The 56,623-nt window shown below is 69.9% G+C and carries 46 protein-coding genes (2 of these 46 cut by a window edge); 18 read left to right on the forward strand and 28 right to left on the reverse strand.

From position 1 onward, the window contains the following. From AC07Y4_RS04900 to AC07Y4_RS04915, 4 genes are all read right to left on the reverse strand, one after another. On the reverse strand, positions 1-653 hold the 5' portion of the coding sequence (locus AC07Y4_RS04900) for a beta-ketoacyl-ACP synthase III (protein ID WP_070062242.1). The gene continues 325 nt to the left of window position 1, outside the view; the window shows 653 of its 978 coding nt (coding positions 1-653); it begins with the start codon at positions 651-653; the stop codon falls past the left edge of the window. Beyond that, the gene (plsX, locus tag AC07Y4_RS04905) at positions 653-1,750 is read right to left on the reverse strand and encodes a phosphate acyltransferase PlsX (RefSeq protein ID WP_082818146.1); all 1,098 of its coding nucleotides are present in this window, start codon (positions 1,748-1,750) and stop codon (positions 653-655) included. Before plsX ends, AC07Y4_RS04900 begins: the two co-directional genes overlap by 1 nt. A gap of 61 nt (positions 1,751-1,811) precedes the next feature. Further along, the gene (rpmF, locus tag AC07Y4_RS04910) at positions 1,812-1,994 is read right to left on the reverse strand and encodes a 50S ribosomal protein L32 (RefSeq protein ID WP_057592299.1); all 183 of its coding nucleotides are present in this window, start codon (positions 1,992-1,994) and stop codon (positions 1,812-1,814) included. A 173-nt stretch (positions 1,995-2,167) separates the two neighbouring features. Continuing rightward, a complete protein-coding gene (locus AC07Y4_RS04915; RefSeq protein WP_495274253.1) occupies positions 2,168-2,725 on the reverse strand; it encodes a YceD family protein in 558 nt (185 codons plus the stop codon). A gap of 86 nt (positions 2,726-2,811) precedes the next feature. Here AC07Y4_RS04915 and AC07Y4_RS04920 point away from each other — a divergent pair, with 86 nt between their 5' ends. The 3 genes from AC07Y4_RS04920 to AC07Y4_RS04930 are packed head-to-tail and all read left to right on the forward strand — an operon-like array spanning position 2,812 to position 5,326. After that, positions 2,812-3,393, forward strand: coding sequence for a Maf family protein (locus AC07Y4_RS04920; RefSeq protein ID WP_495274254.1), 582 nt, complete (start codon positions 2,812-2,814; stop codon positions 3,391-3,393). Continuing rightward, positions 3,390-4,157 (forward strand): SAM-dependent methyltransferase, encoded by a 768-nt coding sequence (locus AC07Y4_RS04925; RefSeq protein WP_495274255.1) that lies wholly within the window; start codon positions 3,390-3,392, stop codon positions 4,155-4,157. Before AC07Y4_RS04920 ends, AC07Y4_RS04925 begins: the two co-directional genes overlap by 4 nt. Before the next feature lie 2 nt (positions 4,158-4,159). Then, positions 4,160-5,326 (forward strand): MFS transporter, encoded by a 1,167-nt coding sequence (locus AC07Y4_RS04930; protein ID WP_495274256.1) that lies wholly within the window; start codon positions 4,160-4,162, stop codon positions 5,324-5,326. Positions 5,327-5,339: 13 nt separating this feature from the next. Here the strand turns inward: AC07Y4_RS04930 and AC07Y4_RS04935 are convergent, their stop codons facing one another. The 4 genes from AC07Y4_RS04935 to AC07Y4_RS04950 are packed head-to-tail and all read right to left on the reverse strand — an operon-like array spanning position 5,340 to position 8,528. Further along, entirely contained in the window at positions 5,340-6,380 is a 1,041-nt protein-coding gene (locus tag AC07Y4_RS04935; protein ID WP_159273190.1) for a S49 family peptidase, read from the reverse strand. A 1-nt stretch (position 6,381) separates the two neighbouring features. Next, entirely contained in the window at positions 6,382-6,750 is a 369-nt protein-coding gene (locus tag AC07Y4_RS04940) for a Rieske (2Fe-2S) protein (RefSeq protein ID WP_056572116.1), read from the reverse strand. 10 nt (positions 6,751-6,760) lie between these two features. Then, a complete protein-coding gene (locus tag AC07Y4_RS04945) occupies positions 6,761-7,435 on the reverse strand; it encodes an HAD family hydrolase (RefSeq protein WP_487848999.1) in 675 nt (224 codons plus the stop codon). Further along, positions 7,428-8,528 carry an RluA family pseudouridine synthase gene (locus tag AC07Y4_RS04950; RefSeq protein WP_495274257.1) on the reverse strand — a complete coding sequence of 367 codons (1,101 nt, stop codon included), beginning with the start codon at positions 8,526-8,528 and terminating at the stop codon, positions 7,428-7,430. The genes AC07Y4_RS04945 and AC07Y4_RS04950 overlap by 8 nt, the downstream gene beginning before the upstream one ends. A 548-nt stretch (positions 8,529-9,076) precedes the next feature. Here AC07Y4_RS04950 and AC07Y4_RS04955 point away from each other — a divergent pair. Continuing rightward, complete coding sequence (locus tag AC07Y4_RS04955) at positions 9,077-12,301, forward strand: Rne/Rng family ribonuclease (protein WP_495274258.1); 3,225 nt, start codon at positions 9,077-9,079, stop codon at positions 12,299-12,301. A gap of 61 nt (positions 12,302-12,362) precedes the next feature. Here AC07Y4_RS04955 and AC07Y4_RS04960 read toward each other — a convergent pair whose 3' ends face one another. Further along, on the reverse strand, positions 12,363-13,241 hold the full coding sequence (locus AC07Y4_RS04960; protein ID WP_495274259.1) for a LysR family transcriptional regulator: 879 nt from the start codon (positions 13,239-13,241) through the stop codon (positions 12,363-12,365). Positions 13,242-13,352: 111 nt separating this feature from the next. Between AC07Y4_RS04960 and AC07Y4_RS04965 the strand changes: the two genes are divergently transcribed. Further along, the gene (locus AC07Y4_RS04965; protein ID WP_495274260.1) at positions 13,353-14,921 is read left to right on the forward strand and encodes an MFS transporter; all 1,569 of its coding nucleotides are present in this window, start codon (positions 13,353-13,355) and stop codon (positions 14,919-14,921) included. 22 nt (positions 14,922-14,943) lie between these two features. Here AC07Y4_RS04965 and AC07Y4_RS04970 read toward each other — a convergent pair whose 3' ends face one another. Genes AC07Y4_RS04970 through hemC form a run of 4 tightly spaced genes read right to left on the reverse strand, consistent with a single transcriptional unit; the run spans position 14,944 to position 19,024 of the window. Further along, positions 14,944-16,230 carry a heme biosynthesis protein HemY gene (locus AC07Y4_RS04970; RefSeq protein ID WP_489057935.1) on the reverse strand — a complete coding sequence of 429 codons (1,287 nt, stop codon included), beginning with the start codon at positions 16,228-16,230 and terminating at the stop codon, positions 14,944-14,946. Between the two features lie 7 nt (positions 16,231-16,237). Beyond that, positions 16,238-17,332: a uroporphyrinogen-III C-methyltransferase gene (locus AC07Y4_RS04975; RefSeq protein WP_062482753.1), complete on the reverse strand. Its 1,095-nt coding sequence runs from the start codon at positions 17,330-17,332 to the stop codon at positions 16,238-16,240. Beyond that, positions 17,329-18,099, reverse strand: coding sequence for a uroporphyrinogen-III synthase (locus AC07Y4_RS04980; RefSeq protein ID WP_495274261.1), 771 nt, complete (start codon positions 18,097-18,099; stop codon positions 17,329-17,331). Before AC07Y4_RS04980 ends, AC07Y4_RS04975 begins: the two co-directional genes overlap by 4 nt. A gap of 19 nt (positions 18,100-18,118) precedes the next feature. Continuing rightward, positions 18,119-19,024 (reverse strand): hydroxymethylbilane synthase, encoded by a 906-nt coding sequence (gene hemC, locus AC07Y4_RS04985; RefSeq protein WP_255221109.1) that lies wholly within the window; start codon positions 19,022-19,024, stop codon positions 18,119-18,121. Between the two features lie 106 nt (positions 19,025-19,130). Between hemC and ppc the strand changes: the two genes are divergently transcribed. The 5 genes from ppc (at position 19,131) to AC07Y4_RS05010 (ending at position 32,621) form a co-directional block, all read left to right on the forward strand. Next, a complete protein-coding gene (gene ppc / locus AC07Y4_RS04990) occupies positions 19,131-21,977 on the forward strand; it encodes a phosphoenolpyruvate carboxylase (protein ID WP_495274262.1) in 2,847 nt (948 codons plus the stop codon). 166 nt (positions 21,978-22,143) lie between these two features. Then, a complete protein-coding gene (locus AC07Y4_RS04995) occupies positions 22,144-22,362 on the forward strand; it encodes a hypothetical protein (RefSeq protein ID WP_062474298.1) in 219 nt (72 codons plus the stop codon). Then, positions 22,359-30,581, forward strand: coding sequence for a glycoside hydrolase family 94 protein (locus tag AC07Y4_RS05000; RefSeq protein WP_495274263.1), 8,223 nt, complete (start codon positions 22,359-22,361; stop codon positions 30,579-30,581). The genes AC07Y4_RS04995 and AC07Y4_RS05000 overlap by 4 nt, the downstream gene beginning before the upstream one ends. A gap of 35 nt (positions 30,582-30,616) precedes the next feature. Then, a complete protein-coding gene (locus AC07Y4_RS05005) occupies positions 30,617-31,159 on the forward strand; it encodes a hypothetical protein (protein ID WP_495274264.1) in 543 nt (180 codons plus the stop codon). A gap of 211 nt (positions 31,160-31,370) precedes the next feature. Then, positions 31,371-32,621, forward strand: coding sequence for an MFS transporter (locus tag AC07Y4_RS05010; RefSeq protein WP_062474304.1), 1,251 nt, complete (start codon positions 31,371-31,373; stop codon positions 32,619-32,621). A 6-nt stretch (positions 32,622-32,627) separates the two neighbouring features. On the opposite strand, the gene AC07Y4_RS05015 is transcribed toward AC07Y4_RS05010, so the two are convergent. Beyond that, a complete protein-coding gene (locus tag AC07Y4_RS05015; protein WP_495274289.1) occupies positions 32,628-33,554 on the reverse strand; it encodes a LysR family transcriptional regulator in 927 nt (308 codons plus the stop codon). A 48-nt stretch (positions 33,555-33,602) separates the two neighbouring features. Between AC07Y4_RS05015 and AC07Y4_RS05020 the strand changes: the two genes are divergently transcribed. Both AC07Y4_RS05020 and AC07Y4_RS05025 read left to right on the forward strand, forming a co-directional pair. After that, positions 33,603-34,127, forward strand: coding sequence for a GNAT family N-acetyltransferase (locus AC07Y4_RS05020; RefSeq protein ID WP_495274265.1), 525 nt, complete (start codon positions 33,603-33,605; stop codon positions 34,125-34,127). Then, positions 34,114-35,433, forward strand: a complete 1,320-nt coding sequence (locus AC07Y4_RS05025) for an MFS transporter (RefSeq protein WP_495274266.1) — start codon at positions 34,114-34,116, stop codon at positions 35,431-35,433. Before AC07Y4_RS05020 ends, AC07Y4_RS05025 begins: the two co-directional genes overlap by 14 nt. Here AC07Y4_RS05025 and AC07Y4_RS05030 read toward each other — a convergent pair. Further along, positions 35,351-36,292 (reverse strand): nitrilase family protein, encoded by a 942-nt coding sequence (locus AC07Y4_RS05030; protein ID WP_495274267.1) that lies wholly within the window; start codon positions 36,290-36,292, stop codon positions 35,351-35,353. The two genes, AC07Y4_RS05025 and AC07Y4_RS05030, sit on opposite strands and share 83 nt — an antisense overlap. A gap of 118 nt (positions 36,293-36,410) precedes the next feature. Between AC07Y4_RS05030 and AC07Y4_RS05035 the strand changes: the two genes are divergently transcribed. Beyond that, a complete protein-coding gene (locus AC07Y4_RS05035; protein WP_495274268.1) occupies positions 36,411-36,869 on the forward strand; it encodes a winged helix-turn-helix transcriptional regulator in 459 nt (152 codons plus the stop codon). Positions 36,870-36,882: 13 nt separating this feature from the next. Here AC07Y4_RS05035 and AC07Y4_RS05040 read toward each other — a convergent pair whose 3' ends face one another. From AC07Y4_RS05040 to AC07Y4_RS05060, 5 genes are all read right to left on the reverse strand, one after another. Then, a complete protein-coding gene (locus AC07Y4_RS05040; RefSeq protein ID WP_495274269.1) occupies positions 36,883-38,178 on the reverse strand; it encodes an OprD family outer membrane porin in 1,296 nt (431 codons plus the stop codon). A 40-nt stretch (positions 38,179-38,218) separates the two neighbouring features. Further along, positions 38,219-39,400 carry an acetyltransferase domain-containing protein gene (locus AC07Y4_RS05045; protein WP_495274270.1) on the reverse strand — a complete coding sequence of 394 codons (1,182 nt, stop codon included), beginning with the start codon at positions 39,398-39,400 and terminating at the stop codon, positions 38,219-38,221. Between the two features lie 76 nt (positions 39,401-39,476). Continuing rightward, positions 39,477-40,754 (reverse strand): AI-2E family transporter, encoded by a 1,278-nt coding sequence (locus AC07Y4_RS05050; RefSeq protein WP_062474318.1) that lies wholly within the window; start codon positions 40,752-40,754, stop codon positions 39,477-39,479. Further along, complete coding sequence (locus AC07Y4_RS05055; protein WP_495274271.1) at positions 40,751-41,503, reverse strand: LytR/AlgR family response regulator transcription factor; 753 nt, start codon at positions 41,501-41,503, stop codon at positions 40,751-40,753. The genes AC07Y4_RS05050 and AC07Y4_RS05055 overlap by 4 nt, the downstream gene beginning before the upstream one ends. After that, on the reverse strand, positions 41,500-42,573 hold the full coding sequence (locus AC07Y4_RS05060; RefSeq protein ID WP_495274290.1) for a sensor histidine kinase: 1,074 nt from the start codon (positions 42,571-42,573) through the stop codon (positions 41,500-41,502). Before AC07Y4_RS05060 ends, AC07Y4_RS05055 begins: the two co-directional genes overlap by 4 nt. Positions 42,574-42,630: 57 nt before the next feature. Between AC07Y4_RS05060 and argH the strand changes: the two genes are divergently transcribed. Both argH and AC07Y4_RS05070 read left to right on the forward strand, forming a co-directional pair. Then, complete coding sequence (gene argH / locus AC07Y4_RS05065; RefSeq protein ID WP_159275607.1) at positions 42,631-44,028, forward strand: argininosuccinate lyase; 1,398 nt, start codon at positions 42,631-42,633, stop codon at positions 44,026-44,028. Between the two features lie 33 nt (positions 44,029-44,061). Further along, the gene (locus AC07Y4_RS05070) at positions 44,062-45,540 is read left to right on the forward strand and encodes a rhomboid family intramembrane serine protease (protein WP_495274272.1); all 1,479 of its coding nucleotides are present in this window, start codon (positions 44,062-44,064) and stop codon (positions 45,538-45,540) included. Positions 45,541-45,585: 45 nt separating this feature from the next. Here AC07Y4_RS05070 and AC07Y4_RS05075 read toward each other — a convergent pair whose 3' ends face one another. From AC07Y4_RS05075 to AC07Y4_RS05100, 6 genes are all read right to left on the reverse strand, one after another. Beyond that, a complete protein-coding gene (locus AC07Y4_RS05075; RefSeq protein ID WP_070062216.1) occupies positions 45,586-46,932 on the reverse strand; it encodes an MFS family transporter in 1,347 nt (448 codons plus the stop codon). Positions 46,933-47,076: 144 nt separating this feature from the next. Next, a complete protein-coding gene (locus AC07Y4_RS05080; protein WP_056572153.1) occupies positions 47,077-47,697 on the reverse strand; it encodes a response regulator transcription factor in 621 nt (206 codons plus the stop codon). Then, positions 47,694-49,886: an ATP-binding protein gene (locus tag AC07Y4_RS05085; RefSeq protein ID WP_495274273.1), complete on the reverse strand. Its 2,193-nt coding sequence runs from the start codon at positions 49,884-49,886 to the stop codon at positions 47,694-47,696. Before AC07Y4_RS05085 ends, AC07Y4_RS05080 begins: the two co-directional genes overlap by 4 nt. A gap of 71 nt (positions 49,887-49,957) precedes the next feature. Next, on the reverse strand, positions 49,958-51,259 hold the full coding sequence (locus AC07Y4_RS05090; protein WP_492684656.1) for a hypothetical protein: 1,302 nt from the start codon (positions 51,257-51,259) through the stop codon (positions 49,958-49,960). 25 nt (positions 51,260-51,284) lie between these two features. Beyond that, complete coding sequence (locus AC07Y4_RS05095) at positions 51,285-51,824, reverse strand: hypothetical protein (RefSeq protein WP_095949599.1); 540 nt, start codon at positions 51,822-51,824, stop codon at positions 51,285-51,287. A 97-nt stretch (positions 51,825-51,921) separates the two neighbouring features. After that, positions 51,922-52,482: a DUF3455 domain-containing protein gene (locus AC07Y4_RS05100; RefSeq protein WP_495274274.1), complete on the reverse strand. Its 561-nt coding sequence runs from the start codon at positions 52,480-52,482 to the stop codon at positions 51,922-51,924. Positions 52,483-52,669: 187 nt separating this feature from the next. On the opposite strand from AC07Y4_RS05100, the gene AC07Y4_RS05105 reads away from it, so the two are divergent. Genes AC07Y4_RS05105 through AC07Y4_RS05115 form a run of 3 tightly spaced genes read left to right on the forward strand, consistent with a single transcriptional unit; the run spans position 52,670 to position 54,837 of the window. Continuing rightward, positions 52,670-53,245, forward strand: a complete 576-nt coding sequence (locus AC07Y4_RS05105; protein WP_235944176.1) for an RNA polymerase sigma factor — start codon at positions 52,670-52,672, stop codon at positions 53,243-53,245. Between the two features lie 16 nt (positions 53,246-53,261). Then, positions 53,262-54,014 (forward strand): anti-sigma factor, encoded by a 753-nt coding sequence (locus tag AC07Y4_RS05110; protein ID WP_495274275.1) that lies wholly within the window; start codon positions 53,262-53,264, stop codon positions 54,012-54,014. A 46-nt stretch (positions 54,015-54,060) separates the two neighbouring features. Then, a complete protein-coding gene (locus AC07Y4_RS05115) occupies positions 54,061-54,837 on the forward strand; it encodes an SGNH/GDSL hydrolase family protein (protein WP_495274291.1) in 777 nt (258 codons plus the stop codon). On the opposite strand, the gene AC07Y4_RS05120 is transcribed toward AC07Y4_RS05115, so the two are convergent. After that, positions 54,838-55,635 (reverse strand): hypothetical protein, encoded by a 798-nt coding sequence (locus tag AC07Y4_RS05120; RefSeq protein ID WP_495274276.1) that lies wholly within the window; start codon positions 55,633-55,635, stop codon positions 54,838-54,840. 60 nt (positions 55,636-55,695) lie between these two features. Next, positions 55,696-56,623, reverse strand: partial view of an OpgC domain-containing protein gene (gene opgC, locus AC07Y4_RS05125; protein ID WP_062474337.1) — the 3' portion only. The gene runs 215 nt beyond the window's last position; only the last 928 of its 1,143 coding nucleotides appear in the window; its start codon lies beyond the right edge, outside the window; its stop codon occupies positions 55,696-55,698.

Consider the following 56,623-nt stretch of genomic DNA (forward strand, 5'->3'; position numbering starts at 1 on the left):
TGGCCGTCCATGTGCAGCAGCGGCGTGCCGAGCACGTTGCCGCCCGACACATGGCCCGGCACGCACAGGATGCCGACGTGCTTGCCGTCCGCATGCAGGTCGCTGGCCAGGATGCCGGGCTCGTCGGAGGCCTCGAGCACCACCGCGCCCGCGCCGTCGCCGAACAGCACGCAGGTGGTGCGGTCGTTGAAGTCGAGGATGCGGGAGAACACTTCGGCGCCGATCACCAGCGCGCAGCGCGCGGTGCCCGTGCGGATCATCGCGTCGGCCACCGTCAGCGCGTAGACGAAACCGCTGCAGACCGCCTGGACGTCGAAGGCCGGGCAGCCGGCAATGCCGAGCTTGTGCTGAAGGATCGCGGCCGACGACGGGAACACCATGTCCGGCGTCGAGGTCGCGACGATGATCAGGTCGACGTCGCTCGCCTTGCGGCCGGCGGCTTCCAGCGCATGCTTCGCGGCTTCGAGGCCGAGATCGCTGCTGCTGACATCGGGCGCCGCGAAGTGGCGCGCGTGAATGCCGGTGCGCTCGACGATCCACTGATCGGAAGTTTCGATGCCGCGTGTCGCCAGATCCTTGGCAAGGTCGTCATTGGTGACGCGGCGAGGGGGCAGGTAGCTGCCGGTGCCGGTAATGCGCGAAAAAGGGGTCATCAAGCGTGAAGGGCTGTCGCGTCGGCCGGCACCGCCGACTCCTGCCGCGCTAGCAAAGGCGCGGCGTGGGCGATGCGGGCCCGCACGCGATCGAGCAGGTTGTTGCGAGCGGCATCATAAGCGCGATCCAACGCATGGCCGAAAGCCACTTCGTCGGCCGAGCCATGGCTCTTGAACACCAGCCCGCGCAGGCCCAACAGGGCCGCGCCGTTGTAGCGACGGTGATCCAGGCGACCTTTGAACGCTTTTAGAACCGGGTAAGCAACAATAGCCGCCAGTTTCGTGAGAATGTTTCGCGAGAACTCGACGCGAATGAACTCGCCGATCATCGACGCGACGCCTTCGCTGGCCTTCAGCGCCACATTGCCGACAAATCCGTCGCACACGACGATGTCGGTCGTGCCCTTGAAAATGTCGTTCCCTTCGACGTTGCCGTAGAAGTTCAGATCCTTGGAGTTGGCAGCTGCACGCAGCAGTTGACTGGCCTTCTTGATGGTTTCGCTGCCCTTGATGGCTTCTTCACCAATATTGAGCAAGCCGACCGAGGGCGATTCGTTACCGGTCAATGCCGAAACGAGCGCCGAGCCGAGCACGGCGAACTGGAGCAGGTCTTCGGCATCGCAATCGACGTTCGCGCCGAGATCGAGCACGGTGGTCGCCCCACCCTTCACGTTCGGTAGCTGGGGCGCAATGGCAGGCCGGTCGATGCCGTCGAGCGTTTTAAGCAGATAGCGTGCGATCGCCATCAATGCACCCGTGTTGCCGGCAGATATCGCCGCTTGCGCCGCGCCATCCTTGACCTGCTGGATCGCGACGCGCATCGAAGAGTCTTTCTTCTTGCGCAGGGCGATTTCAATGGGATCGTCCATGCCGACCACTTCGCTGGCCGGCACGATGCGGGCGCGCGGATGGTCGGCAAACCCTGCCAATGCGGCCGGTGCACCGACGAGCAGCAACGAGGCTTCGCTGTGCCGCTCGAGAAACGCGCGGCAGGCCGCGAGCGTGACACGCGGCCCATGATCACCCCCCATGCAATCCACGGCGAGCGTGATTGCGGCGGGCGCAGCAGTAAGTTCGGGAGAAAAAGGCGCAGCCATCAAAACAAAGGCCCGACGCTACAGCAAAAGTAGCTTCGGGCCTTGGCCTTGGGATTCGAGATCAGGCTTCGGACTTGTTCTTGAGCACCTGACGGCCGCGGTAGAAACCGTTCGGGCTGATGTGGTGGCGCAGGTGCGTTTCGCCGGTGGTGGGCTCGACAGCGATGCCGGGCACGCCCAGGGCGTTGTGGGAACGGTGCATGCCGCGCTTGGAAGGCGACTTCTTGTTTTGCTGGACGGCCATGATGGCTCCTGGACGGTTAGGTGGGTGACTGGATGCGGGCTCAAGCGGTGGCAATGAGGCGAAAGCTCCGGCGGCATGCATGGAATGCCACGTTCTGCCTTTGCCTTGTATGCATTGCTGCTCACGGCGGCGCGCGCGAAGCCCATGATTATAGCCCAGCCAGAGAGAAAGGGCTACTTACCCTCTTCGGGCTTGCGCGGACGCAACGCGCCGAGCACGGCGAAGGGGTTCGGCTTGGCCTCTTCGGCCGCCTGGAAATCGTCGTCGCTGGAGGACAGGCGGACCGGCGTCGGGCACACGTCGTGGACCGGCATGACGGGGATTTCCATCAGCAGCTCGTCCTCGATCAGCCCGCGCAGGTCGAAATCGCGGCTGACGACCAGCAGGTCTTCGTCGGATTCCTCGTCTTCCGCCTCGGCCGTGGCTTCGTCGGCCACGAAACGGAACCAGCGGTCCACGAACAGCTCGGTGTCGACGGGCGACAGGCAGCGCTGGCAGACCAGCGGCACGATGGTTTCGACATCCAGGTGCAGCCAGGGCGTTGCCTTGCCGTCGGCGCCGGGGCGCTCTTCACCGGTCGCTTCCCAGCGGACCACGGCGTCGGTGGCCGGCGTCGCCAGTTCGGCGACCAGGCGTGCGAAACCCGGGACCGGATCGGCACCATCCAGCGTGGCAGCCGCCGCGGTGAACGCGGGCACATTGAGCCTTTCGGGGGCAAATTCTCTCTTCATCTGCCCCAGTCTAGCGCGCCGGCCGGCCTCCCAGGCGAGCAACCCGCCGAGCCGGTCGGGTCCGGTCGCTCACGCACAATCGCTGCATGCAACGCACCGTGATCCTCGCCTCGACCTCGCGCTACCGGCGCGAACTGCTCACCCGCCTCCATGTGCCCTTCGAGGTGCACGCCCCCGAAGTCGACGAAACCCCACTCGACGGCGAAACGCCCCGCGCGCTGGCCGAACGCCTGGCGCTGGAAAAAGCCAATGCCGTGGCCGCGCGCTTTCCCGAGGCAGTGGTGATCGGCTCCGACCAGGTCGCCGACCTGGCGGGCGAAGCGCTCGGCAAGCCCGGCGACCACGCACGGGCCACCGCCCAATTGCGCCGCATGCGCGGCCAGACGCTGATCTTCCAGACCGCCGTGGCCGTCGTCTGCCATGCCACGGGCTTCGTCCAGCGCGACATCGCCCCCGTGCGCGTGGTGTTCCGCGACCTCTCGGACGCCGCCATCGAGCGCTATCTATTAGCCGAACAGCCCTACGACTGCGCCGGCAGCGCCAAGAGCGAGGGCTTCGGCATCGCGCTGCTCGACGCCATCGACAGCGACGACCCCACCGCGCTGGTCGGCCTGCCCCTGATCCGCACCTGCCGGATGCTGCGCGCCGCGGGGGTCGACCTGCTGTGACCACAAAAGGCAAGCTCTACCTTGTCCCCGCGCCGCTCGATTTCGGCTGCGACCTCCAGGCCCCGCTGCAGGACGCCCTGCCGTTGGGCACGCTGCAGGCCGCCGCGGGCATCACGCACTGGATCTGCGAGAACGCCAAGTCGGCCCGCGCCTACCTGAAGCGCATCGATGCCGTCGTGCCGCTGGCCGCGCCGCTGCAGGCCCAGGACATCCAGGAACTGCCGCGCGAAGTGCACAAGAAAGGCGACCACGCCGGCCAGTTCGACGCCCGCCCGCTGCTCGCCGCCGCACTCGCAGGCCACGACGTCGGCCTGCTGAGCGAAGCCGGCATGCCGGCTGTGGCCGACCCGGGCTCGTCGGTGGCACGCGCCGCGCACGACCTGGGCATCACCGTCGTGCCGCTCACCGGGCCGGTGTCTTTGCTGCTGGCCCTCGCAGCAAGCGGCCTGAACGGACAGAACTTCGCCTTTGTCGGCTACCTGCCGCAGGACGGCGGCGAACGCCAGGCGCGCATCCGCGAGCTCGAAGCGCTCGCACTCAAGACCGGCCAGACGCAGCTCTTCATCGAAACGCCGTACCGCAACGCGGCCCTGCTGCAGGCGCTGGTGCAGACGTTGCAGCACAACACCCGCCTCGCCGTCGCGCGCGGCCTGACGCTCGCCACCGCACAGGTGCGCAGCGAGACGGTGAAAGCCTGGCGCGCCGCCAAGCCGCAGGCCACGACCGACGAGCGCCTGCCCGCCGTGTTCGCGATCGGGCGCTGAGGGTGGGGCCGGGCGTCACGGCCGGTACGCGCTGGGCGTCGCGCGCCCAGTTCTTCGCGTCGGGCTTCATCTTCGCGACCTGGGGCGTGCACGTGCCGACGGTCAAGGCGCACTACGCCATCGACGAGGCGCAGCTCGGGCTCGCCATGCTCGCGGCGGGCGCTGGAGCAATGGTTGGGCTGACGAGCGCAGGTCGCTGGATCGGCCGCCACGGCCCGCGCCGCATGGCCGCGCTGTGCGGCTGCATCTACGCACTGTTGATTGCCGGCCTGATCGCGATGCCCGGCTACGCCGCGCTGCTGGGCCTGCTGGCGGTGTTCGGCCTGGTCACCAGCGTGTTCGACGTGGCGATCAACACCGAGGCCGCACAGCTCGAGTTGCGCGGCAATCAGCCGTTGATGAGCGGCATGCACGGCATGTTCAGCCTCGGCGGCATGGTCGGCGCCGCGAGCGGCAGCGCGGCGCTGGCCGCCGGCATGGCGCCGCAGACCCACCTGTGGACGGTGGCCGTGGTGATGATCGGCGTGGTCGCGATCGCGGCAACGCGCATGCTGCCCACACCGGCTGCCCCCGCCGACGGCGCGGCCGCGGCAGACCACGGCTTTCGCCTGCCGCGCGGCGTGCTCGCGGTGCTCGGCGTGCTGGCCGCGCTGGGGCTGATCGCCGAGGGCGCCATTTACGACTGGAGCGTGCTCTACATGCAGCAGGAACTGGGCAGCCCACAGCAGCAGGCCGCGCTGGCCTATGCGAGCTTTTCCGCCGCGATGGCGGCTGCGCGTTTCGGTGGCGACGCGATGCGCGCCCGTTTCTCACCCACGGCCTTGCTGCGCGGCAGCGGCCTGCTCGCGGCGGGGGCGATGACGTTGGTATTGCTGACCGACCTGCCCTGGCTCGCGCTGTTGGGCTTCGCCGGTGTCGGGGTCGGCTTCGCGAACGTGGTGCCGATCCTGTTCGGCGCCTCGGCCCGCGTGCCGGGCGTGGCACCCGCCAACGGCATTGCGGCCGTGTCGGCCATCGCGTACCTGGGGTTCATGGCAGGGCCTGCGGTGATCGGCCTGCTCGCGCGGGTCAGCTCGCTGACCGCCGCGCTCTATGTGGTGGTGGCCTTTGCCGCCGCGCTGGCGGCCTCGGCCCGATTCACCGGCAGCGGCGACAGCATCGCCGCCTGAAAAAAAGCCGCGCTCAGCGCAGCGCCGGCGAGGTCTTCAGCGCGCTCACCGAGGCCGCGCCCATGGCGGCGCCGAACTTCTTGGCCAGCTTCTCGGCCACGTTGTCGCGGCGCGTGTAGTCGATGACTTCCTCGGCCTTGATCACCTCGCGTGCCACGAAGTCGACGTTGCCCAGCTGGTCGGCCAGGCCGAACTCGACGGCCTGTTCGCCGCTCCAGAACAGGCCGCTGAACAGGCCCGGGGTGTCGAGCTTGAGGCGATCGCCGCGGCCGGCCTTCACCACGTTGATGAACTGCGTGTGGATCTGGTTGAGCATCGACTGGGCATGCGCGCGCTGCGCGTCGTTCATCGGGCTGAACGGATCGAGGAAGCCCTTGTTTTCACCGGCCGTCAGCAGGCGGCGCTCGACGCCGACCTTTTCCATCACGCCGGTGAAGCCGAAGCCGTCCATCAGCACGCCGATGCTGCCGACGATGCTGGCCTTGTCGACGAAGATTTTGTCGGCGGCCGCGGCGATGTAGTACGCCGCTGAGGCGCAGGTTTCTTCGACCACCGCGTAGACCGGCTTCTTGTGCTTGGCCTTCAGGCGCTTGATCTCGTCGTTGATGATGCCGGCCTGCACCGGGCTGCCGCCGGGCGAGTTGATCAGCAGCACCACGCCCTTGGCGCCCTCGTCCTCGAATGCCGTCTTCATGGCGGCAATCACGAACTCGGCACTGGCGTCGCCGCCGTTGGCGATCTCGCCTTTGATCTCGACAACGGCCGTGTGGGCCGTGGTCTTGGCGGTGCTGGGCGTGCTGCGCGAGAACGCAAACCAGGCCAGGAACACGAAGAAGGCCAGCCAGCCCAGGCGCACGAAGGTCTTCCAGCGGCGCGTGGCCTTCTGCTCATTCAGGGAGGCGAACGCGAGTTTCTCGAGCGTGGCGCGCTCCCACCCGGGGCGCTGCGTGGGATCTTGGGCCATGGTGCGGGGGCTGTCTTGGGATGTCGTGAGGGGGACGGCCGGCTCCAGCGGTTCGAAACCCTGGGGTTCCCTGCGATTCGGATCGGTCATGTCAGAAGGAAAGAGGTTGGAGGTTCCAGTCAGTATGCCAGTGCACCACGCCGTCTTCTTCGCTCAGCGCGATCTTCACGAGCCCGCCGCGGCACGGCCCGCCCGCGCATTCGCCGGTGTCGGGCTTGTAGACGGCGCCGTGGGTGGCGCACAGCAGCCACTGGCCGCTGTCGTCGAAGAAGCGGTCGGGCTGAAAGTCCATCTCCATCGCCACATGGCTGCAGCGGTTGAGGTACGCATGCGGCAGGCCCTCGAAGCGCACCGCGAAGGCGCGGCAGGTTTCGCCGCCGTGGACCACGTCGAAAGGCACGGCGTTGCCGCCCTCGACCAGGTCCGAAGCGTTGCACAGCGGGATGCGCTGGTTGCTCATGCCCTGCCCCTCAGGCGTTGTCGAGCAGCCAGGCCTGCAGCTCGGCGATCGACTGCGCCACGTACAGCGGCTTGAACTCGTCGAAGGTCGACGACGCATGCGCGCCGAAGCCCACGCCCACGCTGGCGCAGCCGGCGTTCTGTGCCAGCTGCAGGTCGTGCGTGGTGTCGCCGATCATCAGCGTGCGCTCGGCCGGCACGTCGAGTTCTTCCATGAGCTCGAGCAGCATGCGCGGGTGCGGCTTGCCGAAGGTTTCGTCGGCGGTGCGCGAGGCGTCGAAGCGGTCGCGCAGCGCCACCGTCTTCAGGGCCTCGTTGAGGCCGCGGCGCGACTTGCCCGTGGCCACGGCCAGCTTGTGGCCGCGCGTGCGCAGCGCATCGAGCATGGGCAGCACGCCGTCGAACAGCACGAGGTCGTCCTGGTGCTGCAGGAAGTGGTAGCGGTAGCGGGCGCCGAGCTCGGGGTACTTTTCCTTGGGCACGTCGGGCGCCGCGCGCGCGAGCGCCTCGGCCAGGCCCAGGCCGATCACCCAGGCGGCATCGTCCTCGCTGGGCTTGGCACCGCCGACATCGACCACGGCCGCCTGGATGCAGCGCACGATCAGGCGGGTGGAGTCGTAGAGCGTGCCGTCCCAGTCGAAGGCGATCAGGTCGAAGCGCGGGGGGCGAACGGAAGAATCAGTCATGGGCCGTGGGGGTGGGGTGTTGCGCCATCGCCTCGAGCGCCGCGCGCGACATCAGCGCATGCAGCTCGGGCGGCAGCCCGGCCTGCAGCGCAATGCGCTCGCCGCTGGCCGGATGGTTGAATTGCAGCCGCCACGCATGCAGGAACATGCGCTTGAGGCCGAGTTTGTGCAAGGCACGCTGCCGATCGGACTCGCCATATTTGTCGTCGCCGGCAATCGGATGCCCGGCCGAGGCCAGGTGCACGCGAATCTGGTGGGTGCGCCCGGTCTTGATGGTCACCGCCAGCAAGGACAGCGGCGTGGCGTCGCCCGGCAGGCTGAGGCGGGCCAGCACGCGCACCAGCGTGACGGCCCGCATGGCGTCGGGGTGGTCCTTGGCGACCACGCGCACGCGGCGTTCGCCGGCACCGGCGCCCGAACCGTCGGGCAGCAGGTACTTGGCGAGCGGCGCGTCGAGCACCTTCTTGTTGGCGGGCCAGTCGCCTTCGACCAGCGCCAGGTAGGTCTTGCCGGTCTCGCGCTCGCGAAACTGGTCCTGCAATGCCACCAGTGCGCTGCGTTTCTTGGCGACCAGCAGGATGCCGGAGGTTTCGCGGTCGAGCCGGTGCACCAGTTCCAGAAACTTGGCGCCCGGGCGCGCCGTGCGCAACTGTTCGATCACGCCGAAGCTCACGCCGCTGCCGCCGTGCACAGCAACACCGGCTGGCTTGTCGATGGCCAGCACAGCCTCGTCTTCGAGCAGCACCGGAAACTCGCGCGCCGGCGCGGGTGGCGTGGCGCCCTCTTCGGCGCGCGGCGATATGCGGACCGGCGGAATCCGGACCAGGTCACCGTCTTCGATGCGGGTTTCGGCCTGGGCACGGCCCTTGTTGATGCGCACCTCGCCCGACCGGATGATCCGGTAGACGTGCGTCTTCGGCACGCCTTTCAGATGGCGAAACAGGAAGTTGTCGAGCCGCTGCCCAGCGGATTCGGCGTCAACGGTCAGGAAGTGGATGGCGGCGGGCGGCGTGCCGGTGTCGGCGCCCGCGGGTCGATCCGCGGGATTTGGAGCCCCCGCGGGGCTTTTCTTCGCACCTATAATGTTTTTCACCAGCGCGGTCGTGTAAGTGCTTGATTAGACAGAAGTTTAGAGCACTGACGACCATGCTGTGAGGTCGATGCCGCTTTGGCGTCCAGCCCGCAAACCCCGCGCAATCGCGCAAAGTGGCAGGCCAGGCACCCAAGTCAAGCCGACACCCACGAAACACCGATACGGAATACCCAGCCTGCAGCTTCCAAGCTGCAGGCGGATCGAAGCGAGTCCCTTGTTGTGTTGATGCTGCTGATTCAAATATGCCTGCGCTGGTCGACCTGGTTTCGACCAGTCGCCTCAGGCATTGAATCGCCCGCAGTGCGCGCCACCCTTGCGCAACCGGCTGTCAAAAAGGCAGCCACCCAACACCGAATCTGGCTCGCGCCCATCCACGCGCCCCCACCCCGGCTGTCTTCTTGAGCTGACGCTCGAGAGGCCTGTTCGCGCTTGGCGCGGCAGTCACAGCATCCGGGGCCAAGCGGCAATTCCCTGGTTTCGCGGGCGTCGTCCGTGCATCGTTGGCTCGTCATGAGCCGGTAGAACGATACATATAAGGACAACGCATCATGAAGCGGATGCTGATCAATGCCACGCAGGCCGAAGAACGCCGCCTGGCCATCGTCGACGGGCAGAAACTGCTCGACTACGAAATCGAAATCGAAGGGCGCGAACAGCGCAAGGGCAACATCTACAAGGCGGTCGTGACCCGCGTCGAGCCGTCGCTCGAAGCCTGTTTCGTCGACTACGGCGAAGACCGCCACGGCTTCCTGCCGTTCAAGGAAATCTCCAAGCAGTACTTCGCCGAAGGCGTGTCGGCCAGCCAGGCCCGCATCCAGGACGTGATCCGTGAAGGCCAGGAACTCACCGTCCAGGTCGAAAAGGAAGAACGCGGCAACAAGGGCGCCGCCCTCACCACCTTCATCTCGCTGGCCGGCCGCTATGTCGTGCTGATGCCCAACAACCCCCGTGGCGGTGGCGTGTCGCGCCGCATCGAGGGCGACGACCGCGCCGAACTCAAGGAGGCGATGGACCAGCTCGAGTACCCGAAGGGCATGAGCATCATCGCGCGCACCGCCGGCATCGGCCGCTCGGCGCCCGAACTCCAGTGGGACCTGAACTACCTGCTCAAGCTGTGGACCGCCATCGACGGCGCGGCCAAGGGCGGCAAGGGCGCTTTCCTGATCTACCAGGAATCGTCGCTCGTCATCCGCGCCATCCGTGATTACTTCAATCACGACATCGGCGACATCCTGATCGACACCGACGACATCTACGACCAGGCGCAGCAGTTCATGGCGCACGTCATGCCCGAGCATGCCGCCCGCGTGAAGCGCTACCGCGACGACGCGGCGCTGTTCAGCCGCTTCCAGATCGAGCACCAGATCGAGTCGGCCTACGCCCGCACCGTGCAGTTGCCCTCGGGCGGCGCCATCGTGATCGACCACACCGAAGCGCTGGTGTCGGTTGACGTGAACTCGGCCCGCGCCATCAAGGGCGGCGACATCGAAGAGACCGCCACCCGCACCAACCTCGAAGCCGCCGACGAAGTGGCCCGCCAGATGCGCCTGCGCGACCTGGGCGGCCTGATCGTCATCGACTTCATCGACATGGACGAGTCGAAGAACCGCCGCGAAGTCGAAAGCCGCCTGCGCGACGCGCTCCGGCAAGACCGCGCCCGCGTGCAGTTCGGTTCGATCAGCAAGTTCGGCCTGATGGAAATGAGCCGCCAGCGCCTGAAGCCGGCGCTGTCCGAAGGTTCGTCGATCCCCTGCCCCCGCTGCGGCGGCTCGGGCCACATCCGCGACACCGAATCGAGCGCCCTGCAGATCCTGCGCATCATTCAGGAAGAGTCCATGAAGGACAACACGGCCGCCGTGCATGTGCAGGTGCCCGTGGAAGTCGCTTCGTTCCTGCTGAACGAAAAGCGCCCCGAAATCGCCAAGATCGAGCTCAAGCAGCGCGTCACCGTGCTGATGGTGCCCAACAAGACGCTCGAAACGCCGAACTACAAGCTCGAGCGCCTCAAGCACGACGATCCGCGCCTCGATCACATCGAAGCCAGCTACAAGATGGCCGACGAGATCGAAGACCCGACCTCGGTCACGCGCCGTTCGCAAGAACCCACCAACAAGCAGACGCCGGTCATCAAGGGCGTGCTGCCCGACGCACCCGCGCCCGTGGTGCCGCCCAAGCCCGAAGCGGTGCGCGCTGCGCCTGCTCCCGCGCCGGTGGCCCCGCCCGCGGTGGTCGCTCCGGCCCCGGCACAGACCGGCTTCATGGCCTGGATCAAGAGCTTCTTCGGCGGCGCCTCGCCGGCGCCCGCACCGGCACCGGCCCCCAGCGCCATTCCGGTCGAAGCACCGAAGCCCCGCCGCGAAGGCGGTCGCCCGGGCCGTGACGGCGAAACGCGCGGTGCACGTGGCGCCGACGGCGAACAGCGCCGCGGCGGACGCGGCGGCGAAGGCCGTGGCGAAGGCGGCGGCCGTTCGGGTGGACGCGACGGCGACCGCCGTGGCGGACGCGGTGGCGAGCGCCGTGAAGGCGGCGAACGCCGCGGCGAGGCTCGCAACAACGAGCAGCGCAACGACAGCACCAACCCGGCACGCGAGCAACGCGAGCCCCGTGAAGCACGCGCACCGCGCGACGGCGAACAACGCCGTGGCGGTCGCGGCGAGCGCCGCGAAGGTGGCGAAGGCCGCAACGCACCGGCCGAAGCCCTGCTCGACGGCAACCTGAACCTCGACGCGCAACAACAACAGCAGCCGGCACCCGGCGGCGACGAGAACGGCAATGCCGCAGCGGAACGCGCACCGCGCGCCCGCGGCGAGCGCCGTGAACGTGGCGAGCGTGGTGAACGTGGCGGCGAACGCAACGAGCGCGGTGAGCGCAACGGCGACGCGCAGCAGCAACAGCCGCGCGATGAAGCAGCAACCGCCGGCGACGGCGAGCGCCAGCCCCGCAACGGCCGTGGCGACGAGTCGCGCGGCCCGCGCGGCGAGCGCAACGACGGCCGCCGCGAGCGCCGCAACGACGCGCCTGCCGCCAACGAAGGCGACGCACGCGTGGCCGAATCGGCTTCCGCCGGCGATGCCGAGCAAGGCAACAACGAAGGCAACGAGCAGCAAGCCCCGCGCCGCGAAGGCGAAGAGCGCCGCGGCCGTTCGCGCGACCGTTACGGCCGTGACCGCCGCGAACGCGGTCCGCGTGACGACGCCGGCAACGGTGGCAACGAAGCCAACGGCGCAGACGCCGCACCGGTCGCCGAAGGCGCCGTGGCTGCCGAAGCCCAGGCCGAGCGCCAGCCGCAGCAGCAACTGCCGCTGGTGGCGGAAGCCGCCGCAGTGGCCGTGGTGGCCACCGCGGTCGAAGTGCGCGAACCCGCGCCGCAGGTGCAGGAGCAGCCGCGCTTCGAGCGCCCCGCCGCGCCCGCACCGGCACCCGTCGCAGCGCCCATCGTGGTCGAAGCCGCGGCCAAGCCCGCAGCAGCAGCGCCCGCCGGCAACGGCCGCGCACTGCCCAAGGTGCAGGCCTTCGAACTGCCGCTGAACGAACTCGCGCAGATCGCCGAAAGCTCGGGCCTGCAGTGGGTCAACTCGGATGCCGAGCGCATCGCGCAGGCGCGCGCCGCGATCGCCGCCGAGCCGAAGCCGGTGCACGTGCCGCGCGAACGCCCGCCGGTGATCGTGCTCGACGAAGGTCCGCTGGTGCTGGTCGAAACCCGCCGCGACCTCGGTTCGATGTCGCTGCCGTTCGAGCAGCAGCAGCCGCAGGAACAGCAGCGCTCGCTCTGAGCCCTGCCTCCTCGCAAATGAAAACGGCGCCTTCGTGGCGCCGTTTTTTTTGCTTCGGAGTTCAGGCCTGCTGCGGCAGCGCCTCGACGCCGGGCAGGTCCGGCATCTCCAGGATCAGCTGCCCGAAGCGGCAAGCGCACGGCGTCTTGCCGTTCTCGCTCCAGATCAGCGAGAAGTTCACGCTCGGCAGCGGCGGCAGGCCGTAGCGGCCGTCGACGATCTTCATGCCCGGCTCCACCTCTTCGCGCGTGAGCACCGTCACGGCAAGCCCCGCCAGCACCGCCGCGCGGATGCCCTGCGGACTGGCCGAGGTGAAGACCACGTGCCAGTCGAGCGACGCCAGGTCGAGCGCCGACCCGGCCACCTGCCGGTTGACGCAGGGCTTCGGAAAGAAGGCCAGCGGCAGCGACGCGCCCTTCGGCGCCTCGAAGGCCTCGGCCGCGGCCCACACCAGTTGCGTGCGCCGCAGGCAGGTGCCCTCCACCACGTCGGGCGGCGACATCACGACCGCGAGGTCGAGCTCGCCGGCGCGGATGGCCGCGCGCAAGTCGGTGTGCATGCTCACGCAGACCTCCATGCGCACCGCCGGGAACCCGCGCGCGAACTGCGAGAGCAGCGGCGGCAGGCGGTCGCCCATGAAGTTGTCCGGCACGCCGAAGCGCACCACGCCCGAGATCGGCGAGGGCTGGAAGCGCCGCGTCATCGCGTCGAGCGTGTCGAGGATCTGCGTTGCGTAGCGCAGGAAGTCTTCACCGTCCTCGGTCACCGTGAGGCAGCGCGTCGTTCGGTGCAGCAGCGGCCGGCCCACCTGCTCCTCGAGCTTGCGGATCTGGTGGCTGATGGCCGACTGGGTCAGGTGCAGGCGCTCGGCGGCGCGCGTGAAGCCGCCGGTTTCCTTGACGGCCACGAAGGCGCGCAACAGCGTGGGGTCGAAGTCCATGGCGAGTTTTGATCAATGATGTTTCCTAATGAATTCTAGGAAATCAAATCATTTCCATCATGAAGAGGGTTTCACCAGAATCGGCCGCTCTGCCTTTTTGGAAACCGTCCGATGTCCCTCTCCCCTGCCGGCAAGAACCGGATCGCCCTGTCCGCGGTCTGCCTGATTGCCTTGATGTTCGGCCTGGAAATCTCCAGCGTGCCGGTCATTCTTCCCACGCTCGAAAAATCACTGCATGGCGACTTCAGCGACATGCAGTGGATCATGAACGCCTACACCATCGCCTGCACCACGGTGCTGATGGCCGCCGGCACGCTGGCCGACCGCTACGGCCGCAAGCGCGTGCTGATCGTCGGCGTGGTGCTGTTCGGCGCCACCTCGCTGGCCTGCGGCGTCGCGGGCAATGCGCCGGTGCTGATCGTCAGCCGCTTCCTGCAGGGCCTGGCCGGTGGCGCGATGCTGATCTGCCAGCTCGCGGTGCTCTCGCACCAGTTCCAGGAAGGCAAGGAACGCAGCAAGGCCTTCGCCATCTGGGGCGTGGTGTTCGGCATGGGGCTGGGCTTCGGGCCGATCGTCGGCGGCGCGATCGTCGCGCTGTCGAGCTGGCACTGGGTGTTCCTGGTCCATGTGCCGCTGGCCGTGGTGGCGCTGGCGCTGGTCCTGGGCAGCGTGGAAGAGTCCAGCGACCCCGACGCGAAGCGGCTCGACCTGCCGGGCATCGTCACGCTGTCGCTCGCGGTGTTCGGCCTCACCTACTTCATCACGCAGGGGCCGGGCCTGGGCTTCGCGAGCCCCATGGCCGTGGGCATCCTCGTGGCGACGCTGGCCTGCTTCGCGGTCTTCGTGTGGGTGGAGAAGATCAACCCGCACCCGATGTTCGACTTCTCGGTGTTCCGCATCCGCAATTTCTCGGGCTCGATCGTCGGCTCCATCGGCATGAACTTCAGCTTCTGGCCGTTCATGATCTACCTGCCGATCTACTTCCAGAGCGGCCTGGGCTACGACGCCGTCACGGCCGGCTCGGCGTTGCTGGCCTACACGCTGCCTACGCTCGTGCTGCCGCCGCTGGCCGAGCGGCTGTCGATGCGCTACCGGCCCGGCGTGGTCATTCCGGCGGGGCTGTTCGTGATCGGCCTGGGCTTCGTCGCGATGCGCTGGGGCAGCGGCGTGGCGCATGCGAGCTGGCTCACGCTGCTGCCCGGCTGCCTGCTGGCCGGCATCGGGCTGGGGCTGACGAACACGCCCGTGACCAACACCACCACCGGCTCGGTGTCGAGCGCGCGCGCGGGCATGGCCTCGGGCATGGACATGAGCGCGCGGCTGATCACGCTGGCTATCAACATTGCGCTGATGGGGTTCCTGCTGCTCGAAGGCATTCACGCGCACCTGAAGAGCGCCCTGTCGGCGTCGCTCGATGCGGTGCAACTGCGCGCGCTGGCGGAGAAGGTCGCGGCGGGCAGCTTCGCGTCGCTGCCCGAGCAGTTCCCGGCGCTGGTACAGGCTGATCCGTCGGGCGCCGCCGTGCATGCGGCGCTGGTGCACAGCTTCGGCTGGGTGATGCTCTACGGCGGGATCGGGGTGTGGGTGCTGGCCGGCTTCAGCCTGCTGATCTTCGGCAACGGCAAGCCGTCGGCACGAACAACGGGCCTGGCGACCGCCAAGGAATCCGCGTGCCCCTGAAGCCGGCGGACCGAGGCAACGCTCAGGGGGTGTTGTCGACCTGCGCCGCGCGCTTCCACGCGTCGGCGGCCTGCGCGTGGTCTTCGCGCGCCTCGGCCAGCTGGGCCAGCGCGAGCCAGGCGCGCCGGTAGAGGTCGGGGTCCTGCAAACCGAGCCCGGCCTGCGTGAGCAGCTGCTGGGCCTTGCCCCAGAGCTGGCGCTTCATGCAGGCCATGCCGGCGAGGTACTGCAGGTTGGCGTCGCGCGGGTTGTTGCGCTGCGCGCTTTCGATGCGTGCGAGCCAGTCGGCGTCCACCGAATCGAGCCCCGCTTCGAGTGCGCGCGTGAGCTTCACGCGCAGCCCATCGCCGAGGCCGCGCGGGTTCGCCACCATGCGCTCCCAAGCCGGCAGCAGCCAGCCGCGTGCCAGTGCCAGGTCACCACGCAGCGCGACCATGCGCTGGGCCGCGTGGATGGCCACCTCGGGCATCTGGCGTTCGGCGGAATCGAGTTCGGACCATGCGCGCAGCAGCTGCGCCGGGTCGTGCGCGCCGGTCAGCAGCTCGGTCGCGAGGCCGCGCACGATGCTTTGCGCCGCCGCGTCGGAGAAGGCGCGGTGCTTGGCCAGCAGGCGCGCGGTGTCGAGCGCCTCGACCGTGCGACGGTCCTGCCGCGCGGCCTTGAGCCGCAGCCGCAGCGCCAGCGTGCGGCGCTGCGCGCCTTGCGGCAGTTCTTCGAGCCGTGCGAGCGCGGCCGTCGGGTCGCGGTCGTCGAGCGCCCAGCGTGCGGCGCGCAGTTGCACGCCTTCGCGGGTTTCGGGGCTCGCGAGCACGGTGCGGTCGGCGCTTTCGTTGAGGGCCTGCTGCAGGTGGGCATCGCGCGCCGCCTTGTCCTGCAGGGCCTGCGCGCTTTCGGCGGCCAGCAGGTGCGACAGCACCCGCACCTGTTGCGCCTGCGGCAGGTCGGCACCGAGCGCGGCCAGTGTTTTTTCCTGCGTGAGCGCAGCCTGCGCGGCCTTGCGGGCGCGCGAGAAGCGGCCGGCGATCAGCTGCACCATCGCATCGAGCAAGGCGGAGTGCAGCATGCGTTCCTTCTGCTGCAGCCGCCAGTGGCGCGCCTGCGTGGGCAGCGAGAACAGCGCCGCGAGCGCGCGCAACGCAACGTGCAGCAGCACGAAGGTCAGCAGCAGGATCACGAGCACGAGGTTCAGCGAGAGGTCGACCCGCCACGGCGGCCAGAACACGGTGATCGTGCCCTGGTTGTTGCCGGCGAAGAGCGCCACCGCCGCGGCGACGGCGAACAGCGCGAGGAGCCAGATTGCAGCGCGCATGAGCGGATCAGCGCCCTGCGGCCGCGGTGGTCAGCGCGGCCAGCGTGTCGTCGATGCGCACCGGCTCCGTGCTGCGCACGAGCTGCTGCAGTTGCTGCAGCTGCGTGGCCGCGGCCTGCGTGCGGCGCGAGGCCGGATCGAAATAGCGGTTGAGCGATGTGGTGACCTGGCCCAGTTCGCCGCGCGCGGCGTCCATCTGGCGCGACAACAGCGACAGCCGCGCGTTGAGCAGCTTGAGCTTGAGGTTCTCGCGCAGGAAGTACGACTGCTCGGGCGCCAGCAGCACCGCCTCGGGGCTCTCGATGCGGCCCACGCGCACCAGCGAGCGGGCCTCGCCGCGGATGGTCAGCAGCACACGCTGCCACCAGGGCGCATCAGCGGGAATGGGTTCGGGACGCCAGGCGTTGACGCCGTTGCCGCGCACGGCCACCGCGTTGAGCGTGGGCAGGTCGTCCACGCTGCGCACCAGTTCGTCGAGCTTCTGCAGCGCTTCGGCGCTGTCGGTGCTGGCGCTGCTGCGCAGGCGGTCGGCATCGCGCTGCATGGCGCGCTGCACGGGCGCCAGCCGCGGTTGCGCGGCGCGTGCGATGCGCAGGTCGCCGGCCTTGAGCGCGGCGAGCAGCGGCTCGAGGCTGCCGGTGACCTGTGCCTGCTGCAGCGCGAGGCGCACGGCGGATTCGATGTCGATCACCAGGTTCTCGTCGCGCGAACGCGAGAGGCTTTGAATGAGTTCTTCCAGCTGTGAGCGCTGCAGCGCGACTTCGGCCACGCGGGTCTCAATGAGGGCCACGCGGGCGGCGGCATCGCGCACCGTGTCGCTGGCCTGGCGCGCCAGCGTGCGCGCTTCCATCGACTGGGCGGTGGCCTCGGCGCTCTGGCGCGCGAGCTGTTCCTTCATGCCGCCGACCTTCTGCCACAGCGCGATGGTCGACAGCAGCGCGATCAGCGCCACGAGGGCCACGAGGCCCATGCCGATGCGTGCCAGCAGGGTGGCCGCAGCCGCCTGGGCGGCGGGCGTCTGGTGCGGCGCCACCGTGGCGGGCACCTGCACCGGGGCGGCGGAAGGGGGAGAAAGGTCGTCGGACGGGGACGCGGCGCTCATGCGAAGGATTCTATCGACGCGATCAGCGCTTCCCGCAGGGGTGTGCAGACACGCAACGCCCCGAAACCCGCGGCCTGTGCGGCTTCGCCGATGCGTGCATGGGTGGCGATGGCGCGCGCGGCCTGCCACGAGGTGCCCGGCATGGCGCGCTGCAGGTTGCCGATGGCTTCCGAGCTGCTGAAGAGCCAGATGCCGTGTCCGCCTGCGGCTTCGGTCGCGATACGGCGCTGCGCCTCGTCGAGCGCGGGCGCGAGGCGCCGGTAGGCCACGACGGTGTCGCGCACGCCGCCGGCGGCATCGATCTCGCGGGCCAGCCATTGGCGCCCGGCCGGCTGGCCGGCCTCGTCGCCGCCGCGCACGATGAGCACGCGCACGCCCGGCGACACCTGCCCGTGGGCCAGCGCCCACAGCGCCTCGGAGTCGAAGCGCGTGGCGCCGGGTGGCGGCGCGTCGATGGCGGCGGGCGGCACGCCGGCGCGCAGCAGCGCGCGCTCGGTGCCGGGGCCGGTGGCCCAGAAGCGGCAACCGGCGAGTGCCGAGCTCCCCCGGTGCTGGAAGAAGTGGTCGACGGCGGTGGCGCTCACGAACATCAGCGCCGCGTAGTCCGCGAGCCGTGCCCACGCGGCGCGCAGCGGCTCCACATCGAGCGCAGGCGCAATGGCGATCAGCGGCAGCGCCACGGCCTCGAGACCGGCCGCTTGGAAATCACGAACCCACGCCGCCGCTTCGTGCGCCGGCCGCGTGACGATGACAGGCCCCGCGCGCATCGCTCGGCGCCCACCGTGATCAGTGGGCACCGGCGTCGCGCAGCAGCCCGGCGGCGTGCTGGCCGAGGGCATCGGCCCCCGCGAAGTCGCCGGCCTCGGCCTGCGCGTGCACGCGCACCAGCGGCGCATCGCCTTCCGGGTCGCCCCAGGCGGCGTCAATGCGCAGCGTGCCGTCGGGCTGGCGGCGCGCATGGGCCGCGAGCGGCATGGAACAGCTGCCGCCCATCGCGCGGCTCACGGCGCGCTCGGCGGTGGTCGAGAGCCAGTCGCCCTTGTGGGCGAGCGGCGCCAGCAGGTCGATGAGGTCCTGGCGGTCGGCGCGCACCTCGATGCCGAGGGCGCCCTGCCCTGCGGCGGGCAGCATGGTGTCGGGGTCGAAGGCGACGCGGATGCGGTCTTCGAGGCCCAGCCGCTTGAGCCCGGCCGCCGCGAGCACGATGGCGTCGTAGTGGCCTTCGTCGAGCTTGCGCAGGCGGGTGTCGAGGTTGCCGCGCAGCGGTTCGATGCGCAGGTCGGGCCGCTGCGCGCGCAGCAGCACCACGCGGCGCAGGCTGGAGGTGCCGACCACCGCGCCCTGCGGCAGCTCGTCGAGCGAGGCGTAGCGCGGCGACACCAGCGCGTCGCGCGGGTCCTCGCGCTCCAGCACGCAGGCCAGCGTGAAGCCCTCGGGCAGCTCCATCGGCACATCCTTGAGCGAATGCACGGCGATGTCGGCGCGCCCGTCTTCGAGCGCGGCTTCGAGTTCCTTGACGAAGAGGCCCTTGCCGCCGACCTTGCTCAGCGTGCGGTCCAGGATCTGGTCACCACGGGTCGTCATGCCCAGCAGGCTGACCGTGTGGCCTCGTTCTTGCAAAAGCGTTTGCACGTGTTCGGCCTGCCACAGGGCCAGCCGGCTTTCGCGCGTGGCGATCACGATGTTGCTCAAGATCGCTCCCAAAAAAGTACATGGTTTCTGACCTCTGGAATGCTAGCATGTTGCGCCGCAGCAACGGAGGCGGCGCGTCCATTCAAGTCCCCAGGAACAACATCGAATGAAAGCCAGCAAGACTCCTGCATCTCCCGCCAAGCGCCGCCAGACCGAAGACCAGCCATTGATCGACGACATCCGGCTGTTGGGCCGAATCCTCGGCGACGTGATCCGGGAGCAGGAGGGTGACGAAACCTACGCGCTGGTCGAGAAGATCCGCACCCTGTCGGTGTCGTTCCGGCGCGACGCCGACCATGCCGCCGACCGCGCGCTGAAGAACCTGCTCAAGGGCCTGAGCGCCGCCGAAACGGTGCGCGTGATCCGCGCCTTCACCTACTTCAGCCACCTGGCCAACCTGGCCGAAGACCGCCACCAGATCCGCCGCCGCACCGAGGCCGAGCGCGAGGGCGTGCAGGCCGACGGCGACCTGCAGACCGCCCTGGCCCGCATCCGCAAGGCCGGCATCAAGCCCGACGAGATCGTCGCCTCGCTGGCCCACAGCTACGTCTCGCCCGTGCTCACGGCGCACCCGACCGAAGTGCAGCGCAAGAGCATCCTCGACGCCGAGCGCGCCATCGCCCTGCTGCTGACCACGCGCGACGAGATCAAGCTGCGCCAGAACGCCTATGCGGGCGGCAAGGACGCGCTCTCGCCCATCGAGCTGGCCGACAACGAAACCCAGGTGCGCATCCGCGTCACGCAGATCTGGCAGACGCGCATCCTGCGCTTCTCCAAGCTCACGGTGGCCGACGAGATCGAGAACGCGCTGAGCTACTACGAAGCCACCTTCCTGCGCGAAATCCCGCGCGTGTACGCCGACCTCGAGAAGGCCCTGGTGCAAGGCGGGCAGACGCCCTCGGTCGCGCCCTTCCTGCGCATGGGCCAGTGGATCGGCGGCGACCGCGACGGCAACCCCAACGTCACGGCCGAAACGCTCGAGTACGCGCTGAGCCGTCAGTCGGAACTCGCGCTGCGCCATTACCTCACCGAGGTGCACTACCTGGGCGGCGAGCTGTCGCTGTCGGCCACGCTGGTCGACGTGTCGGTCGAGATGCAGGCACTGGCCGAGCGCTCGCCCGACACCAATGAGCACCGCAAGGACGAGCCCTACCGCCGCGCCCTCACCGGCGTGTACGCGCGCCTGGCGGCCACGCTGCGCGAACTCAGCGGCGGCGAGGCCGCGCGCCATGCGGTCGCGCCGCAGAACCCGTATGCGAACGCCGAAGAATTCCTGGCCGAGCTGCGCACCATCGAAGAGTCGCTGGTCGAGAAGCACGGCACCGTGCTCGCCGCGCCGCGCCTGCGCCCGCTGATCCGCGCGGTGGAGGTGTTCGGCTTCCACCTGGCCACGGTCGACCTGCGCCAGAGCTCCGACAAGCACGAGGCCGTGATCGCCGAGCTGCTGGCCACCGCGCGCATCGAACCGTCGTATGCGTCGCTGGCCGAAGAGGCCAAGCAAACGCTGCTGCTCAAGCTGCTCGACGACGCGCGTCCGCTGCGCGTGCCCGACGCCGACTACTCGCCGCTCGCCAGGAGCGAGCTGGCCATCTTCGCGGCCGCGCGCACCGCGCGTGCGCGCTACGGCGCGGCGGCCATCCGCCACTACATCATCAGCCACACCGAAACGGTGAGCGACCTGCTCGAAGCACTGCTGCTGCAAAAGGAAGTGGGCCTGCTGCGCGGCGCGATGGACAGCAACGCGACCTGCGACCTGATCGTGGTGCCGCTGTTCGAAACCATCGAAGACCTACGCAACGCCGCGCCCATCGTGCGCGCCTTCTACGCGCTGCCGAGCATCCAGGCGCTCATCGAACGCTCGGGCGCCGAGCAGGACGTGATGCTGGGCTACTCCGACAGCAACAAGGACGGCGGCATCTTCACCAGCAACTGGGAGCTGTACCGCGCGGGCATCGCGCTGGTGTCGCTGTTCGACGAGCTGAACAAGAAGAAAAAGAACCCGATCCGCCTGCGCATGTTCCACGGCCGCGGCGGCACGGTGGGCCGCGGCGGCGGCCCGAGCTACCAGGCCATCCTGGCGCAGCCGCCCGGCACGGTGCGCGGCCAGATCCGCCTGACCGAGCAGGGCGAAGTGATCGGCTCGAAGTACGCCAACCGCGAGATCGGCCGACGCAACCTCGAGACGCTGGTGGCCGCCACGCTCGAGGCCACGCTGCTGCCGCAGGGCAAGTCGGCGCCGGCGAACTTCCTCTCGGCCGCGGGCGAACTCTCGACCGCGAGCATGGCCGCGTACCGCAAGCTCGTGTACGAGACCCCGGGCTTCGGCGACTACTTCTTCGGCTCCACGCCGATCCGCGAGATCGCCGAGCTCAACATCGGCTCGCGCCCCGCCTCGCGCAACCCGAGCCACAAGATCGACGACCTGCGCGCCGTGCCATGGAGCTTCAGCTGGGGCCAGTGCCGTCTCACGCTGCCGGGCTGGTTCGGCTTCGGCTCGGGCGTGGAGCAGTTCCTGGCCGCCGCCGGCACCGCCGCGGGCAAGAAGGAGCGCCAGGCGCTGCTGCAGCGCATGTACGCGCAGTGGCCGTTCTTTCGCACGCTGCTGTCGAACATGGACATGGTGCTGGCCAAGAGCGACCTCGCGCTGGCCTCGCGCTATGCCGAGCTGGTCACCGACCGCAAGCTGCGCCAGAAGGTGTTCTCGATGATCGAGGCCGAATGGCAACGCACCTCGGACGCGCTCACGCTCATCACGGGCGCCAAGCAGCGGCTCGAGGGCAATGCCGAGATGCAGCGCTCGGTGCGCCACCGCTTCCCGTACATCGACCCGCTGCACCACCTGCAGGTCGAGCTGATGCGGCGTTATCGCGCGGGCGACGGCGGCGAGCGGCTGCAGCGCGGCATCCACATCTCGATCAACGGGGTGGCGGCGGGGCTGCGCAACACGGGCTGACCTGCACACGGCCTCCATGGACAAAGGGCGCCTTGTGCGCCCTTTCCTACGTGCGCTGTCGGCAATGAGGTACCTGTAAGGTCATTTAAAAGGGTACGGTCGGGACACGTTCACAGTTCTCGCAATCGCGCGGCAGCTCGAAGTCGTTTCACAGGAGCCCGTTGCAATGTCCGTCCCGCAGTCCCTTTCCCATTCTCAGATCGATTTCGTCGGCAGCGATTTCGAAGCCCTGGCTTCCCACATGCACCACTGTGCACGTGCCCACGGGCGATGGTTCTCGCTGCGAAGCCACATGCAACGTGTGCGCGCGCTCGCTGCGGGTCGCATTGTCACGATGGCCTGCGTGGCCGTGGTGTTGGGCATCGGCCTGTTCGCGGTCACTTGAGCGCCGCTGCCGTCGTCGACCGCCTCCAAGGGCTCAGTCACTACGCCCGGACCCTTCTGCTCGGTCCGCACGACCCGGTAGCCCTCCCGATCCGCGCCGAACTCTTCGGCGCCCAACGTTTCGAACAGCACGGCCACAGCCTGGCCCGTGCCCAGGTGGTGGAAGACGAACACCACCGCGCGCGCGAAGGCGCGCCCTTCTTTCCGCGTGTCGATGAGAACCTCGAGTCGCTGCGCGCCGCCTTCGACTACATCGCGCTGATCTCGCTGAGCGGGCGCTATGTGTCGCCGGCGGCCGAATGGCTGCTCGACAACTTCCACCTCGTCGAGGCGCAGCTCCAGCAGATCCATGACGGCGTGCCGCGCAGCTACTACGCGCGCCTGCCCAAGCTCGTCACGCCGCCGCTGGCGGGACTGCCGCGCGTGTACGGCATTGCGTGGGCCTATGTGGCGCACACCGACAGCGTGCTCAACAAGACGCTGTTCACGGCCTTCCTCAACGCCTACCAGGACATCGACGAGCTCATGCTCGGCGAGCTGTGGGCGCTGCCCACCACCCTGCGCGTGGTGCTGCTCGAAAACCTGCGCCGCGTGGCCGAGCGCATCGCCGAGAACAAGGTCGCGCGCGAGATCGCGCATGCGGCCTGGGACGCGGCGCCGCATCTCTCGGTGCAGGACCTCGATGTGCTCTACCGCGCGCTGCAAAGCCACGGCCTGCAGGACAGCTACCTCACGCAGCTGTGGCAGCGCCTGCCCGTCGAGCACGGCGACGACATGCCCGCGCTGGTGCGCTGGACCGAACAGCACTGCCCCAACGGCCCGGCGCTGATCGGCGACGCGCAGAACGCGCAGGCCGCGGCCAACCTCACGGTCGGCAACATCATCACGACCTTGCGCATGATCGGCCAGGTCGAGTGGAGCGACCTCATCGAGCCGGTGAGCCGCTCGCTGCGCGTGCTGCGCGAACTGCCGAGCTTTGCGAACGAGAGCGAACTCACGCGCCAGCAGATCACGCATGCGATGGAGCAGGTGGCGCGCAGCACCGAACGGCCCGAGCGCGAAGTGGCGCAGGCCGTGGTCACGCTGGCATCCAGCGCGCCGGCCGACGAAGCCGGCGCAGAGACCGACCGCGCCGACGGCACCGCCGGCTACTACCTCTTCGGCCAGGGCCGGCCCGCGCTGATTGCATCGCTGCAGGCGAACGCAGCGCCGGACCAGGCCGCACGCACCGCACACACACGCCCCGCGCGCAGCCATCGCGGCTGGCGCCTGCCCGTCTACGTGGGGTCCGTCGCCCTCGGCACCGCGCTGCTGCTGGCCGCCGTGCTGCACGGCCTGCCGCATCGCGGCGACTGGACCGCGGTCGCGGCGTTGCTGCTGCTCGCGTGGCCGCTGTCCGAGGCGCTGATTGCGCTGGCGCAACGCATCATGGCGGAGTCGGTGCGCGTGCAGGCCCTGCCACGCCTCGATTTCGCGAACGGCATTCCCGAACGGCACCGCGCGCTCGTCGTCATGCCCACGATGCTGGGTTCGACCGCGAACAACGCCAAACTCGCGCACCGGCTCGAACTGCACTGGCTCGCCAACCGCGAGCCCCACGCGCAGTTCGCACTGCTGACCGACTGGGCCGACGCTTCGCAAGCATCGATGCCCGACGACGCGCCCTTGCTCGATGACGCCCAGCAACGCATCGCCGCGCTCAACGCCAAGTACCCGCCGGCCGAAGGCACGGCGCCGCGCTTCCTGCTGCTGCACCGCCCGCGCAGCTGGAGCGAGACCGAGCAGCGCTGGATGGGCTGGGAGCGCAAGCGCGGCAAGCTCGAAATGCTGATGCGCCTGCTGGCCAGCGGCGACGCCAGCGGCTTTCTGCCGCTCGCACCGGGCCAGCAGCTCGCGCCCGGCCGCACGCCCTATGTGCTGACGCTCGACAGCGACACGGGCCTGCCGCCCGGCGCGCTGCGCGACCTCGTGTCCATTGCCGCGCATCCGCTGAACGCGCCCGAGATCGACATGCCGAGCCGGCGCGTGGTCGCGGGCTTCGGCATCCTGCAGCCGCGCATCGTCACGCCGTTCCCGATGCGCAGCGAGCGCTCGTTCTTCCACTGGGTGTTCGCCGGGCAGTGCGGGCTCGACCCGTACGGCAGCGGCGCGTCCGACATCTACCAGGACGTGTTCGGCAGCGGCTCCTTCACCGGCAAGGGCTTGCTCAACGTGCGCGCGGTGCACGCCACGCTGAACGACCGCCTGCCCGACAGCGCCGTGCTGAGCCACGACCTGCTCGAAGGCAGCGTCGCGCGCTGCGCGATGGTCAGCGACGTGGTGCTGGTCGAAGACCATCCGCACCATGCCGGCGTGGCCGCCTCGCGTGTGCACCGCTGGGTGCGCGGCGACTGGCAGCTGCTGCCGTTGATGTGGCGCGCGCGCCGTTTCGGCATCGACGCGCTGGGCCTGTGGAAGATGAGCGACAACCTGCGCCGCTCGCTGGTGGTGCCGGCGTCTTTCGCGCTGCTGGTGCTGGTGATCTTCACGCAGGCCATGCCGCTGGGCTGGGCGCTGGCCGCCGTCGGTGCGGCGCTCACGCTGGGCCCGCTGCTGGGCGCGCTGGCCGGCCTGGTGCCGACACGCCGCGCCATCGAGCTGCGCCACTTCTTCGACGCGGGCGCGGTCGAGCTGCTGCGCGCCCTGGCCGGTGCGGCCTGGCAGTTCGTGCAGCTGGCGGCGCAGACGCGCCTGCTGCTCGACGCGGCCTTCCTCGCCACCTGGCGGCTGGTCGTGAGCCGCAGGCACCTGCTGCAGTGGACGACGGCCGACCAGGCGCAGGCGCAATCGAGCCAGCGCCTGAAGCCCTTCGTGCGCAGCGCGGCCCTCAGCAGCGCGGTGTGCCTGGTGCTGGCCGTGCTCGCCAACTGGAGCGCCTGGCCGGTGCTCGGTCCCCTGCTCTTCGTGCTGTGGTCGCTGGCGCCCCTCGCGGCCTGGTGGGGCAGCCGCGTCGATACGCAAGCCGAGGACCCGCTCGCGCCCGCGCAACGCAGCTACCTCGAGACGCTGGCGCACGACACCTGGCGCTTCTTCGAGCACGTGGTCGGCCCGGACGACCACCACCTGCCGCCCGACAACCTGCAGCTCGAACCGCAGCCGACCCTCGCGCACCGCACCTCGCCGACCAACATCGGCATGTACCTGCTGGCCACCTGCTGCGCGCGCGAGTTCGGCTGGATCGACACACAAGCCCTGCTGGCGCGCCTCACGGCCACGCTCGACACCGTCGACCGCATGCACAAGCACAACGGCCACCTGTTCAACTGGTACGACACGCAGACGCTCAAGCCGCTGCCGCCGGACTATGTGTCCAGCGTGGACAGCGGCAACTTCGCGGGCCACCTCGTGGCCGTGGCGCAGGCCTGCCGCGCCTTCGCAGCGGACGCAAGCTGCCAGCCCCATGAAGCACCCGCACTGGAAGCACTGGCCCGACGCTGCGCCGCGCTGCACGACGGCATGGATTTCAGCGGCCTCTACGACGCCAAGCGCCACCTGTTCCACATCGGCCTGCGCGTCGAAGAGAACGTGCTCGACGCGAGCTACTACGACCTGCTGGCCTCCGAGTCGCGCCTGCTGAGCTTCCTGGCGATTGCGAAGGGCGACGTGCCGCGCCGCCACTGGATGGCACTGGGTCGGCCGTTCCTTCTGGTGGGCTTCCAGCCCAGCCTGAAATCATGGTCGGGCTCGATGTTCGAGTACCTCATGCCGGCGCTCGTAATGACCGAGCCCACCGACGGCCTGCTGCAGGTGGCCAATGCCGCGGCCATCGCCGAGCAGCAGGCCTTCGGCCGTGCGCAGAACATGCCGTGGGGCGTGTCCGAGTCGGCCTACTTCGCGCAAGACCATTCGCTGGCGTACCAGTACTCGCCCTTCGGCGTGCCGCGCCTGGCGCTGCGGCGCACGCCGCCGACCGACCGCGTGGTGGCGCCCTACGCCAGCCTCATGGCCGCGCCGTTCGCGCCCGAAGCGGCGGTGCGCAACCTCGCGCTGCTCGAATCGCTCGGCGCGCGCGGCGAGTTCGGTTTTCACGACGCGATCGACTTCACCACCTCGCGCCAGGCCGAGGGCCAGGACTTCACCGTGGTGCGCAACTTCATGGCGCACCACCAGGGCATGTCGCTGGTGGCGCTGTGCAACGTGCTGCGCGACGACGCGCCGCGCCGCTGGTTCGGCAGCGCCGCGCTGGTGCAGGCGCACGAGTCGCTGCTGCACGAGCGCACGCCGCGCCAGATCATCGGCAGCGCCGACCCGCGCACGCCGCCCGAGCCCAGCCAGGCCGAGCTGGCGCCGCTGTTCCAGCCGCGCGTGGTCGATCCGACGGGGCCGGGCTTCCAGCCCACGCACCTGCTGTCGAACGGCCGCTACACGGTGGCGCTGCGGGCCAACGGCGCGGGCGTGAGCCGCTGGCGCGCGTTCAACGTGACGCGCTGGCGCGACGATCCGCTGCGCGACAGCTACGGCACTTTCTTCTACGTGCGCGATATCGAAAGAGATGGAGGGCAAGCCGAGCTCACCTCGCTCACCGCCCTGCCCGCGCCCGGCGCCGACTGGCACTACCGCACCCGCTTCCTGGCCGACCAGGTGCAGTTCGATGCGACCGGCCCCGGGCTGCAGGTGCGCACCACGGTGCTGATCAGCCCCGAGGACGACACCGAGCTGCGCAACATCACGCTGCACAACTCGGGCGACGAAACGCGCACGCTCGAACTCATCTCGTACTTCGAGCCGGTGCTGTCGAACCCCAAGGCCGACGAGGCGCATCCGGCCTTTGCCAACCTGTTCGTCGAATCGCGCTGGGAGCCCACGTGGCGCGCGCTGCTGCTGTCGCGCAAGCCGCGCCTGCATGGCGATGCGGTGGTGGCCGCGGTGCACTTCGTGGCCTCGGTCGATGCCCACGTGCTGTCGATCGACTGCATGACCGACCGGCGTGCCTTCATCGGCCGCAACCGCACGCTGGCCGACCCTGCGCTCGACCCGCAGCCGCTCACGGCCCAGGGCAAGCAGGTGAACGGCCTGGACCCCATCGCCTGCCTGCGCGTGCGCCTGTCGATCGCGCCGGGCACCACCGCGCGCCTGAGCTTCGCCACCGCCGCCGACGAGAGCATCGAGGCGCTGATGCCCTGCATCGACCGCTACCTGCAGCCCATGCACGTGGAGCGCGCCACCCGCATGGCGGCCACGCTGGCGCAAGTGCGGCTGCGCGACCTGAGCATCGCGCCCGCGCAGAACCTGGCGCTGCAGGACCTGACGACCATCCTCACCTACACCACGCCGCGCGTGATGCGCGACCGCGGGCTGATCGACCTGCGCCAGATCTGGCGCTTCGGCATCTCGGGCGACAAGCCCATCGTGCTGGTCTACATCCACTCGATGAACGGCATGGGCCTGATCAACACGCTGCTGCGCGCGCAGCCGTGGTGGGGCTTCGGCGGCGTGGCCTGCGACCTCGTGGTGCTCAACAGCGAACCGAACTCGTACCTCATGCCGCTGCAGCGCGAGATCGAGATGCTGCGCACGCGCGTCGCACAGCAGACGCAGAACAGCTTTCCGCGCAACGACACCGCCGGCTTCTACCTCTTGCGCGACCAGGACGTGGTGCCGTCGGAAAAGGCCGCGCTCTCCAGCCTGGCGCGCATGGTGTTCACGGCCGACGGCCGCGCGCTCGAAGTGCAGGTGGCGGCGTTGCATGAGGCACGCAGCCCGACGATCGCCGACGACAGCAGCGCGCCGGTGCAGCACCGCACGCCGCTGCTGACGCGGCAGGCCACCTCGTCGAATGTCACCGCAGCCACCGGCGACTTCGACGCCGAGAGCGGCGAGTTCCGCTTCGAGGTCGGTCCCGACCGCCGCACGCCGCGCCCGTGGATCAACGTGATCGCCAACGCCACCTTCGGCTTCCAGGTGTCCGAATGGGGTACCGGCTACACCTGGGCCGGCAACAGCCGCATGCACCAGGTCACGCCGTGGTCCAACGACCCGGTGCAGGACCCGGCCTTCGAGCACTACCTGCTGCAGGACGTGGCGACGCGCGAGATGCTGCCGCTCACGCCCGCTGGCGGTGGCGACGGCGCCACCCGCCACCGCGTGCGACACGGCCAGGGCTACACCGTCTTCGAGTGCCGCCAGGGCGACCTCGCACTCGAAACCACCTTCTTCGCGGACCGCGACGAGGCCGTCAAGCTGGTGCACGTGCGCGTGCGCAACGAAGGCGCCGGCCAGCGCCGCTTGCGTGCGCTCGCGATGGTCGAGTGGCAACTGGGCGCCGCGCGCGGCGAACGGCGCACCGTGCATTGCTGGAAGCCCGAAGACCAGCCGGCCGTGTTCGGCCAGCAACGCGAATCGAGCGCGGGCTTCGGCGGCAGCGCGGCCTTCCTGCTGCTCGCCGGCCTGCAAGGCGCGACGACCGGGGCCACGCAATGGACCTGCGACCGCAGCGAGTTCTTCGCCGGCCGCGGCATCGTCGAAGTGCCCGACACGCTGGCGCGGCGCGCCGGCAGCGGGCTCGATGCCTGCGCGGCCCTCGGCGGTGAGTTCGTCGTGGCGGCGGGCGAGACCGCAAGCTTCAGCTTCGTGCTGGGCCACGCGGGCAATGCCGACGCGGCGCTCGAGCTTGCGCGCCGCTGGCGGCAGCGCGACGTGCCCGAGGCGCTGGCGCAGGTGCGCGGCTTCTGGGACGACTTGCTGGGCCGCCTGCAGGTGCGCACGCCCGATCCGCTGTTCGATGCGCTGGTCAACCGCTGGCTCGTGTACCAGACGCTGGCCTGCCGGCTCTGGTCGAAGGCCGGCTTCTACCAGGCCGGCGGCGCCTTCGGCTTTCGCGACCAGCTGCAGGACGCGATGGCCTTCGCGCTCACCGACCCGCCGCGCCTGCGCGCGCAGATCCTCGTGAACGCGGCGCGCCAGTTCCCCGAAGGCGACGTGCAGCACTGGTGGCACATGCCCGGCGGCGCCGGCGTGCGCACGCATTTCTCCGACGACCTGCTGTGGCTGCCGTACGCGTCGGCGCACTACGTCGAGGTGACGGGCGATGCGTCGCTGCTCGACGAAATGGTCGGCTTCATCGAAGGCCCCGGCATTCCCGAGGGCGCCGAAGACGCCTACTACGCGCCGCAGAACAGCGGCCGCATGGCCACCGTGTTCGACCATGGCGCGCGCGCCATCGACCGCAGCCTGAAGACCGGCGTGCACGGCCTGCCGCTGATGGGCACCGGCGACTGGAACGACGGCATGAACCGCGTCGGCCACGAGGGCCGCGGCGAATCGGTGTGGCTCGCGTGGTTCCTGTGCAGCGTGGTCGAGCGCTTCGCGCCCCTCGCGCAAGCGCGCGGCGAACACGAGCGCGCCGCGCGCTGGACCGAAGCGCGCACGGGCTGGATCGCCGCGCTGCACGACGCCGGCTGGGACGGCGCCTGGTTCCGCCGCGCCTTCTTCGACAACGGCGCGCCGCTGGGCTCGTCGATCAACGGCGAGTGCCGCATCGACCTGATCGCACAGGCCTGGTCGGTGCTCTCGGGCGCCTCGGACGCGGCCCACACCGGCCCGGCCATGGCCGCCATCGGCAAGCACCTGCACGACGAACCGGCCGGCCTGCTGCGGCTGCTGGCACCGCCGTTTTCCCAGTCGACCCCCAACCCGGGCTACATCCAGGCCTACCCGCCGGGCGTGCGCGAGAACGGCGGCCAGTACTCGCACGGCGCCGTGTGGGCGCTGATGGCACAGGCGCTGCAGGGCGACCATGAAGCGGCCTGGCAGAGCTTCGAGGGCCTGAGCCCGGCCCACCGTTCGCAGCACCCCGCGCGCGGCCCGGTCTACGAGCTGGAGCCCTATGTGATGGCAGGCGACGTCTACGGCGCTGCGCCGTATGTGGGCCGGGGCGGCTGGAGCTGGTACACCGGCTCGGCCGCGTGGTTGCACCGTGCGGCCGTCGAGACCTTGCTGGGCCTGACTGTGAAGGGCAGGCAGTTGTCGATGACGCCACATGTGCCCGCGCACTGGCCAGGCTTCGAGCTCGCGCTGCGGCTCGGCCAGCGCCGACTCACACTGCAGTGGGGCACCGTCGAAGGCGCCGCCGCGCCGACGCACCACGTGGCGGTGGGCGAATGGATCGACTGGCAGGCGCTGCCGGCGGATGCGGTGCTGCGGGTCGCTCAAGCGGCAGGCAAGGGGCAGATGACGGCGTAGGTTATGGTCCGGACCCGCTTTCACCCCGCGCATTCATGACCAAAATCCAGTTCCGTCGACGCGTCATCGTCCTGATCCTCCTGTGCGTGGCCGTGGGCGGCGGCGTCGTGCGGCACTACGCGGCGCCCGGCACCACCACGCGCGACATCGCCACGCTGCTGATGGTGCTGTGGGTGCCGATCATCGGCAACGTGATCGGGTGGCTCATCGGCAAGCTGCCGCGCCGCACGCCCAAGCAGGCCCCGCCCGCGGGCTTCGACGCGCTGCCCGAGTTCACGCCGCACCTGGCCGTGGAACTCACCTTCCGCCGCCCCTCGGTGCCGGCGCAGGACGTGCCGCTGGGCCCCGGCGAGTACCGGGGCGCGCTGGTGCTCGACACCGAAGGCTTCTCGGCGCGCTGGCGCGTGCCGCAGGGCACATCGCTCGCGCGCGGCACGCCGGTCGCGCTCGACATCGAGTTTCTCTCGCCGGCCGTTGCGCAGCCGAAGTTCGTGCAGGGCACGGCCTTCCGCGTGCTGGTCGACGAATCGTTCGTGGCCGATGGACAGGCGCTGCAGTTGCGCCCTGCCCACACTTAATCTCGGCAACTCAAAAAGACGGTGATGGCGAAAGGCGCCATTGCCGCATCCCCGGGCGGCTGCAGACAGCAAAGGGGTCGATTGTTCGCCGCAGGGAAACTGTCTACTGCTCCACCGCCCCTTGGTCGCAAGGCGGCCGGCTCGCACACTCCAATGCCCCCTCACCGGCATTGGCGTCTTCATCGCCGATGCGTTCAAGGACTGCATCTCCATGATGAATTCTTCCGGCAGCAACCCCTGCATCGACGACCTGGCGGCGCCCGCGCGCGACGCCGTGGCCGCCCCTACCCGCTCCGCTTGGCTCGCGGTCGGCTCCATTGCCGTCGGCACCTTCGCGATGGTGTCGACCGAGTTCATGCCCATCGGCCTGCTCACCGACATCGCGCGCGGCCTGAACGTGTCGGACGGCACGGCCGGCCTGATGATCACCATGCCCGGCGTGCTCGCCGCCTTCGCCGGGCCGGCGCTGATCGTCGCGTCGGGCCGGCTCGACCGGCGCACGGTGCTGATCGCGCTCACACTGCTCTTGATCGCCTCGAACCTGCTGGCCGCGTTCGCGCCCAACTTCACGACCATGCTGGTCGCGCGCCTGATGCTCGGCCTGGCCGTGGGCGGCTTCTGGACCTTCGCGCCCGCCGCCGCCACGCAGCTCGTGCCCGACGCCTCGAAGGCGCGCGCCATGTCGCTGGTGCTGGCCGGCGTGTCGGCCGCCACGGTGCTCGGCGTGCCCGCGGGCTCGTGGCTGGGCACGATGTTCGGCTGGCGCGCCTCGTTCGCCGTGACCGGCGCGCTGGCTGCGGCGGTGCTGCTGGTGCAGCTGTGGCTGCTGCCCGCGATTCCGCCGCAACGCGCCATCGGTGCGCGCGACCTGCTCACGCCGCTCACGCGCCGCATGGCGCAGGTCGGCCTGCTCGCGGTGCTGTTCTTCATCGCCGGCCACTTCGCGGCCTACACCTACCTGAAGCCGCTGCTGCAGCAGGTGTTCGGCCTGCAGGCCAACGCGGTCTCGACGCTGCTGCTGGTCTACGGCGCGGTGGGCTTCATCGGCACCTTCCTCGGCGGCAGCCTGGTGGCGCGCAGCGTGCGCGGCACCACCTTGCTGGCGGCGCTGATGCTCGCGACGGCCTTGCTGCTGTCGACGCTGATCGGCACCGGCATGGTGGCCGGCGCGGTGGTGGTGGTGATCTGGGGCGTGGCCTTCGGCCTGATTCCGGTGGCGCTCACCGGCTGGATGATGGAAGCCGTGCCCGACGCACAGGAAGCCGGCCAGGCCCTGCTGGTGACGGGCTTCCAGGTGGCGATCGCCTCGGGCGCGCTGATCGGCGGCCTGATGGTCGACAGCCGCGGCATCTCGCCCACGATGGTGCTCAGCGGCGTGCTGGTGCTGATCGCCGCGCTCATCGTCGGCACGCTGGGCCGCGCACGCGGCGGCGCGGCGCCGCTGGCGGCGATTCCGGAGTAAGTACCTTCAACGGCGGCCGGGCTTCTTGCCGGCCGCCACGATCGCCTCGAGCACCGTGCGCAGCGCCTTGTTGAGCGGCTTGTCGCGACGGATCACCACCGCCAGCGTGCGGTGCATGCGCGGGGCCAGGCGGCTGGCCTTCAGCGCCGGATGGGCACCGCGCCCCGCCATCGACATGCCGGGCACCAGGCCGTAGCCCAGCCCCGCGGCCGCCATCTCCTTCATCGCCTCGACGCTGCCCAGCTCCATCACGGGCTGCGGCTGCAGGCCTTCGGCGGCAAACCAGCGATCGACCAGCTTGCGCGTGTTGGCCGCAGGCTCGAACAGCACCAGCGGCAGCGTCGCCAGGTCGGCCGGCGTGACGCGGGCCTTGAGCGGCGCGAGGTCGGCGCGGCCGATGGCGACGAACTCGTCGTCGCACACGGGGATCACGCTCAGCGAACGCCCGGCCGCGGGCAGCGTGACCAGCGCGAGGTCGATGCTGTTGTCTTCCACCTTGCGCACGTGCTCGTCGGTGTTGCCGGTGCTCACCACCACGCTGAGCGCGGGGAATTCCTCGCGCAACTGGCGCAGCACCGCGGGCAGGAAGTACAGGCACGCCGTGGCGCCGGTGCCCAGCCGCACGCGGCCCGTGACGCCGCGCGCGTGGTCGGCCAGCGCGTCGACGGCGTTCTCGATCGCGGCCTCGATCTGCGGCACGTGGCGCAACAACTCCGCACCGGCCGGCGTCGCCCGCGCGCGCTTGCCGACGCGCTCGATGAGCCGCACGGCCAGCCGTCGTTCGAGCTGGCGCACCTGCAGGCTCACGGCGGGCTGCGACAGGCCGAGCCGGTCGGCCGCGGCGGAGAAGCTGCCGGTGTCGATCACCAGGGCGAAGGTGGCGAGCTGGTCGAGGTTGAGGTTCTTTTCCAAAGTATTCCTTATGCGCTGCATAGGTTGGCCAAGCTTCACTTATCGATCTTGCCTCGTCAAGATCGGGCCATGTCCTCCCCCACCCTCGCTCTCGTCACGCTCGACATCGCCGATGCCGAGCCCCACCACATGGCCCGCGTGCAGGCCATCTACAGCCACTACGTGCGGCACGACCTGTGCTCGTTCGAAGAAGAAGTGCCCACCCTCGCGCAGATGCAGGCGCGCCGCATCGACGTGCAGGAACGCGGCCTGCCCTACCTCGTGGCGTTGAAGGATGGCGAGGTGGCCGGCTATGCCTACGCCGGCCCTTACCGCACCCGCTCGGCCTACCGGCACACGGTGGAAGACTCGATCTACGTCGCACCCGACATGCATGGCCACGGCATCGGCACGGCGCTGCTGCAGGCGGTGATCCACCGCTGCACCGAGGCCGGTTTCACGCAGATGGTCGCGTGCATCGGCCACAGCGGCAACGCGGGCTCGCAGCGGCTGCATGCGCGCCTGGGCTTCGAGACGGTCGGCGTGCTGCGCAATGTCGGCTTCAAGTTCGGCCGGTGGGTCGACACCGTGCTGATGCAGCGTGCACTGCGCTGACCCCACCCCGGCGGCGCCGCAGCGCGGATGGCTGGCGCTGCTGTGCGCGAGCCGGCTGCTGCAGGGGATGATCGTCACGGCCTACTCGGGCGTGCTGCCCTTCATGCGCGACGACTGGCAGATGACGGCCGCGCAAGCCGGCTCGATCCAGAGCGCCTGGCATGTGGGCTACATGAGCTCGCTGTTCGCCGTGGGCCTGCTGGCCGACCGCTTCGGCCCGCACCGCATCTTCGCGGTCGGCGGCGTGATCGGCGCGGCCGCCTCGCTGGCCTTTGCCCTCTTCGCGCACGACCACCGCTCGGCGCTGCTGCTGTACGGCCTGGCGGGGCTGTGCGCGGGCGCCTCGTACACGCCGGGGCTGCAGCTGCTGTCGCTCAACGCCGGGCCTGCGGTGCGCGGGCGCGCGATGGGGCTGTTCCTCGGCGCGGCGTCGATGGGCTATGCGCTGTCGCTCGCCGTCGTGGCGGGCTTCAGCGTGGTGGCGCACTGGCGCACCGGGCTGCTGGTGGCCGCAGGCTGCACGGTGGCGGGCGTGCTGCTGGCCCAGCTCGCGCTGCGGCGCATGGCACCGCCTGCGCCCCGGGTCGCCGGTGCGCCGCGCGAAGGCGTGCTGCAGGCGCTGAACGCGACCGTGCGCGACCGGCCCGCAATGGCCGGCAACTGGGCCTACGCCTTCCACTGCTGGGAGCTGATGGCGCTGTGGGCCTGGCTGCCCGCCTACCTCATGGCCTCGTCCCGCGGCGGCGCGAGCGCGTGGCCGGCCGCGGGCATCGCGCTGGCGGCGTTCGCGCACCTCGTGAGCGTGTTCGGCAGCGTGGTGGGCGGCGCCGCGTCGGACCGGCTGGGCCGCGCGCGCGTGATGATGATCGCCACCCTCGCGAGCCTGGCCCTGTCGTTCAGCTTCGGCTGGATGTGGACCTGGCCGCTGTGGGCGCTGGCCGCGATGGCGGCGCTGTACAACCTGCTCGCCATCGCCGATTCGTCGGTCTACTCGACCGCGCTGGCCGACGTGGTGGCGCCGCACCGGCTCGGCGTGGCCTTCTCGGTGCGCTCGGTGATGGGCTTCGGCGCGGGCGCGCTCAGCCCGTGGGTGTTCGGGCTGGCGCTCGACTGGGGGCAGGCGCGGTTCGGCTTCGGCAGCACCTACGCGTGGGTCGCAGCCTGGAGCTCGGTCGGGCTCGGGGCGCTGCTCGGGCCGTGGATGATCGTGCGCTTTGCGCGCCTCAGCGCGGCAGCGGTGCCGCCCCGCGGTAGCCCAGCATCGCGTCGTACAGATCGGTTCGCCGGTCGCGGTGCAGGTCGTTGAGCGGCGTCCAGATCGGCGCGGAGCGCGCGGCGCCCAGGTCGACGTCGGCGTAGAGGATGGTCTCTTCCTCGGGCCCGGCGATGCGCCCCATCGGCCAGCCGTTGGTGCCCGCGATCAGCGAGTTGCCCATGAAGCCCGTGCCGCGCTCCTGGCCCACGCGGTCGGCGGTGGCGATGAAGACGTTGTTGGCGTGCGCGGCCGTCATCGTCAGGTAGGCCGCCATGCACACGCCGCTGGCGTCGTACAGCGGCGGCGGCGTCCAGACCCAGCCCGTGGGCACGCAGATGATGTCGGCGCCCTGCTGCGCCACGATGCGCGGCGCCTCGGGAAACCAGATGTCCCAGCACACGAGCAGGCCGATGCGGCCGATCTTCGTCTCGAACACCGGGTAGCCCTCGTTGCCCGGCGTGAACCACAGCTTCTCGTTGCTCCACAGGTGGGTCTTGCGGTAGCGGCCGATGTAGCCCTCGGGGCCGACGAGCACGGCGGTGTCGAACAGCTGCATGCCGTCCTGCTCGGCCAGGCAGCCGACGAGGTACACGCCGTGCTGCGCCGCGAACGCGACCCAGCCCTGCACCGTCGGGCCGTGCGGCACGGGCTCGGCATGCGCGAAGGCCTCGGCGCGGCCGCTGAAGCAGTAGCCGGTGGTCGCCAGCTCGGGCAGCACGATGAGCTGCGCGCCGCCGGCCACCGCAGCCTCGAGCTGTTGGCGCACGGCCGCGGCGTTGCGCGCGAGGTTCTCGACGCCGACCTGCGGGTCGAACTGCACGACGGCCACGCGCACGGGGCTGGCGCGCAGGCCGGGCACGGCGTCGCCGCCGGAAGGGATGTCGTGGGAAACGGGGGTTGGGAGGGTCATGGCCATTTCAGGTTTCAAATTAAAACCATATGGATGCTAGTCGCATCGGTTTTAATTTACAACCAGTCGAGCACTACGGTCTAATCCCGCCATCCCAGGGACGCACAGGAAACACACGATGGCCAGGAGAAAAAGTCTGAGGTTCGACGCCTGCCCGATGGCGCGCGCGCTCGAGATCGTCGGCGACCAGTGGTCGCTGCTGATCGTGCGCGACGCCTTCGACGGCATGCGGCGCTTCGGCGAGTTCCAGCAGAGCCTGGGCGTGGCCAAGAACATCCTGGCGGACCGCCTGAAGTGGCTGGTGCAGGAAGGCGTGTTCGACCTCGTGCCGGCCTCGGACGGCTCGCTCTACCAGGAGTACGCGCTGACAGCCAAGGGACGCGGCCTGTTCCCCGTGGTGGTCGGCCTGCGGCACTGGGGCGAGGCGAACCTGTTCGCGCCCGGCGAGCCGCATTCGGTGCTGCTGGAGCGCGAGAACGGGGAGCCGGTAGCGCCGATCGACCTGCGCACGCGCGACGGCCAGCCGCTCGACCCCGTCGCGACCTTCGTGAAGAAGCTGCCCGTCACGCCCCCCTGACAGCGCCGCCCGCTCAGTCGTTGCCGATCGGGTACTCCAGCGCGACGCGGATCTGCCGCGTGTTGAGCTCGGCCTGCGCCTTGTTGTTGCGGTGCTCGCCGTAGCGCAGCAGGAAGGCCAGGCCCTTGGCGCTGCCTTGCTGGACCGTGTAGCGCAGCCAGAGGTCGCGCTCCCAGTGCCGGCCGCCCTGCCCGTAGCCCAGCCATGCGTAGCCTCCGCGCGGCGGCACCCGGCTGCCGTCGATGCCACTGCCGCGGATGTAGGCCGCGCCCAGGCTCAACCCGGGCGCGCCCCAACGCGCGGCATCCACTTCGTAGCGCAGCTGCCACGACCGCTCATGCGGCGCATTGAAGTCGGACAGCTGCGCTGCATTGCCGAGCCAGACGGCGCCGCGCGTCACGTAGTCGAACGGCGTGTCGCCCGCGACCTTCTGCCAGCCCAGGCCCACACGGTGGGGGCCGTGGGCGTAGCTGGTCATGAGGCTCGCGGTGGTGTTGTCCACCGGGCCGGCCAGCGCGCGGCCCGTGTCCTTGCTGCGGTACACCTGCAGGTCGAAGGACAGCGCACGCTTCTCCGGGAGCGGCACCGTGTAGTGGGCGCCCAGGTAGCCCGTGCGCCAGGTGTCCTTCAGGCGTGCGACATAGGCCGTGAGCGACAGCGAAGCGCTGCCCTTCCAGGTGCCGCCGGCAAAGTCGAACACGTCGCCGCGCGGTGACTTCGGGTCGAGGTAATTGACGATCAACGGGTGGTTCGTGCCGCGCGCATGGCGGTCGGTCGATCCGGTGAAGCGGCCGGCCTGCAGCGTGAGCGTGTCGAACTCGCGGCTCGTCAGCAGCCAGCCGCGCATGGTCTCGGGCAGCAGGCGGGAATCGGACGCGCTGAAGACCGGCGTCTTGACGCGTTGCTCGCCCACCGTCAGCACGGTGGCGGAGATGCGCGCCTTCAGCGCCACGCCGCCGCGCGCGATGCCGTCCTGCGCGTAGCCCGCGCCGTCCACCGGCAGCATGCGGATCTTGCCGACGCGCAGATCGTCGCCGTCGAGGCTGCGCGCGAGCGAGGCATGCGCGTCCACGCCGAAGCCGATCCAGCCCGGCGTGAAGCCGGACGCGAGGGTGCCCATGACGCCGTAGCCCCACTCCTGCGCGTAGTCGCTGCGCCGCGCCTTCGGCAGCGTGGCGTTGCGCCCGCCGTTGCTGCGGTCGCCGTGCAGGTAGCTCCGGTGCTCGTACACGCTGCGCTGGAGCACGTGCCAGCGCGTGTCCTCGACGAAGCCGCCGCCTTCGGCCGCGAGGGCGGACGTGCCCAGCATGGCGAGAGCCGCGCCGCAGAACCGCCTCATCGCCAGCCGCTCACAGGTACTTGAGCCACGCGATGTCGCGGCGCCGCGCCTTCAGGGCGGCGAAGGCGCGCACCGCCGGATACAGCGCAAAGGCCAGCACCCCGGTGACCAGCCACACCATCCAGACGGCGTCGAAGCCGAACAAGCGGCCCTGGTTGGGGCCCCAGATCGCCTCGGCCCCCAGGTAGAGGAACTTGAGCACGTACAGGTGCAGCACGTAGAAGAACATGGGCGCCGCGCCGAACACGGCCAGCGGTGCGAGCCAGGCCGCGCCCTGCCGGCGCTCGAACAGGCGCAGCAGCCACAGCCCCACGCCGAGCGTCAGCGCGATGAACAGCAGCGACGGCGGGTACTTCGTGACGTTGAGGAAGGCCATCACGGTCGTCAGCGCGCTGTCGCCCGCCACCCAGGGCTTGTCGCCGTAGACGTCGAGCGCACGCAGCCCCACGAAGCCAATGAGCAGGCCCACGGCCCACGCCAGCAGCCGCCGCTGGCGCTGCGGCGCATCGGCGCCGGGCAGGAACCACGGCCCGGCGACATAGCCCAGCGCGATCACGCCGATCCACGGCAGCAGCGGGTACGACGTGCGCAGCCTCAGGGCCTCGGACAGCTCGATCCAGCCCCGGTCGTGCAGCACGGCCCAGGGCACGTGCAGCACATGGCCGACGGGAAAGTGCACGCCGTCGAGCAGGTTGTGCCCCGCCACCAGCACCACGCCCAACACGACCAGCGCCCGGCGCGGCAGCCACACCAGCGCCGACAACGCCAGCATCGACAGCCCGATCACCCAGATCACCTGCAGGAACACGGTGGCCGGCGGGAACTGGAAGGTCCAGGCAAAGTTGACGACCGTGACCTCCAGCAGCACGAGGAACAGGCCCCGCTTCCACAGGAACGAGGACGCCGCCGCGCGGCCGTCCGCCTGCTTCGCGCCGTAGAGAAAGGCCGACAGCCCGGCCAGGAACACGAACACCGGCGCGCACAGGTGCGCCAGCAGGCGGCCGAAGAACAGCGCCGGCGGCGTCTGCGCCACGAGCATGGGGTCGGGCACCTGGTGGTGCAGGTAGAAGGTCTCGCGCACGTGGTCCAGCAGCATGAACAGGATCACGAGGCCGCGCAGCGCGTCGATGGAGAGCAACCGGGCCGGGGCGCCGGCCCCGGGTGGCAAGGAAGCGGATGAAACGTCGGGCATTTAATTATTGCGAATTGATTCGCAATAATTTACAGCATCGGACGATGCACCCTCCTGAAGGGTCTGAAGGGCCGGTTTATTCGCCCAGCAGTTCGCCGATCGGCTGCAGGTCTTCCACCCGGTCGCAGATCGACTTGATGACCATGGTGATCGGGATGCCCAGCAGCAGCCCCCAGATGCCCCACAGCCAGCCCCAGAAGATCACGCCCACGAACACCGCCACCGGGTTCATGCGGCTGGTGCGGCTGGTGAGCCAGGGCATCAGCAGGTTGCCCACCACCGTGTGGATGGCCAGCGACACACCGCCCACCAGCAGCGCCATCTCGATGCTGCTGAACTGAAGGAAGGCCATGAGCCCCGCCGCCACCAGCACGATCACCGAGCCGATGTAGGGAATGAGGTTGGTCACGGCCGCGATGATTCCCCACACGGCCGCGTTCTCCACGCCGAGCAGCCAGAACGCCAGGCCGGTGGTCAGCCCCACCAGCCCGCTCACCAGGATCTGCACCAGCAGGTAGCGTTCGATGTTGCGCGTGATGTCGTCCAGCACGTGCACCGTGACCTTCTTCTTCTGCAGGCTGGGCCCGGTGATCTTGATGAGCTTGCGCCGGAAGGTGTCGCCCGAGCACAGCGCGAAGTAGGTGAGGAAGGCCACCAGCGTGAGCTGCCCCAAGGCGTTGAGCAGGCCGACCGTGCCGCTGAGCAGGTAGTCGCGCACGTTGAAGCCCGGGCGTTCGATCACGACGCGCGCCACGCCCTTGCGCGAAGCGACGCGCGCCGAGTTTTCCTCGGCCGCCTTTTCGAGCTGCGCGGCGGCCTGCTGCACGCTGTCCAGCGGCGTGGCGCTGGCGTTCTTGTCGCGGCGCATGGCCTGGCCGAGCTTCTGCGCGGCGACCGGCAGCGAGTCGAGCAGCTGCGAGGCGCTGCCCGAGAGCGAGTAGCCCGTCCACCCGAGCCCGCCGAACAGGCCCAGCAGGATCGCCGCCGCGCCGATCCACCGCGGCACGTACCAGCGGTGCAGGCGCTCGACCAGCGGCGACAGCGCGTAGTTCAGCAGCAGGCTCAGCATCAGCGGCACGAACACGGCCTGCCCCCAGCGCAGCGCGAAGACGCTGGCGAGCACGGCCAGCACCACCAGCGAGGCGCTGCGCACGTCGACCGGCATGTGCAGCACGAAGCGCCTGCGCAGGGCGGAGGTCGCCTCTTCGGCGGTCGCGCTCGGCTCGACCGGCGCTGCGGGCTCGACGGGGTCGACCGGCGGCGCCGGCACCGGTGCGGGCGCAGGCGGCGGCTCATCCGCAGCCACCGGCCGTTCAGGCGCCGGTTTCGGGCCGGCCGGGGTGTCGTCGGTCATCGCGATTCCTTCAGCATCTCGCGCACCGCGGCCAGCTGGCGGCGCGACACCGCCACGGGCTCGGGCACCGAGTCGAGCCGCAGCGCCCAGCCTTCGGCGTCCTCGCCGTCGTCGTAGCGCTCGAGCGCACGGATCGCCGCGCGCGCCACCAGCGCATTGCGGTGCACGCGCAGGAAGCGGTTCGGGTAGCGCTCCTCGAAATCGTTCAGCGAGCCATCGAGGATGTGGCTGCGCGTGGCGGTGCGCACCGTGAGGTACTTGCATTCGGACTTGAGGTACAGCACTTCGGACAGCGGCACGCGCTCGGCGCGGCCCCGGTCCTGGATCAGCACGCACTCGGGCGTGGCCTCAGCCGCCGGCTGGGCGGCGCGGCGCTCCTTCAGGAAGCGTTCGACCTTCTGCAGCGCCTGCTGCAGCCGCTCGGCGCGCACGGGCTTGGTGAGGTAGTCGACCGCCTCCAGCTCGAAGGCCGTGACCGCGTGGCTGGCGTGCGCCGTCACGAACACCACGGCCGGCGCGTCGGGCCGGCTGCGCAGCGCGCGCGCCACCTCGATGCCGTCGACGCCGGGCATGTGCACGTCGAGCAGCACCAGGTCCAGGTCCATCGCGGCCAGGTGGGCCAGCGCCTCCTCGCCCTGCGCGGCCTCGGCCGTCACCTCGGCGGCGGGCGAGGTGCAGTCGCGCAGCAGCGTGCGCAGGCGCGAGCGGGCCAGGGCTTCGTCGTCAACGATCAGGGTCTTGAGGCTCATGATTCGGCGGGGATGGCAATGCGTACGCGGTAGTTCTTCTGGTCCATGCCGGCGCTGAACTGCATCTGCATGTCGTGCAGCAGGCGCAGCCGCTCGCGCACGTTGTCCAGGGCGATGCCGTGGCCGCGCGGCAGCGGCTCGTCGGCCCAGCGCAGCGGCGGCAGGCTGTTGACCACCTCGATCACGACCATGCCGCCGCGCCGCTCGGTGCGGATGCGCAGCTTGCCGCCGTCGGGGCTGGGCTCCACGCCGTGCTTGATGGCGTTCTCGACCAGCGGCTGCAGCAGCAGCGGCGGCAGGCGCGCGTCGCTGGCGGCGGCATCGAGGTCCCAGCGGATGCGCAGGCGCTCGCCGAAGCGCACCTGCTCGATGGCCAGGTAGCGCTCGGCCAGCGCGATCTCGTCGGCCAGCGTGCCCGATTCGCCCGGCACGGTGAGCGCCTGGCGGAACAGCTCGGCCAGGTCTTCGAGCATGGTCTCGGCCTTGGCCGGCTCCTCGCGCACCAGCGCGATGGCGCTGTTGAGCGTGTTGAACAGGAAATGCGGGCGGATGCGCGACTGCAACTCCTCGAGCCGGGCCGTGGTCGCAGCCGGCGTCTGGCCGCGCGCGCGCAGCACCATCGCCGCCATCACCAGCCCCGCGAACAGGGCGCCGGCCAGCGCGCTGGCCAGCCAGGGGGCGCTGGCGATCACGCCGGTCAGGCGCAGCAGGCCGCAGCCGTACAGCGAGGCCACGGCGCCCAGCACGGCGCCGGCGGCGTACTGGCCCGGGGGCGGCAGGCGCCGCAGCTGCTTCTTGAGCCCGCAGGCCGCCACCAGCCACAGCAGCGTGGCGGGCAGCGCGCCGCCGGTGACCGTGGCCGCCTGCACCAGCCATTCGCCGAAGGTGCCGACCACGAACAGCGTGGCCACCGCCACCACCGCTTCGACGAACACCACGGTGCGCAGCACCACGCCGATCTGGCAGGCGTCGAACAGCGCCGGACCGCCGCGCACGGGCGCGCGGGCGCGTTCCGGCGACGCGGCGGACGTGGAGGGGGAGCTGGCCGATAAAATCGCCGGGTTGCGCATCGCAGACATCAGATCCATCGGGTGACCAACCCATTATTGCCTTCCTGGACGGCTCCCATGACCCAAAACCAACTCGACAAGAAATCCGAAGCCTGGTCGGCCCTGTTCTCCGAACCGATGAGCGACCTGGTGAAGCGCTACACCTCCAGCGTCTTCTTCGACAAGCGCCTCTGGCAAGCCGACATCGAGGGCTCGCTGGCGCACGCCGGCATGCTCGCGGCCCAGGGCATCATCAGCGTGCAGGACCACGCCGCCATCGAGCGCGGCATGGCGCAGATCCGCAGCGAAATCGAGGCCGGCAGCTTCGAATGGAAGCTCGACCTCGAGGACGTGCACCTGAACATCGAGGCCCGCCTGACCCAGCTGGTCGGCGACGCCGGCAAGCGCCTGCACACCGGCCGCAGCCGCAACGACCAGGTCGCCACCGACGTGCGCCTGTGGCTGCGCGGCGAAATCGACCTCATCGGCGACCTGCTGGTCGAGCTGCAGAAGGCGCTGGTCGACATCGCCGAGAAGAACGTCGAGGTGATCCTGCCCGGCTTCACCCACCTGCAGGTGGCCCAGCCCGTGAGCTTCGGCCACCACATGCTGGCCTACGTGGAAATGTTCAGCCGCGACGCCGAGCGCATGGGCGAGGTGCGCAAGCGCGTCAACCGCCTGCCGCTGGGCGCCGCCGCCCTGGCCGGCACCAGCTACCCGCTGGACCGCGAGCTCGTGGCGCGCACCCTGAAGATGGACAGCGTCTGCCAGAACAGCCTGGACGCCGTGAGCGACCGCGACTTCGCGATCGAGTTCACCGCCGCCGCCAGCCTGTGCATGGTGCACGTGAGCCGCCTGAGCGAAGAACTCATCATCTGGATGAGCCAGAACTTCGGCTTCATCAACATCGCCGACCGCTTCACCACCGGCTCGTCGATCATGCCGCAGAAGAAGAACCCCGACGTGCCCGAGCTGGCGCGCGGCAAGACCGGCCGCGTGGTCGGCCACCTGATGGCGCTCATCACGCTCATGAAGGGCCAGCCGCTGGCCTACAACAAGGACAACCAGGAAGACAAGGAGCCGCTGTTCGACACCGTCGACACGCTCAAGGACACCCTGCGCATCTTTGCCGAGATGATCGGCGGCATCACCGTGAAGCCGCAGGCCATGGAAGCCGCCGCGCTGCGCGGCTACGCCACCGCCACCGACCTGGCCGACTACCTCGTGAAGAAGGGCCTGCCCTTCCGCGACGCGCACGAAACCGTGGCCCATGCCGTGAAGGCCGCCACCTCGCACCAGGTCGACCTGTCGGAGCTGCCGCTGGCCGTGCTGCAGCAGTTCAACCCGAACATCGAGAAGGACGTGTACGACGTGCTGAGCCTGCGCGGCTCGCTCAACGCCCGCAACGTGCTGGGCGGCACCGCGCCCGTGCAGGTCAAGGCCCAAGTCGCTCGCCACCGCGCCCGTCTCGGCTGAAGCCCGCGGCCGCACCACTGAGGGCCGCGCTTCATGTTCTACGCCATCCCGCTCGAAAACAAGCCGAGCTGGCGCAACCCGCCGTGGATGACGGTGCTGCTGATCCTCCTGAACATGCTCGTGTTCTGGGGGCCGCAGCGCAGCGAAGAGAACGGCCGCGAGCGCGCGGCGCAGTTCTACGTGCAGAGCGTGCTGCCCGAGCTGGAGCTGCCGCCCTTCGTCGAGTGGCTCGAAAAAACCGACCCGAAACGCGGCAAGCTGGCGCGCCGCATGCTGGCCCATGAAGAGGCCTATCCGCAGCTGCTCGAAGGCCTGCAGAACGACCAGCCTTTCCTGAAGAAGCTGCGCGCCGACCAAGTCGTGACGCCCGCGAACCCGCGCTTCGACGAATGGCAGCGCGACCGCCGCCAGTACGAGGCGATGCTGCCCGCGCCGTTCACCGCGCGCTGGTCGCAGGACTACGGCAAGGATGCCGAGTTCAAGCCCTGGACCTGGCTCACCGCCGCCTTCCTGCACGGCAGCACGGGCCACCTGCTGGGCAACATGCTGTTCCTCTTCCTGTTCGGCTTCTCGGTCGAACTGGCGCTGGGGCGCGGCACCTACCTGAGCTTCTACCTGCTGGGCGGCGTGGGTTCCGCGCTGCTGGCCGGCTGGGCCTATGCAGGCAAGGGCGGCTACGGACTGGGCGCCTCGGGCGCGATCTCGGCGCTGATGGGCATGTACGCCGTGATGTACCGGCTGCGGCGCATCCGCTTCTTCTACCAGCTGTTCTTCTATTTCAACTACGTCACGGCGCCCGCCCTGCTCTTGCTGCCGGCCTGGATCGCCAACGAGCTGGTGCAGCACTGGATCGGCGGCCAGGGCATCGCCTACATGGCCCACCTGGGCGGCCTGCTGACGGGCGCCGCGCTGATGGCCGGCGCCATGTGGCTGGGCCGCGTGAAGACGCCCGAGACCGTGAAGTCGGAAATGGTGACCGACGACCACCGCTTCGACCAGCACGTGGCCGCCGCGCGCAAGCTGTCGGCGGCCATGAAGTTCGAGCCCGCGTGCGTTGAATGGCGCGCCGCCGCCGCCCTGCGCCCCGGCGACACCGACACGCTGCGCGCCTGGTTCCACACCGCGCGCCTGCAGCCCGCGAGCGACGACTTCCACCAGGCCGCGCGCCGCATCTTCCGCCTGCCCGCCACCGATGAAGACACCCTGGCGCTGCAGCACAGCAGCTTCACGACCTACCTCGACCAGGCCAAACCCGGCGTGCGCCTGAAGCCCGACGACATGGCCCGGCTGGCGCGCCGCTTCGCGCGCATCCGCCAGTTCGGCGACGCCGACAAGCTCTGCCGCATCCTGCTGAAGACCGCGCCCGACCACCCCGAGCTGGCCGACACGCTGTCGGTGTGCGCCAACGGCCTGCTGCATGCGGGCGAACGCGATCGGGCCCTGGGCCTGCTGCCGCACCTGCTGCGGCTGGCGCCCAACGACATGGTCACGCGCGCGTTGCAGCGCACGTAAAAAACCCGGCACGCGGCCGGGTTCGTTGACGAAGCGCCGCTGCGCTTACTTGTCGTTGTGCAGGTACGTCGCCTGCTTCGGCAGCAGCAGGCTGACCAGGAAGGCCACGCCCATCATCGCCGTCACGTACCAGTAGAAGTACGACTCGTGGCCGATCGACTTCAGGCCCAGCGCCACGTACTCGGCGCTGCCGCCGAAGATGGCGTTGCCCACCGCGTACGACAGGCCCACGCCCAGCGCACGCACTTCGGGCGGGAACATCTCGGCCTTCACGATGCCGCTGATCGAGGTGTAGAAGCTCACCACCGCCAGCGCCAGCGTGATCAGCACGCCGGCCATCAGCGGGCTGCTCACGCTTTGCAGGTTGCTCAGCACGGGCACCGTCATCAGCGCGCCCAGGGCGCCGAACAGCAGCATGTTGCTGCGACGGCCGATGCGGTCCGACAGCGCGCCGAACAGCGGCTGCATGCACATGTACAGGAACAGGCACGCCGTCATCACGTTGCTGGCGGTCTTGATCGACATGCCGGCCGAGTTCACCAGGTACTTCTGCATGTAGGTGGTGAAGGTGTAGAAGATCAGCGAGCCGCCGGCCGTGTAGCCCAGCACCACGAGGAAGGCGCGCTTGTGGTGCTTGAACAGCTCGGCCACGCTGCCGGCGCCCTTGGCGGCGCGGGTCTTGGTGCTGGCGGTTTCGGTCAGCGTGCGGCGCAGCATCAGCGCCACGACGGCGGCCAGGGCACCCAGCACGAAGGGAATGCGCCAGCCCCAGGCCTTGAGCTCGGCCTCGGTGAGCAGCTGCTGCAGCACCACCACGGCCACCACGGCCAGCAGCTGGCCGCCGATCAGCGTGACGTACTGGAACGACGAGAAGAAGCCGCGCTGGCCGCGCATGGCCACTTCGCTCATGTAGGTGGCCGTGGTGCCGTACTCGCCGCCGACCGACAGGCCCTGCAGCAGGCGCGCAGCCAGCAGCAGCGCGGGCGCCCAGGCGCCGATCTGCGCGTAGGTGGGCAGGCAGGCAATGACCAGCGAGCCCACGCACATCATGACGACCGAGGTCACCATCGAGGTCTTGCGGCCCTTGCGGTCGGCCAGCCGGCCGAACAGCCAGCCGCCGATCGGGCGCATCAGGAAGCCGGCGGCGAACACGCCGGCGGTGTTCAGCAGCTGGACCGTCGGGTCCGACTTGGGGAAGAACGAGGGCGCGAAGTAGATCGCGCAGAAGGCGTAGACGTAGAAGTCGAACCACTCCACCAGGTTGCCGGACGAGGCGGCAAAGATGGCGAAGATGCGCTTGCGCTTTTCCTCGAAGGTGTAGGGGGTGGTGTCGCGGGTCGCGTCCGGGCTGGAAGCGCCGGCGCTCGTGCTGCTGCTGGCAATGGCGGTCATGCGGGGGGTCCTTGTCTCTGGCTGCAGCCCCCGCGAAGCCCGCGGAAAGCCGTGCCGGGGAGTCTGGTCCGCCGGGGGCGCGCTGTCGTCCGTAGCCCCCGCCCGCGGGGCTACGTACCGGTACGCAGGGGTAAACCCTAAGTTCTAGAGTCCATGCTCCCGCAGGAAGCGGTCCAGTTCCAGGCTGCTCGAAAAGCCCAGCTTCGCGAACATGTGCGCCCGGTGCGTTTCCACCGTACGCAGTTCCAGCGGTGCCAGTTCCTGCGCGATGCGCTTGTTGGGCAGGCCTTCGGCCACGAGCCGGGCGACCTGCATCTCGCGCGGCGTGAGCTTGGCCCACAGCGCCTGCGCGGCCTGCCGGGCCTGGCGGCGCACGGCGATCTCTTCGGCTTTCTGCAACGCCTTGGCGATGCTGTCGAGCAGGCGCTCGTCGTTGCAGGGCTTTTCCAGCCAGCCGAAGGCGCCGTTCTGCACCGCCTCGACCGCCATCGGGATGTCGCCGTGCCCGGACAGGAAGATCACGACCAGCGGGCTGTCCTGCGCGCGCAGCGCGTCGAACACCTGCAGGCCGCTCATGCCTTCCATGCGCAGGTCGAGGATGGCGCAGCCCGGGCGCTGCAGGTCGGCGCCGGCCAGGAAGGCCTCGCCCGAGGCAAAGGCCTGCACCGCATGGCCGCGCGACAGCAGCAGCAGGCCCAGGGAGCGGCGCACGGCCTCGTCGTCGTCGACGACGCACAGGTGGTTGGCAAGCAGGGGTGCGTTCACGGGGAAGCCTCCAGTTCGAGGGTGAAGACCGTGCCACCGCCGGGCCGGTCGGCAAAGGACAGCCGGCCGCGATGGGCCTCGACGATGGTGCGGCAGATGTTTAGGCCCAGCCCGAGCCCGCCGGCCTTGGTGGTGAAGAACGGCGCGAAGACCTGCTCGGCCAGCGCGGCGTCGATGCCGGGGCCGTGGTCGGCGATGCGGATGTGCACGCGGCCTTCATGCAACTCGGCCTCGACCTCGACCACGCGCCGGTCGGGCGGCGTGCCCTGTTCCATCGCCTGCAGGCTGTTCGACAGCAGGTTCAACAGCACCTGCTCGAGCAGCACGCGGTCGCCGCGCACCGGCGGCAGCGCGGGCGGGATGCGCACCTCGGCGCGCACCTGCCGCTGGCGCATCTCGCCCTGCAGCAGCGCCAGCGCATTGCTCACCAGCGCGGCCACGGCGCAGTCTTCGGTGCCGGCGGTACGCTGGCGCACGAAGCCGCGGATGCGCCGCACGATCTCGGCGCTGCGTTTGGCCTGCGCCACGGTCTCGTCGAGGCTGCTGGCCAGGAGCGGCTGGTTGCCCTGCGCGGCGAAGGCCTTGGCGGCGCTGGCGAAGTTGCTCAGCGCCATCAGCGGCTGGTTGAGTTCGTGGGCCAGCGTGGAGGCCATCTCGCCCAGGCTGGCCAGGCGCTGCGCGTGCTGCAGCTGCTCGTCGTTCTGGCGCTGGCGCAGCTCGGCGCGCTTCTGCTCGGTGATGTCGACCACCGAGCTCATCCAGCCACTGTGGCGGCCGTCGGCGTCGATGAGTCGCGCGGTGTAGACCATGGTGATGACCTCGTGCCCGTCGCGGTGCCGCAGGCGCGACTCGAAGCCCGAGCGCGCGGGCTGCCCGCTCATCATGGCCTCGTAGTGGAACCAGTGCTGCGTCACGTCGTCGGGGTGCCAGTAGGGGTACGGCGGCAGCCGCCCCAGCAGCTCGTCGGCGCCGTAGCCGGTCATCTCGCAGAAGGCCGGGTTGACGTAGATGATGCGGCCCTGCAGGTCGCGCGCGCGCATGCCGACCAGCAGCGAGTCTTCCATCGCCTTGCGGAAGGCATGGGCCTGGTCCAGCTCGTGGGTGCGCTCGCGCACGCGCAGCTCGAGGTCGCGCCGCGCGTCGCGCTGTTCGGCGAAGCGGCGCTCGCGCAGCCGCCAGTACAGCGCGCCCAGCAGCAGCACGCCGGCGCCCAGCAGGCCGAGCATCCAGGTGCGCTCGCGCGCGCGGGTGACTTCGGCGTGGTCGGCCATCACCGTCAGGGTCCAGCCCAGGTCGGGCAGCGGCTCGTCCACCGCAAGAAAACGGCGCGCCTTGCCGCCGACCGTGGTGCGCACCAGGTAGCCCGGCGCGCCCTCGATGTGTTCGACGCGCCAGGGCAGTGGCGCGAAGCGGGTGCGCGCGCCGTACTGCTGGTCGTGCTCGATGCCGGCCAGGTCGGCGGGGCTGAGCGCCCGCGTGGCCTGGTACATCCAGCCCGGCACCGAGCTCAGGAACACGATGCCGCGCGCGTCGGTCAGCAGGATCGGATCGCGCACGAAGGCCCAGGCGTCGTGCAGCTGGCGCAGGCTGACCTTGACGGTGACCACGCCCAGCACCTCGCCGCCGCCCTCGGCGCGCACCGGCGCCGACATGAACAGCCCCGGCTCGCCCGTGGTCTGGCCCACGCCGTAGAACAGGCCGCGCCGCCCGGCCCGCGCGTCGAGAAAGTACGGCCGGTTGGCGTACGACTCGCCGACGAAGCTCTGCGGCGTGGCCCAGTTGCTCGCCGCCAGCGTGAGGCCCTGCGGGTCGGTGAGGTACAGCGCGTCGGAGCCCGCGAGGCGGTTCACTTCCTCGATGTGGTGGTTGGCGCGCTGCCGCGCGGCGGGGTCCTGCGGGTGGGCCAGCACGGCCAGCACGTCGGGGTGCATGCCGGCGGTGAACGGCAGGTAGCCGTACTTGCCGGCGGCGTCGCGCAGGCCGAGCACATGCACTTCCATGGCGCGGCGGATCGAGTCGGCCTGGAAGTTCGCCTCGCGCCGCGCGGCCCACTGGCCGGCCACGGCGATCAGCAGCAGCGCCAGCGCGACGGCGCCCGCCCAGGCCACCAGCGCACGGCGGCGGGAACGCGCCGGCGATGCAGAAGAAGAGGAAGCAGGAAGAGACGGTTCGGGCGTGAGGGGCGGCATGGGAGGCAGGTCCGCAGGTCCGGCCGGCGCGGCGTGCGGAATTTTGCCCTGATCCGCGGGCCGGCCCTCCCTCAGGCCGCCGGCCGCAGCAGCCAGCGCACTTCCTGCGTCTGCTCGCTCTCGGGGTAGCGGGCCTCGAGCGTCGTGAGGATCGGCTGCGCCATGTCCGTGCGGCCCAGCCCCTGCACCAGCGCGCGGGCCGCGAGTTCGTAGGCCTGCGGGATCGCCGCGTGGCCGCGGAAGCGCTTGTCGAAGCCCGACAGCAGCGCCAGCGTGCCGTGCGCGTCGCCGCCGCGCCATTCGGCGCGGGCCATCGCGATGACCATCGCCGGGTCGTCGAGCACGAAGGTCTTGTCGATGGCGCGGCAGGCCTTGAAAACCTTCAGCGCATCCGATGCGAGGTCGCGCCGCATCAACAGCGGAATGAAGCGGCGCGCGTGGTCGAACAGCGTGTCCTTCTTCTCGGGCATGAGCGCCAGCACGCGGTGGTAGCGGCGCTGCGCGGCCAGGTCGTCGGCGTCGGCGGTGCGCTGCGCCTCGTAGGCAATGCCCAGCGCGGCGGCCAGGTCGCCGTCGGTGATGCACTGCGCCACCTCGGCGTCGGTGCGCTGCGCGGCGATCTGCGCGGGCGTGCGGCGGTCGGCCGGCGCGCCGATGTCGGCGCCCGCGCCGGGCACGAGGTCGATGCCGAAGGCGTCGTGGTGCTGGTACATCACGTAGCCCAGCAGGCTGGCCATCACCCAGCCGAAGTAGATGAACGCGAAGTTGACGATCGGCAGCACGATGCGCCCGTCGAACACCGGCAGCACCATCGAGATCGCCACCTGTGCACCCGTGCTCAGCAGGAACAGGAAGAAGCACAGCAGCGCATAAGGCCAGCCGATGGTGCGCATCGCGTCCATCACATAGCCCGGGTTCATGGCCTGGAAGAAGCTGCCCGACTGCACCAGCACGATCACCGCCGCCGGGAAGGTGAAGGACATGATGAAGAGGCCCACCGTGCCCAGCACCGGCTCGTACCACGCGAGCCAGCCGATGAGCATCGTCTGCACCAGCGAGATGGCGAAGAGCTTCCACGGCAGGTAGGTCCACTCGTCGCTCGACTCGCGCCCGAAGTCGGCCGAGTCGCGGATGCCACGCGCACCCAGCGCAATGACCTTGAAGCCGTAGCGGCTGGCCGCCAGGATGATGCCGACCTCGATGACGACGAAGGCCAGCGCATCGGGCAGGAAGAACACGGCCTCGAACAGCAGGCTGCAGAACGACAGCACCAGCCCGTAGGCCAGCGGCCGCAGCTGGAGCGGAAAGGCGAAGAAGCTGTTGAGGCGGTGCCAGAACGGCGGAGGCGGCGGCAGGGAGTCGCGGTCGATCATGGCGGGGCCTGTTCAGCGGCTGCGGCTATTTGCGGAAGAAATCGCTCTGGCTCATGGCGCCCGCGCCGCCCATGCGCACGACCGTGGCGTCGCTGGAATGCACGAGGCGCATCTGGCCGAGCTCGCGCTCCAGGCGCTGGCTGAAACTGGTCTTGTACTGGAGCGCGGCCTCGCCCATCTTGAGCACGCTGGTGCCCGTGACGACGGCGCTCTTGCGGTCGGTGGCCACCTCGACGGCGTCGATGTGGTACTCGTACTCGATGGTGAGGATGCCGCCCATGCGGTCGCCTACGGCGCGGAACAGCTCGAAGGTCTTCTCGACCGCCTCGCAGGCTTCCTCGCGGTTGTGGCTGCTCTCGACGGTGCGGCCCATCATCGTGACCTTGCTCTCGATCACCGCCTTACGGCTGAGCTGCTTGCACAGCGCTTGCGCATCGCGCGAATAGATGGCGTGCGCTTCCTTGCGGTAGTAATCGCGCGCCATGGCCTCGTCGAGCTTGCGGCCGCCGATAAAGAAATACCACGCGCCCACGCAGAGCGCGATCACGATCGCAATTTGCTTCATTCCCGCCCCCGCGCGCACGCGGTCCCGCTCCGTTTTGCGGCGCAGTATACGTTGCCGAATGTTTCCAAACGGCGGCGGGATGAGGGCTCTTAACGCGTCAGCTGGCGCGATAGAAGATGTAGTCGGCCTGGTACTTCACGACCTGTTTCTGGCCCAGGTTCGTGGCGCCACAGGCGGCGGCGGGGGCCACGCCGCCCTGCGTGGCGACGCGCTGGATGTAGCTCACGCCCTGCATGGCGCCCATGCCGGTGGCGGGGTTGGCCTTCACCAATTGGTGGGGAATGTTGCCGGTGCCGTTCGGCGCCACCGCCACCTGTGTGGCCGTGACCTTCGAGCCGTCCGCGTTCTCCCAGGTGGCGGGCGGGCCGTAGTACTTGCCGACCTGCTTGCCGGCGCGGTCCATCAGCTTGGCGTCGGGGCCGACGAAGACCCATTCGTGCGCGCCCGGCGCGTTGGCCTTGGCGCGGCATTCGTAGGTGATGTCGCCGGCGCCCACGGTTTCCATGGCCACGCGGTGGCCGGCGGGCACCTTCACGGCGTCGGGCAGGCTGGCCTGCGAGAACATCGGCGCGGGCTTGGCGCCCATGCCGGAACAGGCGGCCAGGCCGAGCGCCGCTGCGGTGGTGGAAGCCAGGACGGTCAGGGTGCGGATGTGCATGGTCGTTTCCTCGGTGTCTGTTTGATCGGTGAAAGAGAAAGAGCCGCCGTCTGGAGTTCTGCATCTCGACGCCCCCTGTCCCGTGTACGCAGCCCGGCGGCCAATGGATTCAGGCGGGCCGCGCTGAATCCGCCGCCCCGGCCGGGCCGTACCTCGGACATGCGCACCGATGCCCCACAATCCGCGAATGACAGCCCCCAGCCCCGACGCCGAACTGATGGCGCTGATCGACCGGATCGGCCATCGCGACGAAGCCGCCCTGCGACAGCTGTACGACCGCACCGCGCCCCGCCTCATGGGGCTGGCGATGCGGGTGGTGCGCCAGCGCGAGTGGGCCGAAGACGTGCTGCAGGAGTCCTTCCTCACCATCTGGCGCGTGGCCGGCGACTACCGTGCCTCGCTGAGTCCGCCGCTGGCCTGGCTGGGGCTCATCGTGCGCAGCCGCTCGCTCGACCTGCTGCGCCGCCGCACCGCCGACCGCGCCCAGCTCACGCAGGAGTTCGACGAGCTGATGGCCGACACCTTCGAATCCGACACGCCCAACCCGGCCGACATGGCCGATGCGAGCGAGCAGGCCTGGGCGCTGCACCAGTGCCTGAGCCAGCTCGAGGGCCGCCAGCGCGAGGTGGTCAGCCTGGCCTACCTGCGCGAGATGAGCCACGGCGAACTGGCCGAACAGCTCAAGCTGCCGCTGGGCACCGTGAAGACCTGGATCCGGCGCGGGCTCGAGAAGCTGCGCACCTGCATGGGCCGCTTCGCCTGACCACGAGACCCGCCCCATGAACCTCCTTGCCCACCCCGAACTGCTCGAACTGCTGGCCGCCAGCCATGCGCTGGGCACGCTGCGCGGCGGCGCCCGCCGCCGCTTCGAAACCCTGGCGCGCGAGCAGGCGCCCGTGCGCGCCGCCGCGCTGGTCTGGCAGGGCCGGCTGGCCGGCATGACCGAGCTGCAACAGCCGGTCACGCCCGACCCGGCCGTCTGGACCCGCATCCGCAACCTGATCGACGCCGAGCAGGCGCAGCAGGCCCTCGAGCGGCAGCGCGACAACGCCGCGCCCATTGCCTCTGCATCGACGGGCGGCTGGCTGCGCAGCCTCGCGCTGTGGCGCGGCGCCGCCGCGGCCGGTGCGCTCGTGGCCGTGCTGGCCGTGGGCGTGGGCCTGAACCTGCGCGAGCAGCTGGTCAACGCGCCCGCCGTGCAGTACGTGGCCGTGCTGTCCGACGACAAGGCTGCCGCCTCCATGCTCGTGACCTTCGACCCGAAGAAGAAGCAGCTCGTGCTGCAGCGTGTGGGCAGCTTCCGCGAAGGCGCCGACAAGTCGCTGCAGCTGTGGGCCCTGCCGCCCGGCGGCGCGCCGCGCTCGCTCGGCGTGCTGGACAATGCACCGGCGCTGCGGCTGGCCGCCTCGGAATCCGATGTGCGCGTGCCGGCGCTGGCGATCAGCCTGGAGCCCAAGGGCGGCGTGCCGAGCGCGGGCGGCCCGACCGGGCCGGTGCTGTTCCATGGGCCGCTGATCGAAAAAACGCTCTGACCCTGTCCTGAATTTCTCCGCTTCCGTTCTCTTTCCGATGCCTTCGATGAAATCCGCGCTGGCGGCCACCGCCGCCCTGCTGCTGGCAACCGCCGCCTTCACCGCCCAGGCCCAGACCGCGGCCGCCGCCTTCCCCTACGAAGCCGACGGCGCCACGGCCGCCGACACCACCTCCGCCTACCTCGCCGCCAAGGCCCGCTGGCACAACGAACTGGCCGCCTTCGCGCGCGCCGACCAGGAGCGCTTTCCGGCCCCTGGCGGCGTGGTGTTCGTGGGCAGCTCCACGGTGCGCATGTGGACCCGCCTGTCGCAGGACTTTTCCCGCGTGCCGGGCGGCATCGTCAACCGCGGCTTCGGCGGCTCGACGCTGGCCGACTGCGCCCTGTTCGCGCGCGACCTCGTGGTGCGCTACAAGCCCCGGCAGGTGGTGCTCTATGCGGGCGACAACGACCTGGCCGAGGGCCGCACGCCGCTGCAGGTGCTCGACAGCTTCGCGCGCTTTGCCAACGCGGTGCGCGCCGAGCTGCCCGACGCGCGCATCAGCTTCATCTCGGTCAAGCCCAGCCCGTCGCGCGAACAGCTGATGCCGCAGATCCGCGAGACCAACCACGTGATCTCGGCCTACCTGAACCTGCTGCCCAACAGCGAGTACATCGACATCCACACGCCGATGCTCGGCGCCGACGGCCGCCCGCGCCCCGAACTGTTCCGCGGCGACCGGCTGCACCTGACGGACGAGGGCTACCGGCTGTGGCAGTCGGTGGTGGCGCCGCATCTTCCGATGCCGCCTGCGGCGCCAGTTGCGCCGACCAACGCGCCCTGATCAGGGCGGCGGCAGCAGGTCCTGGTATTCGGGGAGCGTGAGCAGCTCCAGGTCGGGGAACTTGCGCACCGCCGCCTGGATGTTCTTCAGCGTCTGCACCATGCGCGCGCGCACCGTCTTGCGCACCCAGGCCTGGTCGTCGGGCGAGAGACTGGACAGGTAGTAGGCGCCCGGCACGCAGCCGTGCAGGAAGTTCTCGGCCTTCGCCTTGGCTTCGTTGAGCCGCTTCGCGTGGACCTGGGCGATCACCTGCGTCAGGTCGGCGCCCGGTGAGGCCTTGCGCGCATCGTTCAAGGCCGACATCGTGGGCCCGCTGCTCTCGAACGACGCAGGATGGCAGTGGACCCACGACAGGAACATCCGGTCGGCCGCCGACTGGCGATCCGACCCATCGAAGTCGATGCGCCCGCTCAGCTGTTTCGCCGCGTCGGCATGGCCGTGTTCGGCCCCGAGCCAGCGCCAGCGCAGGCCCTCGCTCCAGCCGGCGCCACGCCCGAGAAAGACCGCCAGGGATTCGTAGGCAGGCGGATAGCCCTCTGCCGCCGCCGAGCGAAGGTCTTCCATCGCGCGGGCGCGGGTCGCGGCATCGACCTCCGAGCCCAGCAGGAGCGCCGAACCACGGCGCACACGGCCAAGGGCGGAGCTGCTGTCGAGTGCGATTTCGCAGGCCGACGAATAGTTCGGGCTGTAGCAGTTCAGCCAGCGCTGCACTTCCTGCTGCACCGCCTCCGGCAGCGCCGCCTGCGCCGCCGCACCCCACGCCAGCACGCAGGCCGCCAGTGCACGTCTCCAAAGCACGGAATCGATCATCGCCCTCCCCCTCTTCTCAAAAAAACGAGCGGCGCTCCCTGCAGACACCTACGCCGGTGCAGGCTCCGAAGGCACATCGTCCGCCGGCGGCGGCACGTCGGCGCCGCGCGTGAAGCGCGCCACGAAGTACATCCCCGCGAACACCGCCGCCAGCAGCAGGCCGTCGCCCCACCAGGGCCGCGCCATCTGGTTGTCGCCATAGAAGGCCAGCACCAGCAGCACCGCCACGAGGTGCGCGCAGAACACCGGCAGCGAGGCCGAGCCCATGGCCTCGAGCCAGTGCAGGCGCGGGATCTTGCGCATGAGCCAGGGCCCGAAGCGCACCGCCAGGATGCCCAGCGCCACCAGGTTCACGATGCGCAGCGGGCCGAGCTGCCACTTGTCGAACAGCAGGTTCATTTCCACATCGCCGCCGAACGGCGCCTGGCCGTTGATGCCGGTGTGGCGCCAGTAGAAACCGTACAGCGCGATGCCCGCCGCCAGCACCAGCAGCCAGGCCGGAAAGCGCAGCGGCCGGGCCTCGGGCGCGTTGCGGCTGGCGCCCAGGCACAGGCCGGCGAACCACAGGAACTGCCAAGCGTAGGTGTTGAAGGCGCCCATCTCGTGGAACGGCACCGGCACGCCGAGGTAACGCACCGCCAGTCCGTAGACCCATTCGCTGAGCCCGAACTGCGCCATCGCCCAGACCGTGGCGCTGGCCACCATCACGAGCGTCCAGCCGTGGCGCATGGCGAAGGCCAGCACCCAGGGGCTCATGAGCATGAAGAAGATGTACATCGGCAGGATGTCCAGCAGCGGCGGCTCGTAGATCAGCAGCAGCCCGAACAGGAAACCGTCGCGCGGCTCGGCCAGGTAGTACGACACGAGGTTCTTGACCGCCGGCTGGTCGATGTGCACGCCCAGCGCGGCGATCACGGTGAACAAAAACAGCAGGATCGCCGCCTGGCACAGGTAGACCTTGAGCACGCGTCGCCAG

It is taken from the genome of Variovorax sp. GW460-12-1-14-LB1 (assembly GCF_059423605.1).

What these genes read in the sequence shown, in the direction of transcription:
- AC07Y4_RS05015 (WP_495274289.1), bottom strand. Translation starts at nt 33,554, where the DNA reads ATGCAGCGCATAAGGAATACTTTGGAAAAGAACCTCAACCTCGACCAG.
- AC07Y4_RS05085 (WP_495274273.1), bottom strand. Translation starts at nt 49,886, where the DNA reads ATGCCGCCCCTCACGCCCGAACCGTCTCTTCCTGCTTCCTCTTCTTCT.
- AC07Y4_RS05055 (WP_495274271.1), bottom strand. Translation starts at nt 41,503, where the DNA reads ATGAGCCTCAAGACCCTGATCGTTGACGACGAAGCCCTGGCCCGCTCG.
- AC07Y4_RS04980 (WP_495274261.1), bottom strand. Translation starts at nt 18,099, where the DNA reads ATGCGCGCGGGGCCTGTCATCGTCACGCGGCCGGCGCACGAAGCGGCG.
- AC07Y4_RS05030 (WP_495274267.1), bottom strand. Translation starts at nt 36,292, where the DNA reads ATGACCCTCCCAACCCCCGTTTCCCACGACATCCCTTCCGGCGGCGAC.
- AC07Y4_RS04960 (WP_495274259.1), bottom strand. Translation starts at nt 13,241, where the DNA reads ATGGACTTCGACCCCACGCTGTTGCGCGCCTTCGTGGCCGTCAAGGAA.
- ppc (WP_495274262.1), top strand. Translation starts at nt 19,131, where the DNA reads ATGAAAGCCAGCAAGACTCCTGCATCTCCCGCCAAGCGCCGCCAGACC.
- AC07Y4_RS05060 (WP_495274290.1), bottom strand. Translation starts at nt 42,573, where the DNA reads ATGCGCAACCCGGCGATTTTATCGGCCAGCTCCCCCTCCACGTCCGCC.
- AC07Y4_RS05100 (WP_495274274.1), bottom strand. Translation starts at nt 52,482, where the DNA reads ATGCACATCCGCACCCTGACCGTCCTGGCTTCCACCACCGCAGCGGCG.
- AC07Y4_RS05045 (WP_495274270.1), bottom strand. Translation starts at nt 39,400, where the DNA reads ATGCCCGACGTTTCATCCGCTTCCTTGCCACCCGGGGCCGGCGCCCCG.
- AC07Y4_RS04945 (WP_487848999.1), bottom strand. Translation starts at nt 7,435, where the DNA reads ATGACTGATTCTTCCGTTCGCCCCCCGCGCTTCGACCTGATCGCCTTC.
- AC07Y4_RS05105 (WP_235944176.1), top strand. Translation starts at nt 52,670, where the DNA reads ATGACAGCCCCCAGCCCCGACGCCGAACTGATGGCGCTGATCGACCGG.
- AC07Y4_RS05070 (WP_495274272.1), top strand. Translation starts at nt 44,062, where the DNA reads ATGTTCTACGCCATCCCGCTCGAAAACAAGCCGAGCTGGCGCAACCCG.
- AC07Y4_RS04935 (WP_159273190.1), bottom strand. Translation starts at nt 6,380, where the DNA reads ATGACCGATCCGAATCGCAGGGAACCCCAGGGTTTCGAACCGCTGGAG.
- rpmF (WP_057592299.1), bottom strand. Translation starts at nt 1,994, where the DNA reads ATGGCCGTCCAGCAAAACAAGAAGTCGCCTTCCAAGCGCGGCATGCAC.
- AC07Y4_RS04970 (WP_489057935.1), bottom strand. Translation starts at nt 16,230, where the DNA reads ATGCGCGCTGCAATCTGGCTCCTCGCGCTGTTCGCCGTCGCCGCGGCG.
- AC07Y4_RS05020 (WP_495274265.1), top strand. Translation starts at nt 33,603, where the DNA reads ATGTCCTCCCCCACCCTCGCTCTCGTCACGCTCGACATCGCCGATGCC.
- AC07Y4_RS05075 (WP_070062216.1), bottom strand. Translation starts at nt 46,932, where the DNA reads ATGACCGCCATTGCCAGCAGCAGCACGAGCGCCGGCGCTTCCAGCCCG.
- AC07Y4_RS05010 (WP_062474304.1), top strand. Translation starts at nt 31,371, where the DNA reads ATGATGAATTCTTCCGGCAGCAACCCCTGCATCGACGACCTGGCGGCG.
- AC07Y4_RS05050 (WP_062474318.1), bottom strand. Translation starts at nt 40,754, where the DNA reads ATGACCGACGACACCCCGGCCGGCCCGAAACCGGCGCCTGAACGGCCG.
- AC07Y4_RS04955 (WP_495274258.1), top strand. Translation starts at nt 9,077, where the DNA reads ATGAAGCGGATGCTGATCAATGCCACGCAGGCCGAAGAACGCCGCCTG.
- AC07Y4_RS04965 (WP_495274260.1), top strand. Translation starts at nt 13,353, where the DNA reads ATGTCCCTCTCCCCTGCCGGCAAGAACCGGATCGCCCTGTCCGCGGTC.
- AC07Y4_RS05115 (WP_495274291.1), top strand. Translation starts at nt 54,061, where the DNA reads ATGAAATCCGCGCTGGCGGCCACCGCCGCCCTGCTGCTGGCAACCGCC.
- AC07Y4_RS05110 (WP_495274275.1), top strand. Translation starts at nt 53,262, where the DNA reads ATGAACCTCCTTGCCCACCCCGAACTGCTCGAACTGCTGGCCGCCAGC.
- AC07Y4_RS04940 (WP_056572116.1), bottom strand. Translation starts at nt 6,750, where the DNA reads ATGAGCAACCAGCGCATCCCGCTGTGCAACGCTTCGGACCTGGTCGAG.
- argH (WP_159275607.1), top strand. Translation starts at nt 42,631, where the DNA reads ATGACCCAAAACCAACTCGACAAGAAATCCGAAGCCTGGTCGGCCCTG.
- AC07Y4_RS04995 (WP_062474298.1), top strand. Translation starts at nt 22,144, where the DNA reads ATGTCCGTCCCGCAGTCCCTTTCCCATTCTCAGATCGATTTCGTCGGC.
- AC07Y4_RS05040 (WP_495274269.1), bottom strand. Translation starts at nt 38,178, where the DNA reads ATGCTGGGCACGTCCGCCCTCGCGGCCGAAGGCGGCGGCTTCGTCGAG.
- plsX (WP_082818146.1), bottom strand. Translation starts at nt 1,750, where the DNA reads ATGGCTGCGCCTTTTTCTCCCGAACTTACTGCTGCGCCCGCCGCAATC.
- AC07Y4_RS05005 (WP_495274264.1), top strand. Translation starts at nt 30,617, where the DNA reads ATGACCAAAATCCAGTTCCGTCGACGCGTCATCGTCCTGATCCTCCTG.
- AC07Y4_RS05035 (WP_495274268.1), top strand. Translation starts at nt 36,411, where the DNA reads ATGGCCAGGAGAAAAAGTCTGAGGTTCGACGCCTGCCCGATGGCGCGC.
- AC07Y4_RS04920 (WP_495274254.1), top strand. Translation starts at nt 2,812, where the DNA reads ATGCAACGCACCGTGATCCTCGCCTCGACCTCGCGCTACCGGCGCGAA.
- AC07Y4_RS05090 (WP_492684656.1), bottom strand. Translation starts at nt 51,259, where the DNA reads ATGATCGACCGCGACTCCCTGCCGCCGCCTCCGCCGTTCTGGCACCGC.
- AC07Y4_RS05095 (WP_095949599.1), bottom strand. Translation starts at nt 51,824, where the DNA reads ATGAAGCAAATTGCGATCGTGATCGCGCTCTGCGTGGGCGCGTGGTAT.
- AC07Y4_RS04915 (WP_495274253.1), bottom strand. Translation starts at nt 2,725, where the DNA reads ATGAAGAGAGAATTTGCCCCCGAAAGGCTCAATGTGCCCGCGTTCACC.
- AC07Y4_RS04975 (WP_062482753.1), bottom strand. Translation starts at nt 17,332, where the DNA reads ATGAGCGCCGCGTCCCCGTCCGACGACCTTTCTCCCCCTTCCGCCGCC.